At 47.1% G+C, this 57,671-nt stretch carries 54 protein-coding genes and 1 rRNA gene (1 of these 55 running past the window's edge); 11 read left to right on the top strand and 44 right to left on the bottom strand.

Annotation, left to right across the window (positions count from 1 at the left end; genetic code table 11):
- The 19 genes from uvrA to C7R56_RS05015 form a co-directional block, all read right to left on the bottom strand.
- Positions 1–170, bottom strand: partial view of an excinuclease ABC subunit UvrA gene (gene uvrA, locus C7R56_RS05105; RefSeq protein ID WP_107995508.1) — the beginning only. Its footprint begins 2,680 nt before the window's first position; the window shows 170 of its 2,850 coding nt (coding positions 1–170); the start codon lies at positions 168–170; its stop codon lies off the left edge, out of view.
- A gap of 105 nt (positions 171–275) precedes the next feature.
- Positions 276–638 (bottom strand): ArsR/SmtB family transcription factor, encoded by a 363-nt coding sequence (locus tag C7R56_RS05100; RefSeq protein WP_107995507.1) that lies wholly within the window; start codon positions 636–638, stop codon positions 276–278.
- 161 nt (positions 639–799) lie between these two features.
- On the bottom strand, positions 800–1,459 hold the full coding sequence (gene phoU / locus C7R56_RS05095) for a phosphate signaling complex protein PhoU (protein WP_107995506.1): 660 nt from the start codon (positions 1,457–1,459) through the stop codon (positions 800–802).
- A 57-nt stretch (positions 1,460–1,516) separates the two neighbouring features.
- On the bottom strand, positions 1,517–2,269 hold the full coding sequence (pstB, locus tag C7R56_RS05090) for a phosphate ABC transporter ATP-binding protein PstB (protein WP_107995505.1): 753 nt from the start codon (positions 2,267–2,269) through the stop codon (positions 1,517–1,519).
- Positions 2,270–2,271: 2 nt separating this feature from the next.
- Complete coding sequence (gene pstA / locus C7R56_RS05085; protein ID WP_107995504.1) at positions 2,272–3,087, bottom strand: phosphate ABC transporter permease PstA; 816 nt, start codon at positions 3,085–3,087, stop codon at positions 2,272–2,274.
- Entirely contained in the window at positions 3,088–3,948 is an 861-nt protein-coding gene (gene pstC, locus C7R56_RS05080; protein ID WP_107995503.1) for a phosphate ABC transporter permease subunit PstC, read from the bottom strand.
- Positions 3,949–4,098: 150 nt separating this feature from the next.
- The gene (locus tag C7R56_RS05075; protein ID WP_107995502.1) at positions 4,099–4,989 is read right to left on the bottom strand and encodes a substrate-binding domain-containing protein; all 891 of its coding nucleotides are present in this window, start codon (positions 4,987–4,989) and stop codon (positions 4,099–4,101) included.
- A gap of 276 nt (positions 4,990–5,265) precedes the next feature.
- Positions 5,266–7,062, bottom strand: coding sequence for a two-component system histidine kinase PnpS (pnpS, locus tag C7R56_RS05070; RefSeq protein WP_234402585.1), 1,797 nt, complete (start codon positions 7,060–7,062; stop codon positions 5,266–5,268).
- The gene (locus tag C7R56_RS05065) at positions 7,062–7,790 is read right to left on the bottom strand and encodes a response regulator transcription factor (RefSeq protein WP_107995501.1); all 729 of its coding nucleotides are present in this window, start codon (positions 7,788–7,790) and stop codon (positions 7,062–7,064) included. Before C7R56_RS05065 ends, pnpS begins: the two co-directional genes overlap by 1 nt.
- A gap of 358 nt (positions 7,791–8,148) precedes the next feature.
- Positions 8,149–9,036, bottom strand: a complete 888-nt coding sequence (ftsX, locus tag C7R56_RS05060) for a permease-like cell division protein FtsX (RefSeq protein WP_107995500.1) — start codon at positions 9,034–9,036, stop codon at positions 8,149–8,151.
- Complete coding sequence (ftsE, locus tag C7R56_RS05055; RefSeq protein WP_086629500.1) at positions 9,026–9,712, bottom strand: cell division ATP-binding protein FtsE; 687 nt, start codon at positions 9,710–9,712, stop codon at positions 9,026–9,028. The genes ftsX and ftsE overlap by 11 nt, the downstream gene beginning before the upstream one ends.
- A 202-nt stretch (positions 9,713–9,914) precedes the next feature.
- Positions 9,915–11,031, bottom strand: a protein-coding gene (gene prfB, locus C7R56_RS05050) for a peptide chain release factor 2 (protein ID WP_199902984.1) whose coding sequence is annotated in 2 segments (ribosomal slippage) — positions 9,915–10,958 and positions 10,960–11,031 — 1,116 coding nt in all. Because the reading frame shifts where the segments join, the coding sequence is not laid out codon by codon here.
- Between the two features lie 152 nt (positions 11,032–11,183).
- A complete protein-coding gene (gene secA / locus C7R56_RS05045; RefSeq protein WP_107995498.1) occupies positions 11,184–13,733 on the bottom strand; it encodes a preprotein translocase subunit SecA in 2,550 nt (849 codons plus the stop codon).
- Positions 13,734–13,961: 228 nt separating this feature from the next.
- Positions 13,962–14,519 (bottom strand): ribosome hibernation-promoting factor, HPF/YfiA family, encoded by a 558-nt coding sequence (hpf, locus tag C7R56_RS05040; RefSeq protein WP_106449327.1) that lies wholly within the window; start codon positions 14,517–14,519, stop codon positions 13,962–13,964.
- A 126-nt stretch (positions 14,520–14,645) separates the two neighbouring features.
- A complete protein-coding gene (locus C7R56_RS05035) occupies positions 14,646–15,335 on the bottom strand; it encodes a ComF family protein (protein WP_107995497.1) in 690 nt (229 codons plus the stop codon).
- On the bottom strand, positions 15,307–16,677 hold the full coding sequence (locus tag C7R56_RS05030; protein WP_107995496.1) for a DEAD/DEAH box helicase: 1,371 nt from the start codon (positions 16,675–16,677) through the stop codon (positions 15,307–15,309). Before C7R56_RS05030 ends, C7R56_RS05035 begins: the two co-directional genes overlap by 29 nt.
- 89 nt (positions 16,678–16,766) lie before the next feature.
- Positions 16,767–17,354, bottom strand: coding sequence for an RNA 2',3'-cyclic phosphodiesterase (gene thpR, locus C7R56_RS05025; RefSeq protein WP_159072163.1), 588 nt, complete (start codon positions 17,352–17,354; stop codon positions 16,767–16,769).
- Between the two features lie 124 nt (positions 17,355–17,478).
- Entirely contained in the window at positions 17,479–18,345 is an 867-nt protein-coding gene (locus C7R56_RS05020; protein ID WP_107995494.1) for a DegV family protein, read from the bottom strand.
- Between the two features lie 68 nt (positions 18,346–18,413).
- A complete protein-coding gene (locus tag C7R56_RS05015; protein WP_159072162.1) occupies positions 18,414–19,916 on the bottom strand; it encodes a UDP-N-acetylmuramoyl-L-alanyl-D-glutamate--2,6-diaminopimelate ligase in 1,503 nt (500 codons plus the stop codon).
- Between the two features lie 161 nt (positions 19,917–20,077).
- On the opposite strand from C7R56_RS05015, the gene C7R56_RS05010 reads away from it, so the two are divergent.
- The gene (locus C7R56_RS05010; protein ID WP_107995492.1) at positions 20,078–20,749 is read left to right on the top strand and encodes a YigZ family protein; all 672 of its coding nucleotides are present in this window, start codon (positions 20,078–20,080) and stop codon (positions 20,747–20,749) included.
- A gap of 57 nt (positions 20,750–20,806) precedes the next feature.
- Here C7R56_RS05010 and C7R56_RS05005 read toward each other — a convergent pair whose 3' ends face one another.
- From C7R56_RS05005 to groES, 11 genes are all read right to left on the bottom strand, one after another.
- Complete coding sequence (locus tag C7R56_RS05005; RefSeq protein ID WP_234402584.1) at positions 20,807–21,904, bottom strand: glycosyltransferase family 4 protein; 1,098 nt, start codon at positions 21,902–21,904, stop codon at positions 20,807–20,809.
- A gap of 101 nt (positions 21,905–22,005) precedes the next feature.
- Positions 22,006–23,895 carry an LTA synthase family protein gene (locus C7R56_RS05000; RefSeq protein ID WP_107995490.1) on the bottom strand — a complete coding sequence of 630 codons (1,890 nt, stop codon included), beginning with the start codon at positions 23,893–23,895 and terminating at the stop codon, positions 22,006–22,008.
- A 25-nt stretch (positions 23,896–23,920) separates the two neighbouring features.
- Positions 23,921–24,754 carry an ammonia-dependent NAD(+) synthetase gene (gene nadE / locus C7R56_RS04995; RefSeq protein ID WP_107995489.1) on the bottom strand — a complete coding sequence of 278 codons (834 nt, stop codon included), beginning with the start codon at positions 24,752–24,754 and terminating at the stop codon, positions 23,921–23,923.
- A gap of 29 nt (positions 24,755–24,783) precedes the next feature.
- A complete protein-coding gene (locus tag C7R56_RS04990) occupies positions 24,784–26,268 on the bottom strand; it encodes a nicotinate phosphoribosyltransferase (protein WP_107995488.1) in 1,485 nt (494 codons plus the stop codon).
- 244 nt (positions 26,269–26,512) lie between these two features.
- Complete coding sequence (locus C7R56_RS04985) at positions 26,513–27,949, bottom strand: sugar transferase (protein ID WP_107995487.1); 1,437 nt, start codon at positions 27,947–27,949, stop codon at positions 26,513–26,515.
- A 201-nt stretch (positions 27,950–28,150) separates the two neighbouring features.
- Positions 28,151–29,410 (bottom strand): argininosuccinate synthase, encoded by a 1,260-nt coding sequence (locus tag C7R56_RS04980; RefSeq protein ID WP_107995486.1) that lies wholly within the window; start codon positions 29,408–29,410, stop codon positions 28,151–28,153.
- 242 nt (positions 29,411–29,652) lie between these two features.
- Positions 29,653–31,554: a PTS fructose transporter subunit IIABC gene (locus tag C7R56_RS04975; RefSeq protein ID WP_107995485.1), complete on the bottom strand. Its 1,902-nt coding sequence runs from the start codon at positions 31,552–31,554 to the stop codon at positions 29,653–29,655.
- A gap of 18 nt (positions 31,555–31,572) precedes the next feature.
- The gene (pfkB, locus tag C7R56_RS04970; RefSeq protein ID WP_107995484.1) at positions 31,573–32,487 is read right to left on the bottom strand and encodes a 1-phosphofructokinase; all 915 of its coding nucleotides are present in this window, start codon (positions 32,485–32,487) and stop codon (positions 31,573–31,575) included.
- The gene (locus C7R56_RS04965; protein WP_107995483.1) at positions 32,487–33,236 is read right to left on the bottom strand and encodes a DeoR/GlpR family DNA-binding transcription regulator; all 750 of its coding nucleotides are present in this window, start codon (positions 33,234–33,236) and stop codon (positions 32,487–32,489) included. The genes pfkB and C7R56_RS04965 overlap by 1 nt, the downstream gene beginning before the upstream one ends.
- 527 nt (positions 33,237–33,763) lie before the next feature.
- Entirely contained in the window at positions 33,764–35,377 is a 1,614-nt protein-coding gene (groL, locus tag C7R56_RS04960) for a chaperonin GroEL (RefSeq protein WP_107995482.1), read from the bottom strand.
- 28 nt (positions 35,378–35,405) lie between these two features.
- Positions 35,406–35,690 carry a co-chaperone GroES gene (gene groES / locus C7R56_RS04955; RefSeq protein ID WP_086985536.1) on the bottom strand — a complete coding sequence of 95 codons (285 nt, stop codon included), beginning with the start codon at positions 35,688–35,690 and terminating at the stop codon, positions 35,406–35,408.
- 193 nt (positions 35,691–35,883) lie between these two features.
- Here groES and C7R56_RS04950 point away from each other — a divergent pair, with 193 nt between their 5' ends.
- Positions 35,884–36,561 (top strand): CPBP family intramembrane glutamic endopeptidase, encoded by a 678-nt coding sequence (locus C7R56_RS04950; protein WP_107995481.1) that lies wholly within the window; start codon positions 35,884–35,886, stop codon positions 36,559–36,561.
- Positions 36,562–36,602: 41 nt separating this feature from the next.
- A complete protein-coding gene (locus C7R56_RS04945; protein ID WP_107995480.1) occupies positions 36,603–36,809 on the top strand; it encodes a DUF4305 domain-containing protein in 207 nt (68 codons plus the stop codon).
- Between the two features lie 97 nt (positions 36,810–36,906).
- Here C7R56_RS04945 and C7R56_RS04940 read toward each other — a convergent pair whose 3' ends face one another.
- Positions 36,907–37,539, bottom strand: a complete 633-nt coding sequence (locus C7R56_RS04940; protein ID WP_086629504.1) for a redox-sensing transcriptional repressor Rex — start codon at positions 37,537–37,539, stop codon at positions 36,907–36,909.
- A 348-nt stretch (positions 37,540–37,887) separates the two neighbouring features.
- Between C7R56_RS04940 and C7R56_RS04935 the strand changes: the two genes are divergently transcribed.
- Positions 37,888–39,843, top strand: coding sequence for an ABC-F family ATP-binding cassette domain-containing protein (locus tag C7R56_RS04935; protein WP_107995479.1), 1,956 nt, complete (start codon positions 37,888–37,890; stop codon positions 39,841–39,843).
- Positions 39,844–39,957: 114 nt separating this feature from the next.
- Complete coding sequence (locus C7R56_RS04930; protein ID WP_107995478.1) at positions 39,958–40,614, top strand: HAD family hydrolase; 657 nt, start codon at positions 39,958–39,960, stop codon at positions 40,612–40,614.
- A gap of 51 nt (positions 40,615–40,665) precedes the next feature.
- On the opposite strand, the gene tsaD is transcribed toward C7R56_RS04930, so the two are convergent.
- The 4 genes from tsaD to tsaB are packed head-to-tail and all read right to left on the bottom strand — an operon-like array spanning position 40,666 to position 43,498.
- Positions 40,666–41,691 carry a tRNA (adenosine(37)-N6)-threonylcarbamoyltransferase complex transferase subunit TsaD gene (tsaD, locus tag C7R56_RS04925; RefSeq protein WP_107995477.1) on the bottom strand — a complete coding sequence of 342 codons (1,026 nt, stop codon included), beginning with the start codon at positions 41,689–41,691 and terminating at the stop codon, positions 40,666–40,668.
- Entirely contained in the window at positions 41,685–42,188 is a 504-nt protein-coding gene (gene rimI / locus C7R56_RS04920; protein ID WP_159072161.1) for a ribosomal protein S18-alanine N-acetyltransferase, read from the bottom strand. The genes tsaD and rimI (C7R56_RS04920) overlap by 7 nt, the downstream gene beginning before the upstream one ends.
- On the bottom strand, positions 42,172–42,789 hold the full coding sequence (gene rimI / locus C7R56_RS04915) for a ribosomal protein S18-alanine N-acetyltransferase (RefSeq protein ID WP_107995475.1): 618 nt from the start codon (positions 42,787–42,789) through the stop codon (positions 42,172–42,174). Before rimI (C7R56_RS04915) ends, rimI (C7R56_RS04920) begins: the two co-directional genes overlap by 17 nt.
- A complete protein-coding gene (gene tsaB, locus C7R56_RS04910; protein WP_107995474.1) occupies positions 42,764–43,498 on the bottom strand; it encodes a tRNA (adenosine(37)-N6)-threonylcarbamoyltransferase complex dimerization subunit type 1 TsaB in 735 nt (244 codons plus the stop codon). Before tsaB ends, rimI (C7R56_RS04915) begins: the two co-directional genes overlap by 26 nt.
- Positions 43,499–43,709: 211 nt before the next feature.
- Here tsaB and C7R56_RS04905 point away from each other — a divergent pair, with 211 nt between their 5' ends.
- Positions 43,710–43,943 (top strand): CsbD family protein, encoded by a 234-nt coding sequence (locus C7R56_RS04905; RefSeq protein ID WP_107995473.1) that lies wholly within the window; start codon positions 43,710–43,712, stop codon positions 43,941–43,943.
- 106 nt (positions 43,944–44,049) lie between these two features.
- Here C7R56_RS04905 and C7R56_RS04900 read toward each other — a convergent pair whose 3' ends face one another.
- Positions 44,050–45,036, bottom strand: coding sequence for a LacI family DNA-binding transcriptional regulator (locus C7R56_RS04900; protein ID WP_107995472.1), 987 nt, complete (start codon positions 45,034–45,036; stop codon positions 44,050–44,052).
- A gap of 24 nt (positions 45,037–45,060) precedes the next feature.
- On the bottom strand, positions 45,061–46,572 hold the full coding sequence (gene galT / locus C7R56_RS04895; protein ID WP_107995471.1) for a UDP-glucose--hexose-1-phosphate uridylyltransferase: 1,512 nt from the start codon (positions 46,570–46,572) through the stop codon (positions 45,061–45,063).
- 202 nt (positions 46,573–46,774) lie between these two features.
- Here galT and C7R56_RS04890 point away from each other — a divergent pair, with 202 nt between their 5' ends.
- Genes C7R56_RS04890 through C7R56_RS04880 form a run of 3 tightly spaced genes read left to right on the top strand, consistent with a single transcriptional unit; the run spans position 46,775 to position 48,663 of the window.
- Positions 46,775–47,707, top strand: a complete 933-nt coding sequence (locus C7R56_RS04890; protein ID WP_199902983.1) for a ring-cleaving dioxygenase — start codon at positions 46,775–46,777, stop codon at positions 47,705–47,707.
- A gap of 19 nt (positions 47,708–47,726) precedes the next feature.
- A complete protein-coding gene (locus C7R56_RS04885) occupies positions 47,727–48,335 on the top strand; it encodes an alpha/beta hydrolase (RefSeq protein ID WP_107995470.1) in 609 nt (202 codons plus the stop codon).
- Between the two features lie 31 nt (positions 48,336–48,366).
- Positions 48,367–48,663 carry a DUF896 domain-containing protein gene (locus tag C7R56_RS04880; RefSeq protein WP_107995469.1) on the top strand — a complete coding sequence of 99 codons (297 nt, stop codon included), beginning with the start codon at positions 48,367–48,369 and terminating at the stop codon, positions 48,661–48,663.
- Between the two features lie 159 nt (positions 48,664–48,822).
- On the opposite strand, the gene proS is transcribed toward C7R56_RS04880, so the two are convergent.
- From proS to C7R56_RS04855, 5 genes are all read right to left on the bottom strand, one after another.
- Positions 48,823–50,262, bottom strand: coding sequence for a proline--tRNA ligase (gene proS / locus C7R56_RS04875; protein WP_107995468.1), 1,440 nt, complete (start codon positions 50,260–50,262; stop codon positions 48,823–48,825).
- Between the two features lie 339 nt (positions 50,263–50,601).
- Positions 50,602–51,165, bottom strand: a complete 564-nt coding sequence (locus tag C7R56_RS04870; RefSeq protein ID WP_107995467.1) for a GNAT family N-acetyltransferase — start codon at positions 51,163–51,165, stop codon at positions 50,602–50,604.
- A 94-nt stretch (positions 51,166–51,259) separates the two neighbouring features.
- The gene (fumC, locus tag C7R56_RS04865) at positions 51,260–52,621 is read right to left on the bottom strand and encodes a class II fumarate hydratase (RefSeq protein WP_107995466.1); all 1,362 of its coding nucleotides are present in this window, start codon (positions 52,619–52,621) and stop codon (positions 51,260–51,262) included.
- A 50-nt stretch (positions 52,622–52,671) separates the two neighbouring features.
- Positions 52,672–54,303 (bottom strand): NAD-dependent malic enzyme, encoded by a 1,632-nt coding sequence (locus C7R56_RS04860; protein WP_107995465.1) that lies wholly within the window; start codon positions 54,301–54,303, stop codon positions 52,672–52,674.
- A gap of 64 nt (positions 54,304–54,367) precedes the next feature.
- Entirely contained in the window at positions 54,368–54,907 is a 540-nt protein-coding gene (locus C7R56_RS04855) for an acyl-CoA thioesterase (protein ID WP_107995464.1), read from the bottom strand.
- A 181-nt stretch (positions 54,908–55,088) separates the two neighbouring features.
- On the opposite strand from C7R56_RS04855, the gene C7R56_RS04850 reads away from it, so the two are divergent.
- Positions 55,089–55,523 carry a universal stress protein gene (locus tag C7R56_RS04850; RefSeq protein ID WP_068620806.1) on the top strand — a complete coding sequence of 145 codons (435 nt, stop codon included), beginning with the start codon at positions 55,089–55,091 and terminating at the stop codon, positions 55,521–55,523.
- Positions 55,524–55,674: 151 nt separating this feature from the next.
- On the opposite strand, the gene C7R56_RS04845 is transcribed toward C7R56_RS04850, so the two are convergent.
- The gene (locus C7R56_RS04845) at positions 55,675–56,535 is read right to left on the bottom strand and encodes a hypothetical protein (protein ID WP_107995463.1); all 861 of its coding nucleotides are present in this window, start codon (positions 56,533–56,535) and stop codon (positions 55,675–55,677) included.
- A 205-nt stretch (positions 56,536–56,740) separates the two neighbouring features.
- On the opposite strand from C7R56_RS04845, the gene C7R56_RS04840 reads away from it, so the two are divergent.
- Positions 56,741–57,352, top strand: a complete 612-nt coding sequence (locus tag C7R56_RS04840; protein WP_107995462.1) for a CAP domain-containing protein — start codon at positions 56,741–56,743, stop codon at positions 57,350–57,352.
- A gap of 70 nt (positions 57,353–57,422) precedes the next feature.
- Here C7R56_RS04840 and rrf read toward each other — a convergent pair.
- Positions 57,423–57,538 (bottom strand): 5S ribosomal RNA (rrf, locus tag C7R56_RS04835).
- Positions 57,539–57,671: the final 133 nt, after the last annotated feature.

Genomic DNA, 57,671 nt, shown 5'->3' with positions numbered 1-57,671 from the left:
TCCACATAGCGTCTTTGTCCTTCCGCATAAAGCGTATCGAAAGCCAACGAACTCTTTCCCGATCCGGAAAGACCGGTCATGACGACAAGTTTGTCTCTCGGAATGGTAACATCTATATTCTTCAAATTGTGCGAACGGGCTCCCCGTACGATGATTTGGTCTTTTGCCATATTTTCAGATCCTTCTTTGACTTATTCTTTGGTTTTCGTCTGTTTTCTATTCTCTTTCAGTATACCATATCAAGTCCGAAAAAGAACACTAGTTCGCACCGGTGTTCAAAGATGTTTGTTGTCCGCGGAGCGTGCCTCTGCCTCATTCTGCTCCTCTTCCCTGCCGTGTTCGGCATGTTCGACAGCTAAGTGCAGGATTTCGTAGACATGCTGATCGTCTTGACTGTAGAGGATATTTTTCCCGCTTCTTCTGCTCTTTACTAACTTTGCTTCACGTAGCTTTTTCAGCTGATGCGACACTGCCGATTGTTCCAAATCCAGTTCCTCTGCAATGGCATTTACGTTCAGTTCCCGGTTTTCCAATACATGGAGAATCAAAAAACGGGTCGGATCGCCAATCAATTTGAAAATTTTCGTCACAGCTTCTATTATATTCGGCCTTACTTCGCTTGTTTTTCCTGCCCCCATAGCTTCCCCCACTTTTCCGCTTAAGTAATGCCTATTTCTGTTGCTTTATGCTTATTTTACCAAATTATCGTTGATTCGTGAAAGTTTAAGAATCCCTCCAAAATAAAAAGAAGGCCTTCTCCGTAATCACGGGAAGGTCCTTCTCTAATGGAAATGCCTGATTAATTTAGTTCTTCCAATTTTCCGGTCTGAAGATAGAGGATGCGTTCACAGATATTGGTTACATAGTCTCCGATTCTTTCCAGATAACCTGCAACCAGAATGTAGTCGGCTCCACCGAAAACAACTTCCGGATCTTTTGCCATTTCTTTCAGGCAAAAGCGGTTGATGCTGACGAAATAATCATCCACGATGCTGTCTTTTTCAGCGATTTCTTTTGCGTGTTGGACATCTTGTCTTACATACGCATCGATCGATTGCTCTACCATCAATTTGACAACCTCAGCCATTTCACCTATTTTCACTTCAACTTCAGGGATGCGCTTGCTGTGCTCCTCTTTTACGCGGATGACAGAACGGGCGATACTTACTGCGTGGTCACCCATTCTTTCTAGATCCGAGCTAGCTTTCATGACCGTGATGATGGATCGCAAGTCAGCCGAAACTGGTTGCTGCAAAGCAATCAATTGGAAACAGAATCGTTCAAGATCGACTTCCATCGCATTGATGTCTCTGTCGTTGTCTTTTACTTCAGTCGCCAAGGTTCTATCATGATTGATGAATGCTTTTACTGCTTTCAAAATGGATTCATTGACTTTAAAACCCATTTTTGTAAATTGGGCATTCATTTGATTTAATTCATCGTCAAAAATTCTTCTCACAGTACCCCACCTCACTCCAATATTTCAATTAACAATAGTATAACATATTTTGATGATTTAGCCGAATCTTCCTGATACGTAATCTTCCGTTCTCTTGTCTTTTGGATTCGAGAAGATTGCTTTCGTGTCACCCATTTCGATGATTTCTCCAGTAAGGAAGAAGGCCGTTTTATCAGATACACGAGCAGCTTGTTGCATGTTGTGCGTAACCATGACAATCGTGTAATCTTTTTTCAGATCCTGGACCAAGTCCTCTATCTTCGCTGTAGAAATTGGATCCAAGGCTGAAGTCGGCTCGTCCATCAAAAGTACTTCCGGCTCGACTGCCAAAGCGCGTGCGATGCAGATACGTTGTTGTTGACCACCTGAAATGCTTAAGGCGCTCTTATTCAGGTTGTCTTTCACTTCATCCCAAATGGCTGCGCCTTTTAAGCTGCGTTCAACAATTTCGTCCAATGTCTTTTTATCCTTGACTCCATGGGTTCTTGGGCCGTAGGCAATGTTATCATAAATGCTCATTGGGAATGGATTCGGTTGTTGGAATACCATACCTACACGTTTACGCAACACGTTCACATCGTAGTCGCCATCGTAAAAGTTTTCTCCATCCAAAAGCAGGCTGCCTTCGATCCGGCATCCTGGAACCAAATCATTCATACGGTTCAGGCTCTTCAAGAAAGTGGATTTCCCGCAGCCTGATGGTCCGATGAATGCTGTGATTTCATTTTTTTCAATTTCAATATTGATGTTTTTCAAAGCCTGGAAATCTGTATACCACAGATTCATATCCTTTATGCTGATTTTACTCATATTTATTTTGCCCCCTTGGTCAATCGGTTACTGAAGAATGTTGAAATAGCATTGATGATCAGTACAACTATGATCAATACTACCCCTGTAGCATAGGATTCATCCACGTGCATGCCCTCACTTGAAAGTACATACATATGCAAAGCCAATGTACGGCCGGACTGCATAAAACTTTGCGGAAGATTGGTGGATGTACCTAATGTGTACATCAAAGCCGCCGTTTCTCCGACGATCCGTCCTACACCCAAAATCAAACCTGACAAGATACCCGGCATCGCAACAGGAAGAACTACCCTGAAAATGGTTCTGAGTTTTCCGGCTCCTAAGGCAAAACTGCCTTCACGCAACGAGTCCTTGACGGATATCAAAGCTTCTTCAGTGGATCGGATGATGACCGGCAATACCATGATGACTGAAGTCAGAACCCCAGCAATCAAGGAATATTGGAAATTAAGGAAGATTACAAAGAAAAGCATCCCGAACAAACCATAAACAATCGATGGGATCCCGGACAGCGTGTCGGTAGCGATACGGATGACATCCAACAATCGATTGTCTTTATCCGCATATTCGACCAGATAAAACGCCGTGAAGACTCCGATCGGTGCAGCAATCAGCAACGCCGAAATGACCAACATGAAGGTGGTGAGGATGGCCGGCATCATCGATACATTGCTCGTCTTGTATTCCCAGGCAAAAATTTCAAGCGACAGGTTCGGTACCCCGTTCCATAAAATGAAGCCGATTATGAAGAACAAAGAACCGAATGTCAGACAGGAAAAGAAATAGACTAAGAATTTGATGATTTTCGATTCCATTTAGTTTCCCCTCCTTTTAACGACTGAAAAGATACCATTGATGACCAGAATGAAGATGAAGAGTACAACTGCAGTTGCAATCAATGCGTCTCTGTGCTGCCCGGCAGCATAAGCCATTTCCAAAACGATATTGGTGGTCATCGTACGAACCCCTTGCGTGACGCTCTCTGGAATACGCGGCTGGTTTCCGGCAATCAAAATCACAGCCATCGTTTCACCGATTGCACGCCCAATTCCCAAAATGACGGAAGAAAGGATTCCTGATTTAGCTGCTGGCACAACAACACGCATTACCGAACGTTCATGTGTAGCACCCAATGCGATGCTTCCTTCGTAGTAGCTTTTAGGAACAGCCACAATAGAAGCTTCTGACATCCCGATGATTGTCGGCAAAATCATGATTCCCAATAAGATGGAGGCCGTCAAGATATTCATCCCTGTTCCTCCGACAAGTTGTCGCATCAACGGAACAATCAGTTGGAGCGCGAAGAAACCATAGACGATAGAAGGAATGGCGGCCATCATATTGACTGCCGGCTTCAGAAATTGATGCAACTTAGGCGGACAGAATTTAGCCATAAAAATCGAAGTGAATATGCCGGTTGGAACTCCTAAAATAATCGCACCGATCGTGATGACGATCGAACCGAATATCATCGGTAGGATGCCGAAGCTCGGTGTGCTGTTTGAAGGCGCCCATTTTGTTCCGAACAGGAAGTTACCGAGTCCATAATCGAGCATGAAAGGTATTCCACCCTCAAATATGAAATAACAAATCACAATAATCGAAATGACAGAAACAAGTGCTGATGCAAAAAATAGCCATTTCATGAAATTTTCCAAAAAATACTTCTTTTTCATAAGTTCCCCTTCCTTTTTTTAACCAGAATCTGATTGAAGGTCTTTCCTTTACATTATAATACATTTTCTATACTTTTATATCATTAATGAAAAAAAAAGGCCAGATTAATCTGGCCTTTTCATACAGTCTGAGTGAAATCTAATGTTAGTTTATTGAACGTCTGCCCATTCAGTTGTTTCACCAGTGAAGATTGCTTTTACTTGCTCAAGCGTCAAGCCAGCAAGAGTGTTTTCTTTGTTGACGACTACTGCGATACCATCAACTGCGATTGCGTCAGATGTAAGTTCAGCAGCTTCTTCTTCTTTCAGTTCACGGGAAGACATACCGATATCAGCAGTACCTTCCATGGCTGCTGTCATACCAGCAGAAGAACCGTTTGAAGTGATGTCGATTTGAACATCAGGGTTTAAAGCTTTGTATTCTTCAGCAAGTACTTCCATCAATGGGGATACAGAAGTTGAACCTACGATTGAGATTGTTCCGCTCATTGAACCGTCGCCTGCATAAGCAGCTCCGTCCATTTTCGCTTCAACATATCCTTCTTCAACTGCGATTGCTTGTCCTTCAGCAGAGTGGATGTATGCTACAAAGTCAGCAGCCACTTCGCTAAGATCGCCTTTCCAAGCGATGTTGAAGTTACGTGCGATCGGGTAAGTGCCGTCTTGTACAGTTTCGTTTGTTGGTTCTACGCCGTCGATTGCTACGCCTTGAACAGTGTCATTCAAAGATCCTAATGAAACATAACCGATTGCATTTGCATCTCCTGCAACTGTAGAAAGAACGCCTTCCGTACCGTTTTGGATGATTGCTTCGGAGTAAGTGTTATCCACTTCTTCGCCGTTTGCATCTTCACCCAACACGCCAGTGATTTCAGTGAAAGCACCTCTTGTACCTGAACCATCTTCACGTGAAACAACGTTGATTGTACCTGCTACTCCAGTAGCTCCGTCAGATGATGCTTCGTCTCCGCCACCGCATGCTGCCAAAGTTGCACTTACGCCTAATGCTAAAACTAACTTGCTAAGATTATTCCATTTCATTTGAAATTACCATCCTTTTTGTTTGAATTATTTTGTTCTTTGCTGATAAATTCATTCTAACGTCTGAATGTTAATTTTATTACGTATAATTGTAAATTTTACGTTGAGATAAAATATGCTTTTCATCCTGCTTGTGTGAAGAATCCCGAGAAAGCGTTACCTTTTGTTAAAAAGGCTTTATTGATAACGTTCTTTAGCATCATAAATTGTAAATTTTATGTAAATACAAGGCTGTTTATTATAAAATTCTAATCTAATCCAAACTTTAATTTCATTTTACTCTTCATTTAGACGTCTGATATACGGGAAGCGAACGGTAAACGTGCTCCCGATACCCATTTTGCTGTCGACCGAAATAAATCCGTTCATGTTTTTGACAAGGTACCTTACTATGGAAAGACCCAAACCTGTTCCTCCTGTATTGCGGCTTCTGGCTTTATCCACCCGATAGAATCTCTCAAAAATTCGCAATAGATCTTCTTCCGGTATGCCGATGCCGGTATCCTTGACTTGGATGATGATTTCTTCGTCCGTTTGATCCAAATGGACGGTCACATGCCCCTTTTGATCCGTATAGTTCACGGCATTGTATATCAGGTTGGACAGTATCTGTTCGAACCTGCTCTTATCACCTTCAAAATATACTTCCTTTTCAGCTTTCAGCATGAGGGTGATTTCTTTCTCTTCCGCCTCTTTACTGACGATTTGAAAACAAGAGCGGGTAATTTCGTTTATGTTGATCTTTTCGATGCGCATCGGCACTTGTTTTTGTTCGACGCGAGAAAGTTCCAGGATGTCGTTTACCAACATATCCAACCGATTGGATTCTTTATAGATGATTTCCAAAAACTGCTTTAGAATGACAGGGTCGCTCATGGCTCCATCCAACAAAGTTTCAGCGAATCCCTTCAAGGCAGTCACTGGTGTCCGCAGTTCGTGAGAGGCATTCGTCACAAAATCCGTTCTTACTTTTTCCAATCGTCTGATTTCCGTAATATCGTAAAGCAAAACAATCAGCTGATCGCCCCTTTCACCCTTATTGCCTGGAATGAGGACCGTATTCACGTCAAGAATCTTTTCATCAGGATAATACTGATAGATTTCGTCATTCAGATGTTTTTTGAAATGATAGGTCTGATCGATCAATCTGATCACGCCGTAGCTTTTGAACAACTCCAGATAGGAATGACCGATCAAAGAATCTTTTTTCCCTACAATTTTTTGAACTGCGGGGTTCATCATTTGTATTCTCTTTTCCTCATCCAGCAGGACAACACCGATCACTAGTTTATCCATCAGCAAATTTATCCGCTCATTTGATTCTTGGATTGTCTGTGTTTTCTCTTGGAGACTATCGGAGAGATCATTCACTTTATCGCCTAGGGCCGAGATTTCAGGATAATCGGCTCCGTAATAGCGCACTTCATAATTTTCTTCTGCAATCTGTTCCACGATTGTCTTGATGTTTTCCAATGGCACAGACAGGCGCCGCGTCAAACTGTGCGCGATGATGCTCGCCAAAATTACCGCAACTAAACTGAAAAGCAAGGCCGCTTCCAATGTATCGACTTTCAATCCTTCCAACTCGAAAAGATTATGCGACAAACGGAATATGCCTACAAAATCGCCGGACTCATTGTAGAGAGGAAACGCTGCCCGGTATACACTGTCCCCATTTTTGTCCTCTGTCAGTCCACTGCTGCCGTTTGCGGCTCCTTTCAGGACAGCTTTTATTTCTCTGACATCCTGCTGTTTCTCAGCAGAATCAATACTAGGATTGGATGAAAAAACCAAATTCCCTTTTTCATTCAAAAGGGCGATGGCATCCCCCTCTGCGAGCAATTTTTGGATGCCGCCTATTTCCTTGACCGCCGTAATAACGGTATCGGAATCTCCAATATACAGTTCACTCACCATCATGGAAATATCATTTGCGCGATTATCGATTCCGTTTGTTATGATGGTAGCCGTAGCGGTCACCAACATTTGATTGGTATAAAAAACTACTCCTGTCACCAGGAGTAGAAAGAGGCCTACAAAAAGGGCCAAAAATTGATTTGTAAATTTATGCATTATTTCGACACCTCGAATTTATACCCGAAGCCTCGGACCGTTCGGATGTATTGCGGATTTTTGGTGTCTTTTTCGATTTTTTCGCGGAGATGGCTGATATGCACGTCGACAATGCGCGTTTCTCCTGCGTAATCAAAATTCCAGATGGCGTTCAACAACTGTTCCCGGCTCAGGATGCGGTTGGCGCGCTTCGCCATGTAAAGCAACAATTCAAATTCTTTCGGCGTTATGTCGATCAATTCTCCCTCAACATGAACTTCGTACAGCTGCGGAAAAATCGTGATTTCGCCCACTTCAATTTTTTCTGTTTCATCTTCCGTCAATTCCTGTTGGGCAACCGCAACCGGTTCAGCCGGAACCGGTTTGTTTGTCCTTCTTAAGATAGCTTTCATCCTGGCCAACACTTCACGTGGGCTGAACGGCTTCGTCATATAGTCATCCGCACCCAACTCAAGGCCGATGATTTTTTCCAACTCATCATCCTTCGCTGTCAAAATCATGATCGGTGTATCAAATTTTTCCTGTCTCAGACGTTTACAGATGTCCATTCCGTCCATCGACGGTAGCATCAGATCCAAAATGATGAAGTCAAAAGGATTCGAGATGGCCAAGCGGTAGCCTTCCGCTCCGTCGGTGGCAGTTGTCACCTCATAGCCGTCTTTTTCCAAGTTGAAAGCCAACAATGTAACGATGGATGGTTCATCATCCACTATCAAAACTTTTTTCATGTGTCCTCCTCTGACCGATTGGGGTCCGGGATGGCGAATGCCATCCCATGTATATTTTGCAAATGTCGGTATTCTAAGCGCCTCAGCTTCCTGTTCGGCTCGCTTCCTTTTCAGCATACTAAAAATGTTGGAAAACGGCAATTCAGATTTCATTAGCTGATTTTTGTTTCTTAAACCAAAAGTCTCCAAAAAGTGCGCTGTACAGGAGATTCCACAAGCTTTAATAGAAATCCTCGCGTGCGAAAATAATAATTGCGCTCTGCTGTTTTTCAGCTCAACCTCAATCGTTCATGCAACAGAAAAAGGTTCCGGCCATACAATAGTATGACTGAAACCTTTTTTGAACTCGAATTATTTATTAAACTTTCAGGAATCTGCGCATCGAGAATACGGAACCGAATGCCCCGATAAAGATGCCGATGCCCACCATCAAAAGGCTGATGTATAGAAGGAATGGATTCGGAGGCAAGAGGCCGAAGTTCGTGCCTGCCAAGTAATCCCCGCTCACATCAAAAATGAAGCGGTAAAGGAATACGAGAAAGGTCATGGGAATCAATGCCCCTATCAGACCGATAACGGCTCCTTCAATCAGGAATGGCCATCTGATGAAGCTGTTTTTTGCCCCCACCAAACGCATAATTTCAATCTCTGTGCTCCGTGAGAATATGGTGATTCGGATCGTGTTGGAAATCAGGAATACGGCAACCAACAGCAAGCCGATGATGATGACAAGCCCAATCGTACGGATCGTCGCAATCGTCTCGAACAATTTATCCGCTGTGGCACCGCCGTATTCAACCTGCGTGACATACTGCATGGCGGATGCTGCTTCAGCTACTGCTTTCGTCTGCTCCGGAGCCGTCGTGTTAAGGACATAGGCATCATACAACGGATTGGCATCCCCACCGAACAGGTCGAACTCATCGCCGTAGCTGCCGATGATTTTATCCAATTCCTCGTCCTTGCTTGAGAAACTGATGGATTCCACATTGGCGATGTTCTCCAGTTCTGTTTTCAACACTTCCTGCGCGGCCGGATCAGCCGCCAGATCGATGTAGACTTTTACACTCACATCATTTTCGACGTCGGAAGCCAATTTGTTCACGTTCAAGAGAATGCCGGTAAAGGATCCCACAAGCAGCAAGGTCAGCGCCACTGCACTGATCGAGGCTATCGACATCCAGCCATTCCGGAACAGGCTTTTGAATGCGTCTCTTATGTGTCTCATAAATGTTCTAAATTTCATATCCATATTCTCCTTCTTGTTGATCTCGGACAATACGGCCATTCTCTATTGCTAATACACGGTGTTTGATGTCATTAACGATTTGGCTGTTATGGGTTGCCATCAGAATTGTCGTGCCTTGGTTGTTGATTTCTTCCAGAATGCGCATGATTTCCATCGACGTATCCGGATCCAAGTTACCTGTCGGCTCATCCGCAATCAGGACGCCTGGCATATTCGCAATCGCACGTGCAATCGCAATCCGTTGCTGTTCCCCGCCGGAAAGTTCATTCGGGAACATCCGCACTTTATGCTTCAGGCCAACCAAATCAAGCACTTCCAATACGCGCTTCTGGATGACTTTTGGACTTTTTTCGACTACTTCCATCGCGTAGGCGATGTTTTCATAAACGGTCAGTTTCGGCAAAAGTTTGAAATCCTGGAAGACTACACCCACAAAACGACGCAACAACGGGATTTCTTTTTCCTTCATGGTCGTTAAATTATATTTGCCTACTTGAACTGTTCCTGAGGATGGTTTTACTTCGCGGTACATCATTTTGACAAAGGTTGATTTGCCGGCTCCACTTGGGCCTACAATATACACAAACTCCCCTTGCTCGATCTTCACGCTCAGATTATTGACCGCCGTAATGCCGTTGTTGTATTTCTTAGAGACATTCAGCATTTCAATCATTTTATCACCTGTCTTTTCTTTTTTTCCTTGCTGCCGGTCTGAAAGCTTCAGTGGCCGCAAGAATGCTTCCCTATTATAGCACGTTGCGTAAATATGTCTGTTTTAGTTTCTTTACAAGTATGTGTCAATAGTTTCTCAGAAGTCCAGCTGAATCCTCATTATTCCTGCTCACGTTTGGCCATTTTTCATTTCGTTGCGTATGTTACAGTTCTTCCTGATCCATCGTCATTTTCAGATAGGCATCGATAAAGGCGTCCAGATCGCCGTCCATGACGGCCTGTACATTACCCGTTTCATAGCTGCTTCTGTGGTCTTTTACCATGGAATAAGGATGGAATACGTAAGAACGGATCTGTGAACCCCAACCGATTTCTTTTTGTTCTCCACGGATGGCTGCCAGTTCTTTTTCACGCTCTTCCTCTTGCAGTTGATACAGTTTTGCCTTCAGCATCCCCATAGCGGTATCTCTGTTCTGGAATTGGGAACGTTGCGCCTGGCTCGCCACAACAACGCCGGTCGGGATGTGTGTAATCCGGATAGCTGAGGACGTCTTGTTGATGTGTTGCCCGCCTGCTCCGCTGGCGCGATAAGTATCCACACGGATGTCATCCGGATTCACTTCTATCTCCGTATCGTCCGCAGCGATCTCCGGCATCACGTCGATCGAACAAAAAGAGGTGTGCCTTCTTCCGGCAGAGTCGAACGGCGAGATACGGACCAAACGGTGCACGCCCCTTTCCGAACGTAGGTAACCATAGGCGTTCAAACCCTTGATAAGGATCGTTACGCTTTTGATTCCGGCTTCATCCCCGCTTTGATAATCCAACGTCTCCACGTCAAAGCCTTTTTTATCGGCCCAACGCGTGTACATGCGGAAAAGCATGCTGCCCCAATCCTGGGATTCCGTTCCGCCAGCACCCGGATGAATTTCCAAAATGGCATTGGATTTGTCGTGCGGTCCGTTCAACAGCATCGTCAATTCATATTTTTCCAGCGCTTCCGTAAATTCTGTCGTTTTTTCGGTCAATTCTTCCAAGTATTCCGGATCTTCATCCTCTTTTACCATTTCATATAAGACTTCTAGGTCTTCATACTGCGCTTCCAAACTCTTGTAGGTATTGTAGACTACTTTTATTTGGTTCGATTGATTGATGACTTCCTGCGCCGCTTCGGCATTGTTCCAAAACTCAGGATCCAACATGCGATCGTCGAATTCCGCTATATCCGTTTCCAGGCCATCTAAGTCAAAGAGACCTCCTGAAGCTTGAGATTTTTGTTTCTGAACTTTCCAATATTGCTTTGATTTCACTTAATTCCATTTGATTTCCTCCTAGATTCGACAAAAGAAGGATGGGTCGGGATAAAAACAAGCGACTGTTTTTTATCCCGACCCTCCTCGATTGGCGCTGTATCCGATTAGTGTTATTGACTTGATTTTTTTGGCTGAGCTGTGGATTGCGCAGACCGCTAGTTATTCTTCGGTGGGCGACTCTTGTTTTCCTGCTGCTTCAGCCGCTTGTTTGGCTTTTTGGATTTCCATCAGTTTTTGCATTCTCATTGCGGAGATCTGGGCTCTGCGCGCTTGTTCCTGTTGCTCCGTTTTGGAAGCGACTGTCTCACGCGTCGGCATGATGTTCGAGCCTTGACCTACTGATTGTCGTTGCAGATTTTGACGGATTTCTGATTTCATCACGATACGGGTGACGTCGTAGTCGATGGTGGCAATCATTTCTTGGAAACGATCATAGCCCTCGGTTTGGTATTCGGTCAATGGATTGTTCTGTGCGTAGGAACGCAAGCCGATACCTTGGCGAAGCTCATCCATATTGTCGATGTGATCGGTCCATTTGTTGTCCACAACGCGCAGAATGACGACTTTTTCGAATTCCAAAATCTGTTCTGGGCTCAATTGAGTCTCTTTTGTCTTGTAAACTTCCATTGCGCGTTCAACTAAGTATTCCTCAATTTCATGCGCTGTTTTGCCTTCCAGATCGGCCATACTGATGCTGTCGGGGTGCACTAGGGCAGCTCCGGCAAAGTCGCGGATCCCTTGCAGGTTCCAAGTCGTCTTCTCACCGATGGTATGCGTTTCGACCACACGCGCAATCGCACGTTTGATCATGGCTGTTGCGACAAATTTTAGCGATTCAGTTTCGTTGATGACTTCCAGACGCTGTCCATAGATGATTTCACGTTGTTCACGCATGACTTCATCGTATTCCAATACGTTTTTACGGGTATCGTAGTTATTGCCTTCCACTCGTTTCTGAGCTGATTCCACTTGTTTGGAAAGCATTTTGCTTTGGATAACCACGTCTTCTGCTTCGTCATCCAAATTCAATTTGCTCCAGACTTGCTGAATGCGTTCCGATCCGAAGCGTCTCATCAAATCGTCTTCCAGCGACAGGTAAAATTGCGTTTCACCGGGATCTCCTTGACGTCCGGAACGTCCACGCAGTTGGTTATCGATCCGGCGTGATTCATGACGTTCGGTACCGATGACGCAGAGACCGCCCAATTCCTTGACGCCTTTACCCAGCTTGATGTCGGTACCACGGCCGGCCATGTTGGTGGCGATCGTGACGGCTCCGGGTTGACCGGCACCGATGATGATTTCCGCTTCCCGGAAATGGTTTTTGGCATTCAATACTTGGTGCGGAATGTTTTCTTGGCTCAGCATGCGCGAAAGCAATTCAGAAGTTTCGACTGCTACGGTACCGACAAGGATCGGCTGCCCTTTCACATGACGCTCTTTGATATCGCCGACAACAGCCCTGAATTTGCTCTTCAAGGATGGGTACAACAAATCCGAATAATCATTACGGACAATCGGTCTGTTTGTAGGAATCGAGATGACGTTCATGTTGTAGATTTCCCGGAATTCTTCTTCTTCCGTTTTCGCCGTGCCGGTCATACCGGACAGTTTTTTGTACATACGGAAATAGTTCTGGAAAGTGATGGTGGCCATCGTTTTCGATTCATTTTCAATTTCGACGTTCTCTTTCGCTTCGATGGCTTGGTGAAGTCCGTCCGAGTAACGGCGGCCTTCCATGATCCGGCCAGTGAATTGGTCAACGATTTTTACTTTTCCGTCTTCAACTACGTAATCGATATCCACAAGCATGATGAAGTTCGCGCGCAAAGCTTGATCCAAATGATGCACCAAGCGCGTATTATCCACATCGTATAAGTTCGGTAAATGGAATGTTTTTTCGGCTTTCTCGATGCCTTCATCCGTCAATGCGATTGATTTAGATGTCAAATCGATCGTATAGTCTTCATTCTCTTTCAATCCTTTGATGAAGAAATCAGCTCGGTTATAGAGTGCTGTCGATTTTTCGGCTTGTCCGGAAATGATCAATGGTGTACGGGCTTCATCAATCAAGATCGAGTCGACCTCATCGACGACCGCAAAGTTCAATGGACGCTGCACCATTTGATTTTTGTAGACGACCATGTTGTCACGCAAATAATCGAAGCCCAATTCATTGTTGGTGCTGTAAGTGATGTCGCAGTTATAGGCTTCTCTTTTTTCTTCAGAAGACTTTCCGTTTGTGTTCAAACCAACAGTCAACCCCAGAAAACGGTACAATTCGCCCATCTCGACCGCATCACGGCTTGCCAAATATTCATTGACTGTGACAACGTGCACACCTTCGCCCGATAAGGCGTTCAAGTAAACAGGCATCGTCGCTGTCAAGGTTTTACCTTCACCCGTCTTCATTTCAGCGATATTGCCTTTATGTAGGGTAAGCCCCCCCATAATCTGCACTTTATAAGGATACAGTCCCAAGACGCGTTTTGCGCCTTCGCGGACTACCGCAAATGCTTCTGGCAGAAGATCATCCAAAGACTCCCCTTTTTTGTAGCGTTCTTTATAAGATTCGGTCAGTTCGCGCAATTCTTCATCATCCAAAGCGGCCATTCGATCCGCGTAGGAGATGACTTTATCCGCTACGCCTTCCAAGGAACGTAGCTCTTTCTTATCATTCTCGATGAGTTTCTTTAAAAAGTTGGCCATTCTATATCTCCTCTTGCTGTCTGATTTCATTCCAGCAATCATTTTCACTGGGTATGCATTCGTGTATAAGTCGTTCGTTGCTGATGCAAAAATAATTCTTTTATCTCTACTATTCTATCATTACTTTTAATTAATGTGAACTACTCCCCATCAACAAAACCTTACACCTGTTGCCAAAAAAAAAAGCCCCCCGCCGTTTATTAGGGGCGGGGGACGTTATTTTCAGATTTAGTCGGTTTCGATCAGACCGAATTTGCCGTCTTTTCGGCGGTACACGATACTTGTGCCGTTCGTTTCAGCATCTTCGAAGATAAAGAAGTTGTGTCCAAGCATATTCATCTGTAATACAGCTTCTTCACTGTCCATCGGTTTGAGGGAAAGACGTTTAGTGCGGACGATTTCAAGCGGATTCTCATCGTCTTCCATTTTTTCTTCGATCAGATTCGGCTCGTTACCGATATCAAATCCTCTCTCTCTGGATTTGCGGTGAATCTTCGTCTTGTACTTACGGACTTGGCGTTCAAGTTTGTCCACGACCAAATCGATGCTTCCGTATAGATCGTTGGAAGTCTCTTCGGCTCTTAAAACCAGGAAAGGTAGCGGAACCGTAACTTCCACCTTAGCAGATTTTTCGGCTGGGAATGGATATACTTTCAAGTTGACATGCGCAGTTGTTTCAGGCACGTTGCTAAAGTATTTTTCCAGTCTGCCTAATTTTTTCTCGGCGTAGCTGCGAATCGGTTCTGTAACCTCAATATTTTCTCCTCGGACATTATACTTAAACATAGCACTCTCTCCTTTCGTCTGACGCATCGTCAGATAAAGACAACCCTCACCTATGGACCACTCATAGGGGGTTTCTTTAACTTCATTATAATGTAAGCGCCTTAACATTTCAATGTTTATGATTGCTTATCTTGCGATTGTCACGGAACGCACCAATCTGAATCCTTGCTTGTACAGCAGAGTTTTCGCATGGTAGAGCGTTCTTCCGGTAGTATAGACGTCATCAAAAAGAATAATTTCCTGCTGAAGATATTTTTTGTGCTCATCCAACATCAAAAATGGCTGCGTTGTCAGCAGTCGTTCTTGCCTGTTTTTTTCGGACTGTTTTTCGCCGACATGCTGGTTTTCCAAGAATTGCGCGTAGTGGATTCCTGCTTGTTTCAGCATCTCTTCGCATTGACTGAATCCCCTTTCCTCGTAACTCGCGCGCGATATCGGCAACGGGAGGAACAGTCCCTTCGGATGCGCTCTTTGGAGAGCCCTCAGCTCATTCCTGAATGCTCCGGCAAGACGGTAATCGCCTTGAAACTTGTAGCGTTGCAGCCAGTCCTTCACGACACCCGTGTAGGCATAGCAGGCATGATGTCCAATCGTCAATTCCGGATAGCGGCAACTCCACCTCCGGCAGTCCTCGCACAACTCCGTGGCTGTTTGCGGCCGCATGCAGCCTAGGCAGCACGTTTGACCGGCTAAACGCGGCAACTTTTCATCGCAGGATCGGCAGATTGTTCCGCAATCTTTTTTCCCGAAGCTGAAAAGTTCTTGGAGGGTCAAAAGTTCGCGGATCTCATTTTGGCAAAACAGACATTGACCCATTCAGCAACCCCTTTCTTCCCGCATCCCGGTTCATCAAGCGGATTTGCCGGACTGCCCCCTGTATGGCTTTCGTTTCGCCATTGTGCGCAAAACAGACCCACCCCGTCGGAAAGTCTTTGTGTCTGCCTGCCCTGCCGGCAATCTGCACCAACGAGGCTTCCGTGAAGACCCAATCTTCCGCGCCAAGCACGATGACGTCGATGTCCCTGAAAGTCACGCCGCGCTCCAATATGGTCGTCGTCATCAAAAAATCATACTCTTCCGTCCGCATTCTTTTCACTTTCTCCTCGCGATCAGGGTCGCTCGCCGAAACGCAGGTGAACTGCTTGTCCGGAAAAAGTTCCCTCAACCAACCATCCAGCTCTTCCATCAGCTTGATATGCGGTAAAAAAAGCAGAAAGCGCCGATTCGTTTGGAGTTGCCTTCGAATCAGTGTAAGGAATCGAGCCGTTTTCTTTTTGGTGATGGCCTTGCGCCAGTTCCCGACCCACAGACACTCTGGTTCGGGCAACGCAAAGCCGTGATAGCGGGCAGGCAATACCGTCGCTGCCAATCTGCCACGCTTGATGTCATCTTGCATGGCCCGAGATGGGGTTGCCGTCAAATAAATCAGCGCGCTCGCTTTTTTTCTGGATTTTTGCGCCCCGAACTGGAGGCTCGCATCGTTGTGGTATGGGAAGGAATCGATTTCGTCGATTATCAGGAGGTCGAACGCTTCCCGGAAACGCAGCAGTTGATGGGTCGTGGCGATGACCAGTGGCGTGTAGCTGTAGCCCTCCTCATTGCCTCCATACAGCAAGGCCAAAGGGACGTCCGGGAAAGCTCGCTTGATCCGTGGGGCCAGTTCCAGACAAACGTCCACACGCGGGGAGGCTAGGCAGACTCTCCCACCTTTGCGCAGACAGGCTGCGATCCCTTCAAAGATCATCTCGGTCTTCCCAGAACCGGCAACGGCCCAGATCAGGCGTGTCTCTTCAGCATGGACCGTCACCACGATTTCATCCGATGCACGTTTCTGTTCCGAAGACAACTGCCCTTTCCATTGCAGAATCGGCTCGCTGGGCCATACGAACGAGTTGGTTTCCGGCAGATGATAGAGGGCTGTACAGCATTTGATTTTCCCCATGTTCAGGCAACTTAAGCAATAAAAACAAGCAGTTCCGCAAGAGCATGGCGCTGCCTGGAAGTTTTTCCGGTCTTGGTTTCCGCAGCGGGAACATGCCCGCTTCCCGTTCACGCTGACCAAGCCGGGTCGTTTCTCAGCCATATTCAGCAGTGCTTTGTCTGCAGTGCGACACTCGCCCTTCATCAATTCCCTGCCGTAAAGTTCTTTTCCGTCCATGCCATCCTCCCCTTCCCTGGATAGCATACGCAAAAAAAGCCGCCACTCTTCCGCTGACTATACGAAGAGTGACGCCTTTCTGTTTCCGGTTAAGGATTTATTGGTTTGCTGGATGCTGACTGAATGGTCTGACCGTTGAACGGGAAATCAGCAATCGGGCGGTAAACCAGCTTACCGTTCAACCGCACACTTTCGAACAGCGTCAGCCCGGTGACCGGGATTTTCTGGTCAAAGGGCAGCGGCACTTCACTAAGTGTTTCCCACTCCTGCGACAGTACAATCCCCCTACCGAGCGTGAGGTGCGGAATGAAAGCAACCTCGTCGGCAACTGTCGTTGCATGCACCAAAAGTTCCGCGTTAAGCTGATCATAGAGTTTTCGGAGCTGACTGTTTTCTTTGATGCCCATCCAGATGATCCACTTGTTTTTTTTGAAAAAATAACCCAACCTAGCAGTTTCGACCAGAAAGGGCACCTGATTTTTGGTGCAGCGAGCCAACGCCGTTTCGATTGTGATTTTCTGATCCAGATCCACTTCCCCGATAAAACGCATCGTCAAATGAAAGTTGTCCGGATCCGTGAATGATCCTTTGAGGCTGGCACGTTTCACTTCTCCCTGAACGGAAACCAGCTGTTCTTTGATGCCTTCAGGCAATCTTACGCCGATAAATACTCTCACAAAAGCACCCCCACTATCTGTTAAAAAACCAGTCCGAAATTCCCCACAGAAAAAAACAGGAAGGCCAGGACCCCAATGGCCCTTCCTCCCGGATGAATATATGATTGCCATAATGATTTAGTGCTTATATCGGATAGCTCAATTCGGTGTCTTCCGTCCAGGTCAACCCCAGTGCACCCTCGCCTAAATGTGTCCCGATGACAGGACCGAAATAACTCAATTCGAAGCGGATGTCCGGAAACTCTCCTTGGAGATGTTCCAGCCAATCTTGCCCTTTCTCGGGAATATTTCCATGGATGACCGTTGCGATAATCGGATAATCCGCTTTTGAAGCCGTCTTGCCCAACAGTTCTTCGATCCGTCGCAACGCCCTTGCGTTGGTTCTGATTTTTTCAAAAACGACTATCTTTTTGTCCGAAAAATGCAGCACTGGCTTAATCTTCATGATAGAGCCGATGACAGCCGCCCCACCGGATAATCTGCCGCCGCGTTGCAGGTTCATCAGATCGTCCACCATAAAGTAAGCGCGGGAACGTTTCTTCATATGGTTCAATCGCACAATGATCTGCTCCGGTTCAATACCGGCAGCAGCCAATCTTGCCGCCTCCAAGACGAAGCGAGCCTGGACGTAGCAGCTGATTTCAGAATCGAAGGGATGGATGTTGAATTCAGGATATTCTCTGCTTAATGAGGCCACATTCTGGTAAGTACCACTGATGCCGCTTGAGAGGTGGACACTGATGATTGCATCATGATCCTTCGCCAGTTCTTCATAGAGCTCATGCATGGCACCCACTGCTGGTTGAGAGCTCTTCGGGAAATCTTCAGACGATTTCATCAAGGCATAAAAATCCTCAGCAACCAAATCTATTTCTTCTTCATATGATTTTTCTCCGATATTCACGACTAATGGCAGCATATGAATATGATGCCGCTGGCGTATTTCAGCCGTCAGATAAGCGGTACTGTCCGTTACTACTGCAATTTTCATGGAAATCCTCAAACTTTCTGCTCGTTATTTAGCTTAACCACCATATATTATGCGGTAATTCTCTGCATTTAGGCTTTGTCGACAAGCCTCTGGTTACGCAATTCAATGGCTTCAGCCGCCACTTCACTGTCCAACAGTCGAATCATTCTGCCTCTGTCGTTGTAATCAGCCTCATGTCCACGCCCCAGCAGGATGACCGTATCTCCCGGTTCTGCGATGGTGATCGCGTGCACGATGGCTTCCTTGCGGTTTTCGATATATTCATAGTTGTCCTTTTCAATGCCGGTAAGCATCATTGAGATGATCTGTTCCTGCGGTTCTTTCCCGGTATCATCCGTAGTCAGGACCACATAATCGGAGAGTTCCGTACCGATGTGGGCCATGATTGGGCGTTTTTCATGCTCCCGTTCCCCAGCGCCCCCGAAAACGGAAATGACTCTTCCTTGGGTGAACTCGCGCACCACACTCAATACTTTTTCCATCGCATCAGGCGAATGGGCAAAATCGACATAGACACCGATGTCGCTCGCACCAGGGACAATCTCCAATCTGCCGGTAACACCAGACAATGACGCGACCGCTTTTGATGCATCCTCCAAAGGAATGCCCAGAGCATATACAGCCGCCAGCGCAGCCAATGTATTGGAAACATTATAAAGCCCCACCAAGTTCGTCACGACCGGATAACGTTCCCCATTTACGACCAGATTGAAGCGGGTCTGCGTCCGGCTGTATGTGATATCTGCTGCAAAGAAATCAGCCGTTTCATCCTTTACGCTGTAAGAAATGACTTCTGCCGCCGTAGCGATGCGGTAGCTGTGGATCGTTTCATCATCCGCATTCAGAACCGCCGCTTTCGTACGTCCGTTTTTGCGGCCGTTCCCTAGTTGGGAGAAGAGCAGTTTTTTCGCTTCGGCATAGGCTTCCATCGTGTGATGGAATTCCATGTGTTCATGCGTCAAGTTCGTCATGATTGCGACATCCAGATCAAGGCCCCACGCTCTGCCCATTTCCAAAGCAATTGAGGAAAGCTCCAGCGTGAAGTATTCCGTCTTCTTCTCAACCATAAGGTGCAGGGCTTTTTGCATCGTGATGCTGTCGGGCGTCGTATTTTTCGTTTTGTGCACTTCGTCGCCGATATGCATTTCGATGGTGCCCATCAACCCGGTTTTTTTATCCATCGCCTTAAGGATGGCTTCCACCAAATAGGTCACTGTCGTCTTCCCATTGGTCCCTGTGACGCCGATGACTTTCATCGCCTCACTCGGGTAAGCATAAAAGTGATTCGCAAGCAGGCCCATTGCTTTGTCCGTATCGGGAACATATACAACCGGGACAGTCGCTGCCAATCTTTGGATATCCTTATGGGCAACAATCAAGCCCGCACCGTTGGCGACTGCCTTCTCAACGTAATTGTGGCCATCGACTTGCGTACCGTCGATACAGACAAACAGATCCCCCGATTGGATATCGCGGGAATCCTGACTAATTTTTCCAATATTCAAATCGGGATCCAAGCTCCCAACAACTTTTTTCATCTTGAGTACATCGATTAAATCTGTAGCTTTCACGCAGATCACCTTTCCATCGACCCCTATGGCCGTTTGGTCTATTCCATCTAACAATACCACAAATGGAAATGTTCGGAAAGTCCCTTTCCTTGTTCGTGGCCTGTCATCCGAGCCCCTCTGTGGTAAAATGAGATTGAACAACATATTGGAGGCTAAAGACTATGCTGACAACCTATCACACTATCGCAGAAAGCGGCGTTTCAGAGATCATCATCAAGGGCTCCCGCTTCATCTGCAGCCTCAAACGTGTCCATTCCGAAGACGAGGCCAAAGAATTCATCCAAGCCATCAAAAAAGAGCACTGGAAAGCGACGCACAACTGTTCCGCTTACCTGGTCGGCGACCAGAACGACATCCAACGCGCCCACGACGACGGTGAACCATCCGGAACAGCTGGCGTCCCGATGTTGGAAGTGCTCAAGAAAAACGATCTGCGTTACGTCGCAGCCGTCGTCACCCGCTATTTCGGCGGAACAAAGCTCGGTGCCGGCGGATTGATTCGTGCCTACAGCCGCTCCGTATCGTCAGCACTGAAGGACATCGGCATCGTTGTCCGCAGCCTCCAGACAAAAGTCGGCTGCATCGTTTCCTATTCCGCATCCGGAAAATTGGAGAATTACTTAGCGCAATCGGCCTATACTCTGATTGAGGCCCAATACACCGACCAGGTTTGTTTTTTGTGCGGCATCCCTACTGAGGACATCAGCCATTTCCAGGATGCTGTTACGGATGTCATGAATGGCCGTGTCGTCTTTGAAATCGGCGAGGAGGACTACGTGGAGCGTCCGGTCTCCCCAGCTTACGACGAAGCCGATGAAGGCGAAATCGAATAGACTTTGAATAAAAAAATGAACAAGCGCGTGATAGCCCGGTAGGCTTTCATGGCTTGTTCATTTGTTTTTGTCGTCCTTTTCCTTCAAAAGGCGATACAATGTCTTGCGCAACTTGGAGCGGTTGCTGTCCAACAAATTGAAGGAAGCGATGAAGAGCATCACGCCGAAAATCAGACCGACTACCAAAACTACCGTTCCCCAGAAAGAAGAAATCGGGAACAGGATGGCCGTCAAGGAGAAGATGATCGCCAAAGCATAAATGACCAAAACGGTCTGGCGGTGCGTAAAGCCCAGCCGCAGCAAACGGTGGTGCAGGTGGCTTTTATCCTTTGCGCTGATGGAACGCTTGTGCAAAGTCCGGCGAAGGACAGCGGCAATCGTGTCCGTCAACGGAACCCCGAGAATGGCTACCGGTATCAGGAGCGATACGAAGGTGGCATGTTTCAGGCCGTACAAGGACAACACCGCGATCATAAACCCTACGAACAGCGACCCCGTATCCCCAAGGAAAATGGAGGATGGGTAGAAGTTGAAAGGCAAAAAACCCAACAAACTTGCAACCAAAAGGAAAATCATGACGACGGTGGCGACATCCATATAATCGGTGAAGAAATAGCTGACGAAGCCCATCGTCGAGAGGGAAATGATTGAAGTTCCCGTCGCCAAGCCATCCAGCCCGTCCATCAGATTCACCGCATTCGTGATGACCACAATCCAAAGCATCATCACCAAGTAACCCGCTTCATGGAATTCGATTGTTCCGAAATAATCCAGCGTCAGGCTGTCTATTTTGATGCCCGTAAAAAAATACAGCACGTTCGCCGCAGTAAGGATGCCGATCATTTTCTGCCAAGGCCTCAGATCATAGGCGTCATCGATGATTCCCGTTATCAGGATGATCAACGAGCTCAAAAACATGATGCCTGCAAACCCTGAACGATTACTCAGAGGGACCCCAATGAAGAAGGCACCCCAATAAGCCGCGAATATGGCCACGCCTCCCATCGTAGGCGTTTCCTGGACATGCACTTTCGCTTCGGATGGCTTATCCGTCCAGCGGAACCGTCTCGCTGCCGCACGGAAAAGATAGGTGAACAGCACACTCGCCAGTATCGTCGCCCCGAAAAGCAGCATAAAACGTATAAAGAAACTCACCGGACCCCTCCTTTCACCCTGTATTTCCTTAATCATAGGCGATTCCGGACCTACATGCAAATCCAACTCTCACACAAGCCGCAAGCCTGCGGCAATCTGTTTCAATCGTTCATTTGGAAAAAACCGTTTGATTCTGCGTAATGGTTTCCGGTGGTCGTGTCGTACTGGATAAGATCATAATCCGCCAACAGGCTTCTGGCCTGATCGGAAAGTCCTTCTCGGCTCGAGACATACTCACCGGTATCGCCATTCACATACAGCGTCTTTTCGAAAGCCGGCACCTGTTCCTGAAGCGCCATCAACAAGGCTTCAAAAGCCGTGACGCGGCTGCCGCTCAACTCCAGCACTTCCGGGAAGAAATAGATGGGACTGGTGACGCCCAAATCTTTTTGGGCCTCTTCCGTGTTGCTGTAGACGAACATAGGTGTCTCATGCATATTCTGGATCGTGTTCAGCGCATAAAGATCCTCTCCGAAAACGCTCGGCCAATGATCCCCCCAAAACACGACGACGGTCGGCTCGTCCCATTCCTGCAGAGTTGCCAACAGATCCGCCAACGCTTGATCGCTGTACTGCAGATCCTGCAGATAGTTCCGGATTGTCTGGCTGGCAATGCCGGTTTCAGCAGCAGATGGCGTTACCGTGTATTTATTTTGATAAGGCGTATGGTTCTGCATCGTCACCAAATGGATAAAATCTTTTTCCTCGCTGGCTTTCAGGATAGCCGTTATTTCAGCGTACGCGGCTGCATCCGAAATGTACGGATTGGTATCCAGCTTTTCCGTATTCGTCATCGTGTCCTCGTAAAGAAAAGAATCGAATCCCAAAGTCTCATAGTTCTCCAACCGCTTATACATGGTCGTATTGTAGGGATGGATCGCTGTGGTACGGAAGCCGGCTTCTTCCAAACGGGACACGACGGATGGAAAGTCATCTTGCGTGGACAGGAACTGCGTATAGGGCGTCGTGATGTTCGCAGCGAACGGCTCCATCGAGAACCCTGTCAAAGCCTCAAATTCGATATTGGCGGTTCCGCCGCCATATCCTTGGGACAACAGCTCGCCGCTGTAACTTGTATCCATCAAGGCTCGCGTGAACGGAATCGGATCACTTTGCAGATCCAATCCTTCCAACTCAAGCGGGTCCGCAAAACTTTCATTCATGATGTAGATGACATTCGTTTCGGGCAACACAGCTGTTCTTTCTGCGTTGATTTCGTCAGCAAATTGCTGATAGGTTACCTTCAACTCATCGATTTTTTCCTGTGAATAATCCGCCGGCATCTCCATCGGCGCTGCCGATAGATTGTATAAGAAGCCGGCCACAAATCCGGTGTTGTAGTAATTCATTTGTTGGCTGTATGGAATCCAATACGCCGTTCTGTCATAGGCTTTCTTCAGCAGGTTGCCTTCCTGCTGGAACTGGCCTGCATAACCGAGTGCCAAACTTGTTGCAACGAACAGCAGCACGCGTGATTTCCATCCCAATTTCACGATTTGCTTGGATTTGGCCTGACGCAAGGAATAAAGTACGAATGCCAGAAACAGGATGAACACAAGGCTAAGCACCGCCAATGCCCGTCCATTGAGCATTTCCAAAAGGAAGGTGGCCTCCGTCAGCATCTTCAAATCGCTCGGATAAACGGGCTCGTTGCGCTGCAGCATCTTCTCATAGGTCGCCATCCCAAAGATTCCCCCCGACAGCAACAACAATGCATTCGCCCAGCGGATATTCCCTACCAGCGCCCAAAGCCATAGCCCAAGCGTCACTAACACGCCGGTACTGATCAGGAACTTCTCGGTATGCCAAGCAAATACAAAATTCACGACCAGTCCGGCATCCAGATCATTTTGGGTCCATTGAAGAAAGAGATGGACCACGAAAGCGGTCGCCAACAAGCTGAAGCAGTGCAGGAGCAGGAGGTGCCCCCCACTCTTGCACTGCAGATTTTGATTTTCTTGCATCATTTTATTTTGTTTGCTGATTTTCACTGCAAAACCCCACTATCTGAACAGATTAGGCTTCTTTCCAAAAACTGTCATAGACCGTGATCGGCAAGTGGCGTTTATGCTCGGTCTTCGTATACCAGCCTTCGATGATTGTTGCTTCCTTATCCGGTATTTCCTTGCCTTCCAGATAAGCATCAATCATCTCGTACGTCACTCCCAAAGCCACTTCATCAGGCAAAGCAGGCCGGTCTTCCTCCAAGTCCGCTGTCGGTACTTTTTCGTAGAGCTGTGTCGGTGCGCCCAGATCTTTCAACAATTGGCGTCCTTGACGTTTGTTCAAGCGCCAAATCGGCAACAAGTCGGCTGCGCCGTCCCCGAATTTCGTGAAGAAACCGGTCACGGATTCTGCAGCATGGTCAGTACCCAAAACAGCCCCGTTGCTGTCGCCCGCTATCGCGAACTGGACGATCATGCGTTGGCGTGCCTTGATGTTGCCTTTGTTGAAGTCGGTGATGGTGAGGCCGGCTTCTTCAAGCGCATCGAGTGCAGCGTCTGCCATTTCTTTGATGTTGACGACCAATTTTTGGTCAGGGGAAATGAAGGCAAGTGCAGCCTGGGCATCGTGCTCATCGAATTGAATGCCGTACGGAAGACGGACAGCGATGAATTGGTAACTGTCGTCGCCTGTCTCGTCACGCATTTCCTGGATCGCCAGCTGGGCTAACCGCCCCGTCAAAGTGGAGTCCTGCCCTCCGCTGATGCCCAAAACGAATGCCTTCAAAAACGGGTGTGCCGCCAAATAATCTTTCATGAAATCGATGCTGATGCGGATTTCCTCTTTTGGATCGATTTCCGGTTTCACTCTTAATGCAGCAATAATCTCTTTTTGTAGTGGACGCATACCTATTCCCCCTTGATTGATTTGATTGGTTATTTAGTGCTTTCCAATAATGACGCTTCTTCCTTGATTTGCTTCTTGATGGCTTTGATGGTGGACATCTTGTGATCGTACGTCTTCTGTGACAAGTCGACCGGATAGTCTTCCGGATTCAGGATTCGTTTGTATTCATCCCACAAACCGCTCATCTGCGCTTCCGAGAAGGCTTTTACTTCTTGGAGCGATGGCAATTCATAAACCACTTCACCATCCACGATGATGTCCTGGAGCACGGGACGCGCCTCAAAGTCAGTGATGGTCTTATTGATGTAAGTGAAGACGGGATGGAACATATACAGTTCCGCCTCTTGATCGGGCTTTTCTTCCCAAAGCGCAATGTAGTCCCCTTCCGACTTGCCGTCACGCTTGCGGGTGATTCGCCATACTTGCTTCTTGCCGGGTGTGGAAACTTTTTCGGCGTTGCTGGAGATCTTCATCGTGTCCACCATTTTGCCGCTCTCATCCGCTATAGAAACTAATTTATAGACCGCTCCAAGCGCGGGTTGGTCATAAGCGGTGATCAGCTTGGTGCCGACACCCCAGACATCTATTTTTGCACCTTGCATCTTCAAGTTCAAGATGGTCAATTCATCCAAGTCGTTCGATGCGTAGATTTTCGCATCGGTAAAGCCTGCCTCGTCCAATTGCTGACGGACTTTTTTGGAAATGTAGGCCATATCCCCGCTGTCTATGCGTACGCCATTGAAGTTTATCTTATCGCCCATTTCCCGCGCGACTTTGATGGCATTCGGCACGCCCGATTTCAACGTATCATACGTATCCACCAGGAATACGCAATCCTTGTGGGAACGCGCATAAGCCATGAAGGCATCGTAATCATTTCGATAAACTTGCACCATCGAATGGGCATGAGTACCAGAAGCCGGAATGCCGAACAGTTTAGCAGCTCGGACATTGCTCGTGGCATTGAATCCCGCGATGTAGGCTGCGCGTGTGCCCCAAATGGCGGCATCCATTTCCTGTGCTCTTCTGGAACCGAATTCCATCAATGGCTCATCATCGCAGACGTAGCGCAGACGTGCGGCTTTTGTCGCTATCAGCGTTTGGAAATTGACGACATTCAATAAGGCCGTTTCGATCAACTGGCATTCCGCCAACGGACCTTCCACTTGGACGATCGGTTCATTCGCGAAGACGAGGTCCCCCTCCAAAGCGGAACGGATCGTGCCCGAGAAACGGAAATTTTTCAGATACTCCAAAAAACCTTCCTCGTAGCCGACATGCTCCCGCAAATAGGCGATGTCCGTATCCGTGAAGCGTAAATTCTGAATGTAGGAAACGAAGCGCTCAAGCCCCGCATAGACTGCATAGCCGTTATTGAAAGGATACTTCCGGAAGTACAGTTCAAAAATTGCATGTTTTTCGGTAATGCCTTCATCCCAATAAGTCTTCATCATGTTAATTTGGTACAAATCAGTATGCAAAGCTAAACTATCATCGTTATAATCAAAACTCATCCAACTCACTCATTTCATCTTTGATCGTACGCCTCCGCATTCTGTCACGGTACTGCAGAAGGAAGTGCTCTATTTACCTATTGTAACGCAATTCCCCATACATTTCCGCTTTTTTGTCCAAAATCCTTCAGATTGATTATAGTGATTAGCCTATATTCCCGCAAACACAACCGGCATTTCTGTGTAAACAAAAAACCATCCTGGTGGGCGGAAAAACGCCCGGCAGGATGGTTTACTTTTCGTTTTAATAAATGACTCTGATGCCGCGTGCTTCAATCTCTTGCTCGGTCAGAATCGCTCGTTCGCTTTCATCCACACCTCGGGATGATACTTTATCGAACAAGATCTTGACCGTTTGCAGCATGATCTTCAAATCCAGTATCAAGGAATATTTCTTGATGTAGATCAGATCGAAGTTCAGCTTGCTGTTGAAGTCGGAGGCGTACTTCCCGTACACTTGCGCATATCCGGTAATACCGGCACGAACGTTGTGGCGCAGGTAATAATGCGGGTTCAATTCCTTGAATTGATCAACGAAGAAGGGACGTTCCGGCCGGGGGCCGACCAAAGACATATCGCCCAGCAACACATTGAACAATTGCGGCAGCTCATCGATGCGCAGGGAGCGCAGATATTTGCCGACTTTTGTGACGCGCATATCATTGCTTGTTGCCAAAACCGGGCCTGAATCTTTCTCAGCAGTCACACCCATGCTGCGGAACTTCAAAATTTCGAATTCCTTGCCGTCTTTGGTGATGCGTGTCTGCTTGTAGAATACGGGACCTTCGGAACTTTTCTTCACCAAGAAAGCCGTAACTGCCATGATCGGCGAGGTAATAACGATACCGATCAGCGCAACTGCAATATCGATGATCCGTTTCATAAGACCATCTTCTGCCGAGATACGGAACGGGGAAACCTCGATGATGCTTTCATCTTCGATGTTCATCATGTTCGGATTGACCATGATCAGATTTTCAAAGCTGGTATTCAAGAACATCTTCTTCTCTTTGCTCGTCAACAGATCGTATATCTTGAGTTTTTCAGATTCTTCGATCTGGCTCGCTAAGTAGACGATATCAATCTCTTCTAGGTGCCGCAAAACATTTTCGTAATAATCCGACAGGACGACATGCGTCACCATATGGCGGATGCTTTTTGTATTCGTGAAGTTGTCGACTGCCGCAAATACTTCCTTTTCCATCCCGACAATCATGACCCGTTTGCTTCCGCTCATGCTCTGATACATTTTGAAAACCATTACGCGGAACAGGAACAAAAGGATTGTTCCCACAAAAAAGTTGATCAGAATGACCGATCGCGGGAATGCCAACCATCGCCCGGCAAAAGTCAGCGCCATGATGATCAACGAAAGAACGAATTGTCCGATGACCGTGATGAATAAGAAATCACTGATCGATTTGTTATAAAATATGTACGTACCGAACAGGATATTGACGATGATGAAAATCACTGAGACGTAGGCAATGCTGCCCTGAAAGGCATCGAAGTTTATCAATGGTATATTTCTTCCAAATTTTAAATAAAAAGATAACAGCAATGATCCGATGAACAACAGCACATCAATGATGCCGATGATAATTTTACGGGCTTTGTTCCATTCACCTGTTTGATTCACGCTTAATCTCCTCCTCCTTAAACTAGCTAAATATGAATGCATTCATTTTATCATAGTTTATTCTTTTGGGATATCAAAGTTTGGAAATGCAATATCCCTCCATTTTTGGATGACGGCCTGCTTGCGGCGTCATCCTCCAGGGTTTCATCCAATAACTGAAAAAGAACGCCCTCATCAGGAGTTATTGCCTGATGAGGGCGTTCCAGAGCGGACTAGTTGTCAAGAGACACTAATACCGGTTGTTTATTTTAAAAGATCTTTCAATTCTTCATGTGTCGCTTGATCTTCAGCTTGCTCTTTCATGACACGGATGGATGTAGGTAATCCGAACAGACGGATAAAGCCGGCTGCATCAGTATGGTTGTATACATCGTCGCTCTCGAAAGTCGCGAAGCTTTCGCTGTACAATGATTTCGCGCTGACAACGCCAGCATCAGTGATGTTGCCTTTATAAAGCTTCATCTTCACGAAACCTTCGACATTCTGTTGTGTTTCCTCAACAAATGCAGCCAATGCTTTGCGCAATGGTGTATACCACAATCCGTTGTATACAAGCTCCGCATATTTGTTGGCAAGCAATTGTTTGTATTGGAACGTGTCTTTGTCCAGGCAAAGCTGTTCCAATTTATCGTGGGCATGGTACAGCACAGTTCCAGCTGGCGTTTCATAAACGCCTCTTGATTTCATGCCGACTAAGCGGTTCTCCACGATATCGATGATGCCGACGCCGTTCGCGCCTGCAATCACATTCAATTTTTCGATCAGAGCGATGCCGTCCAAAGCTTCACCGTTCAGGCTGACCGGTATGCCTTTTTTGAATTCCAGGGTAACATAGGTCGCTTCGTCCGGAGCTTTCTCAGGCGTCACGCACATCTCCAGAATTTTATCGTAATCAGGCTCGTTGGCTGTCATTTCCAGATCAAGGCCTTCATGCGATAGATGCCATAAGTTTTTATCTTTTGAGTAGTTTGTTTCCAACGTAATCGGAAGCGGCACGTTATGTGCAGCAGCATACGCAAATTCATCTTCTCTGGAAGTCAGTTCCCATTCTCTCCAAGGGGCGATGATCGTGATGTTCGGATCGAATTCTCTGATGCCGACTTCAAAACGGACCTGGTCGTTCCCTTTCCCTGTTGCTCCATGAACGATCGCATCAGCATTTTCCAGATGCGCAATCTCTACCATTCTTTTCGCAATGATCGGACGGGCGAAAGAAGTCCCCAATAAATATTGTCCTTCGTACTTAGCGCCTGCTTGCAATGTCGGCCAAATGAATTCTTCGACGAATTCCTTCTTCAAGTCTGCAACATACAATTTCGATGCGCCACAGTTGATCGCTTTTTCTTCCAATCGGCTGTAGTCATCACCTTGTCCTACGTCTCCTACTACGGCGATTACTTCACAGTTGTTGTAATTTTCTTTTAACCAAGGGATGATGACTGACGTGTCCAATCCACCTGAGTAAGCCAAAACCACTTTTTTGATTGATTCCTTTGCTGCCATGCTTTTACCTCCTTATACAGATTTCAATATCCGTTGCTTTTATGCATGAACTGATATCTACATTTTCATTTATTTAACAATATGCATTATAGCATATCTGCCATGAAAATCATCCCATTTTTTTACATTATTCTCATTTATCTGTCATACCGTTTTCATTTATTAGACTTGTTTTCGGAACAGCAAAAAAGAGAGAACAGTTAGGGGGATGCCCAGTCTGTTCTCTCAATGCATGATTCAATTTATTTTGCGACTTCTTGTGTCTTAGTTTTTTTCCACAGACCCAACGTCAACGCTGAAACGGCTGTTCCGATCAATAAAGCAAGCAAGAACATCAACGGACGGTTAGCCAACGTGATTACGAACAAGCCGCCATGTGGTGCAGGGATCGAAACTGCCCATAGCTGCGTCAAACCACCAGCAATCGCTGAACCAAGGATAGATGAGCCGATAACGCGCATCGGATCTGCTGCAGCGAATGGAATTGCACCTTCAGTGATGAAGGAAAGGCCCAACAAGATGTTGGAAAGTCCAGATTTTTGTTCGATATCTGTAAATTTATTTTTGAAAATCAAGGTTGCAATACCGATTGCCAATGGAGGAATCATACCACCAGCCATTACAGCGGCCATCAAGCTGCCATCGCCAGTATCCGTGAAGATACCGATTGAGAAGGCATAAGCTGCTTTATTGAATGGACCACCCATATCGATTGCCATCATACCGCCAAGAACAGCACCCAACAGCACAGCATTACCAGTACCCAAGTTTTCCAGGAAGGTAATCATAGCTGTATTGATTGTGGAGAAGACAGGACCGACCAAGAAATACATCAACAAACCAGTGATCAATAGACCGAACACAGGGTATAAGAGAATTGTCTTCATGCCATCCAATGCCCGCGGTAATCCTTTAAAGGCTTTCTTCAGATAAACCATGATGTAACCTGCCAAGAAACCAGCAATCAAACCGCCCAAGAATCCGGCATTTGCTTGCACAGCCAAGTAACCGCCCGCCATACCTGGAAGCAACCCTGGACGATCTGCGATACTCATTGCGATGTAACCGGCCAAAATCGGAATCAGGAAGCTGAATGCCGCTCCACCAATTGCCATAAAGGAAATGAACAACGTACTGTCAGCACCGAATGACGTTTCGAACAGGAAGGAAATCGCAATCAGGATACCACCACCGACAACAAACGGCAACATGTGTGAAATACCGTTCATCAGATCTTTGTAGATTCTTCCGATGATTGATGGATTTTCGTCGCTTGAGCTGGATGAGAATGTATCGCCTTCAACATTCAGGATCGGTGCTTCTTGACGCATTGCTTTTGTGATCAATTCTTCAGCTTTGTTGATGCCGTCGCTTACCGGTCTTTGAAGAACGTGTTTACCGTTGAAACGCGCCATTTCAACTTTTTTGTCAGCTGCCACGATGACGCCATCAGCACGGCGGATTTCGTCGGCTGTCAAGGCGTTCTTGACGCCATCCGAGCCGTTCGTTTCAACGCGGATATCGACGCCCATTTTTTCAGCCATCAGTTTCAATGAATCTTCAGCCATATACGTGTGTGCGATCCCTGTAGGACAAGCCGTTACTGCAATGACGAAAGGTCTCTTCGTTTCGGTTGCCGCTACTGGAGCTGCTTTCGCTGCTGCTTCTGCTTGCTCTTTGGCTTCGCGCTTAGCTTCTGCTGCCGCAAACAAACCTTGAACTTCTTCTGGAGTCTGAGCTTTTTTCAATGATGCAGTGAAATCAGGATTGATAAGTAAACGGGATAATGACGCTAAAACTTCCAAATGAACATTATTTGCGCCTTCTGGAGCCGCAATCATGAAGAATAGATGTGCTGGTTGACCGTCCAATGAAGCATAGTCCACACCTGCTGCACTTTTTGCAAAAACAACTGCAGGTTTGATGACCGCTTTGTTTTTGGCATGCGGCATTGCGATGCCGTCGCCCAAACCAGTGGATGTTTGTGACTCGCGCTTCATGATGCCCTCTTTGTAAACCGCAACATCATTGATGATGCCATTAGTGGAAAGACCTGCGATCATTTCATCGATGACGCCCTCTTTAGTTGTTGCTTGCAAATCCATAACCATCAATTCTTTTAGTAAGATATCATTGATTTTCATATTAATAAGTTCTCCTCCCTATAGCTGACTGATAGTGACTTGTTTGACTAGAGTATCAATTTCTTCGCGTTTGGCTAAATCGTCGGCAAAAGCGGTTGCGCTTCCGCAAGCGATACTGACTTTGAATGCTTCCAACGGGTCGTGCGTCTTCATGTATGTTCCGACAAATCCGGCAATCATTGAATCTCCGGACCCTACTGAATTTTTAAGTACCCCTTTTGGTACTGTACCATGGTAAACACCTTCCGGAGTGAAAAGGATCGCTCCTTTAGCTGCCATTGAGATGATTGCGTATTGCGCTCCCCCTTCAAGCAATTTCTTGCCGTATGGCAGGATGTCCTCATCCGTTTCGAAAGTGGTATCGAACAATTCCGCCAATTCGTGGTGGTTCGGTTTCACCAATAACGGATGGTAAGGCAACGCATTTTTCAGTTCTTCCCCGGTCGTATCGATCAGGAACGGTACGCCTTTGTCCGTCAATCTGCGGATGATGGTCTGATAATAATCATCCGGCAAGCTTGCAGGTTTGCTTCCCGCCAAGACTACGATGTCGTTTTCCGGATCAAGCGCATCGAATTGTTTCAGGAATTCTTCTGCGACTGCAGGCTCGATATTCGGGCCTGGACCGTTCATTTCAGTCTCCATTCCTGACTTGATCTTGACGTTGATGCGGGTCGCTTCCTCCACATGCGTGAAATGCGTTTTGCTTTTTTCCGCTTCCAACCAGTCTTCGATGTATTTTCCGGTGAAACCTCCAAGGAACCCTAAAGCGGTATTTTCCACTTCCAGTTCGTTCAGGATGCGGGAAACGTTGATGCCTTTGCCACCCGGCAGTTTGAAATCCTGTTGGATACGGTTCACTTCGCCCAACTCGATAGCGGGCAAATGGACGATGTAATCGATGGATGGATTTAATGTTACTGTATATATCATTATTCAGCCTCCCAAATAGTTGTACTGTCTTTCAGGTTACGTTTGATTTCCGACGGGACATTGTAGCTGACGATGCCACAATCCTCAATGTCGCAGACCTTCACAAAACTGACTTGTTTGAACTTCGAAGCATCCGCAACGACATAGCTTTGTGCTGCATTTTCAATGGCTATCCGCTTGATGGCCGCTTCTTCGGTGTCCGGCGTCGTGAAGCCATATTGCTTGTCGATGCCGTTGATGCCAAGAAAAGCTTTGCTGAAACGGTAATTCCTCATTTGCATTTGGCTGACTGGTCCGATGACTGCTTTTGTCTCCATCTTGATTTTGCCGCCTATAAGGATCGTCTCGATTTGTATATCCGATAATAAACTGGCGTGCGGGACGCCATTGGTGACGACGAGGATGCTCTTGCCTTTCAGGAAGGGAATCATTTCGTAGGTGGTCGATCCGGCATCCAAAAAGATGATGTCTTGATCGCTTACCAATTGAGCTGCTTTTTCAGCGATCCGTTGTTTATCCTGAACGTTTTTGGATGTTTTATCTTCCATCCTGTCCTCAGCGGAAACACTGTAGTTCCTCTTTGCTCCGCCATGTACACGGATCAGGAAGCCGGCCTCTTCTAGAGTGCTCAAATCCCGTCTGATTGTGGATTCAGAACTGCCCGTCTGATCGACTAGGTCCTGCAGTTTTACGATATTGTCTTTTGCTAAAGTGTCTAGAATGATTTTATGCCGTTCTTCTGTAAGCACTTTCTATCACCTCTCGAACAAAAATATACCACCCACACGGGAATAAAGCAATCATTTTCCTTCAAAAACATTAACTTTCATTCAAAACCATCCAAAAACATTGATGGAACAGCTTTTCATAAGGATAATTTTTTTTATTTTCAAACCATATATTGGTGCTTTTCCATAATAGAAGGTAAAAAAATAGAGCTGACCAACAAAATTATGTTGGTCAGCTCTATTTATGGGTTGCAAGGATGTGATTGTTCGCTTTCTTAAACAGTTCATCCTATATAGAACGGTTCTGAATCCTAGAGTTCTCCGTCTAACGCTGTTCATGCCCACTCAGCCAAAACCGGGCTGCTTGGTCCTGAACCTCGTTAGTGCTCAAACTCTGAGCTCAGGATTCATCACACACTGTTATAGTTGAACTCTGAATTGCAGAGGGTTCCGCCTAAGTTGATAACCACACACGGACAAAAAACGTCCGCTTTGTGGTTATCCTCTTAGTGCTCACCCTCTAAACGCAATTCATCGTATCCTAATTTTTACATCATGCCCATGCCTGGGTCCATTGATGGGGGTGTGGCTGGGGCGGGACGGTCGGCTACGATAGCTTCTGTCGATAGGATCAAGGCAGCAACGCTGGCTGCATTTTGTAATGCGGAACGTGTCACTTTTGTAGGATCGACGATTCCTGCATCAATCATGTTTACCCATTCGTCGGTTGCGGCGTTATAACCCATGCCAACTTCAAGGCCTTTGATCTTATCGGCTACAACGGAGCCTTCTTTTCCTGCATTTTCAGCGATTTGTCTCACTGGCTCTTCTAATGAACGTGCTACGATGCGTGCACCTGTCGCTTCGTCGCCGGTCAGTTCCAACGCTTCGACGCATTTTTGAACGTTGATCAAGGCTGTACCACCACCGGATACGATACCTTCTTCAACAGCAGCCCGCGTTGCGTTCAAAGCATCTTCGATACGCAGTTTGCGTTCTCTTAATTCAGTTTCTGTAGCCGCTCCGACTTTGATGACGCCGACGCCACCGGATAATTTCGCAAGGCGTTCTTGCAATTTCTCACGATCAAACTCTGAAGTTGTTTCGGCTGATTGCGCACGGATGACCGCCACACGTTGTTCAATAGCTGCTTTTTCGCCAGCTCCTTCAACGATTGTTGTGGAATCTTTGGTTACGACAACTTTGCCTGCACGACCCAAATGTTCTACGGAAGCATCCTTCAATTCCAAGCCTAAGTCTTCAGCAATGACTGTACCGCCTGTCAAGATTGCGATGTCCTGCAGCATTTCTTTACGACGGTCACCGAAACCAGGTGCTTTGACTGCCGCTACATTGAATGTTCCACGCAATTTGTTCAATACTAATGTTGGAAGTGCTTCTCCGTCAACATCATCAGCAACAATCAATAATGGGCGTCCTTGTTGCAAAATTTGTTCCAATAAAGGCAAGATGTCCTGGATATTGGATAATTTACGATCCGTGATTAGGATGTACGGTGCTTCCAATTCAGCTTCCATCTTATCGTTGTTAGTGACCATGTATTGCGATAGGTATCCGCGATCGAATTGCATGCCTTCAACAACATCCAATTCGGTTTCGATCCCTTTAGATTCTTCGATAGTGATGACCCCGTCGTTGCCGACTTTTTCCATTGCTTCAGCAATCAATTCGCCGATTTCTTTCGATCCGGATGATACGGCAGCAACCTGCGCAATCGATTCTCTCGAATTTACGGTTTGGGAAATTTCCGCCAAACCTTTTACAGCTGCTTGTGTAGCCAACTCAATACCGCGACGGATGCCCACTGGGTTTGCACCTGCTGTAACGTTTTTCAGCCCTTCGCGAACGATGGCTTGTGTCAAAACAGTGGCAGTTGTAGTACCATCACCGGCAATGTCGTTTGTTTTGGAAGCAACTTCGGCAACCAGTTTCGCTCCCATATTTTCGAAGCGATCTTCCAATTCGATTTCTTTGGCGATTGTCACGCCATCATTCGTAATCAACGGAGAGCCGTACGCTTTTTCCAAAACGACATTGCGTCCTTTGGGTCCTAGAGTCACTTTTACGGTATTTGCTAAGATATCTACACCACGAAGCATTGCTGCTCTTGCGTCTTCTGAAAATTTAATGTCTTTTGCCATTTATCGATTCACCTCATGAATTATATTTTTAGTCCAGGATTGCTACGATGTCGCTTTCTTTGATCACTAAGTATTCTGTTCCCGCATATTTAACTTCTGTGCCTGCATATTTTTCGAAAAGGACAGTATCTCCGGCCTTAACGGTCATTTCGATTGTTACCCCGTTATCTGTCACGAGACCTGTGCCAACAGCAATAACGGTACCTGTTTGGGATTTTTCTTTAGCGGATGACGGTAAAACGATGCCGCCTATAGATTTTTCTTCTTCTTTGGCAACTTCTACAATAACACGGTTTCCTAATGGTTTTAACAAGATAACCCCTCCAAAATAATATCATTTTAGCACTCATCAACTCAGAGTGCTAAGTTACATTTCTATATTAATCAATCTCCAATTAATTTGCAAGAGGGAAGCCGATTTTTTCCAATTCTATTTTTGAGCGCTACTGTGCTATACTATTTATCAAGCGCAAAAACGTCAGTTCTCTCAGAAAGGTACTATTAATATGAATAAAAAAATACGTTCAAGGTTAACGTTAGCCATACAGATCATCCTCATCTATCTCGCTTCTCAGTTTCTGCCGGTCTTGATTCTTTTGTTCATTCCGGAGGCAGATCGCATTGCGGCCGCCATGAATCTCTCGCTATTCTTTGCTTTCCTAGGGACTGTCCTTATGGTAGCATGGAATAGCAGAAAAAAATGGACACCACAAAACAGTCTTACGGATCAACCGGCTGCCCCAATCGGAAAAACGCTCACGAACGGACTCTTCGGTTTCATGGGAGCTGTCCTGATTCAGATCGTCGCGATGAATGTGGAGTATCTTTTGTTCAAGATGCCAGTCGTTTCCGAAAATACGGAAGTGTTGCTGGACTTGACAAACCGCTACCCGTTCTTTATTTTCAACATCATCATCTTTGCACCTGTGATGGAGGAATTTGTATTCCGTAAAGCGATTGTCACCCATCTGGTTGACGGGATCGGGATAGTCGGCGCGGCCACTATCAGCGCTTTGCTTTTTGCGATTGCACATAATGATGGGCACTATTTAGTTTACGGCTCTCTGGGTCTTTGGTTTTCTTTCCTTTATTACCGGACAAGAAACATAGCGACTCCGATGATTGCCCATGCGTTGATGAATGCCGTGTCCGCCTTGCCGATTCTGTCCCAACTCATTTCGTAAGACTCGTGGAGCACGCTATTTAGGAAGAAGAAAGGAATAACATGACTTTAAAAAATCTATTAATTCAAATAATCATTCGATTCGTTTTCGCCGTCCTCTTCATCTGGCTGGCAGTCGATGCCGTGAATACTGCAGGCTGGGGATTCATGGCCATCGTCAGCGTGCTGTTCGCAACAAGTGATGTTGTGAAAGGCGTACGCATGTTCAATGCCTACTTGAAAATCAAAGACAGCATGGATAAAAATTAGGAAAAGCTGAACGGGTTCGTTCAGCCCTAAAAAAAAGAAGGATGAGGCAGCCTCATCCTTCTTTTTGCGTTCTCTTCTACTCGGCTATCGACTTTGCTCAGCCGATGTCATTGTCCAAGAAATAGATCAATGTTTGCAATTCATTCGTCAAGTCCACATTCTGAACGCGGACATTGTCCGGAACGGAAAGACGGATTGGGGTAAAGTTCATGATGCCGCGAACGCCCGCTTCAGTCAATCGGTTAGTGGCATCCTGCGCCACTTCCTGGGGAACGGTCAAAATGGCTACATCAATCTGCTGGATGCGCAATTGCTCAACCATATCCGTCATCGGATAAACCGGCACACCGCTAAGGATTTTGCCGACGATGCCTTCATTGACATCAAATGCGGCACTGATGCGCACATTATTGCTTACATGGAAGTTGTAGTTCAACAAGGCATGTCCCAAATTACCCACACCTATCAGAGCCACGTTCGTCAAACGGTCCTGATTCAATGTTTTGCTGAAGAAATCCAACAAATACTCGACATCATAGCCGTATCCTCTTTTGCCTAGTGCGCCAAAATATGAAAAATCCCTACGGATAGTAGCACTGTCCACTTTTACTGCTTCACTCAATTCAGTGGATGAAACACGTTTTTTACCAGCGTTATGCAAAAAGCGCAAGTAGCGATGGTAAATCGGCAACCTCCTTGCCGTAGCTTTTGGAATATCATTCGTCGACATTATTTTCTCCTCTTCTTTCCTCGTTCATTTAGTACCTCATATTGTTTGTCCGAATGCACAAACTTTAAAAAGTATGTTCACATACTTAGGCTTTCATTTCATATTGACTATTATAGCATCTGATTGTGAAAAATCTACTAATTTGTTCGAAACCGGACTTGATTGTGAAGCCTTTTTTGAACAATATGTGAAATACAATACTAATTGTAAACGGGGTCATTAATAAATTTCACATGCACAAATACGTGAATATAGCAATAACTCTGCTTGTCCCTATCGAATCAGTGCTTGCTGTGATAAAATGGAAAGGATAAATGTGAGTATTTATTTAGAAAGAGGACACTACATATGATTTTACTACAAGGACAAAATTTGGCGCGCCTTTTTGGGGCGAGCGTCTTATTCGATAATATTCAAATTACCGTCCAGGACCATTCGCGCATTGCGCTCGTCGGCCGAAACGGAGCAGGAAAATCAACCCTGCTGAAGATTTTGGCAGGCATCGAAGCAACGGATGCCGGTTCTGTTTCCAAGAGCAAGGAAGTTACGATCGGCTATTTGGATCAGCATAGCGCGGTCGATTCCTCCAATACGATTTGGCAAGAAATGTTGACCATTTTTGCCCCCCTTATCCGATTAAGCAAAGAGGCTGAGCAAGCCGCTTTCGCGTTGGGGGATCCGGACCTGCTCGAAGACGAGGAGGCGTATCAAAAAGCTTTGGAACGCTATGACCATCTTCAGCATACCCTGCATGAAAAGAATGCATACGGCTACGAATCTGAAATCCGTTCGGTGTTGCACGGATTCCAGTTCTACGAAGAAGATTATGATCGCCCAATTTCCCAATTGTCAGGCGGCCAGAAAACAAGGCTCGCTTTGGCCAAAATCCTGCTTGAGAAAAACGATTTGCTCATTTTGGATGAGCCCACCAACCATCTGGACATCGACACGCTGGCTTGGCTGGAAAATTATCTGATCGGTTACAACGGCTCGCTTTTGATTGTTTCCCATGACCGCTATTTCCTGGACAAAGTCGCCACTGAAGTCTACGAAATCAGCCGGCACAAAATCCAGCACTACAAAGGGAACTATTCTTACTATCTGACCGAAAAAGCCGCCCGCCTGGAACAGGAATTGAAGGCTTACGAGAAGCAACAAGATGAAATCTCCAAATTGGAGGATTACGTCGCCCGTAACCTGGCGCGCGCCTCCACGACCAAGATGGCGCAAAGCCGCCGCAAACGTCTGGAAAAAATGGACCGGATGGACAAACCGAAAGGCGATGAACGTTCCGCCCGCTTCTCCTTCGAGATCGCAAAAGAGAGCGGAAACGTCGTCTTGACCCTTGAAGACGGCGCAGTCGGCTATGCCGATACGGTCTTGGCTGACCCAATCAACCTTGATATCCGCAAACAGCAAGCGATTGCGATTGTCGGTCCGAACGGGATCGGCAAGTCCACTTTGCTGAAGTCGATCATTTCCGAAATTCCGCTCTTGAAAGGCAGAGTCCAGCTCGGTGCCAATGTGGACCTCGGTTATTATGATCAGGAATTAGGCAACCTTTCCAAAAACAAGAGCGTTCTCGCCGAAATCTGGGATCTTCACCCTACGCTGAACGAAAAAGATGTGCGCAGCATCCTGGGAAGCTTCCTGTTCTCCGGCGCCGATGTCGAAAAAACGATCCCGGCATTGAGCGGTGGCGAGAAGGCTAGGCTTTCGCTCTGTAAGCTGGCCTTGGATCAAAAGAACTTTCTGGTCCTCGATGAACCCACGAACCATTTGGACATCGACAGCAAGGAAGTACTCGAAAATGCCTTGATCGATTATGACGGCACCCTACTTTTCGTTTCCCATGACCGCTATTTCATCAACCGGATTGCGACAAGTATTGTCGAACTCTCCGCTGAAGGCAGCAAATTGTATCTCGGGGACTATGATTACTATATTGAAAAGAAACAACAAGAAGCGGCTCTGGCAGCTCTGCAACAGGCCGAAAACGCCGTGGAACCAAACACTGCCGTTGAGCCCCTTTCGAAAGCCAAAGGGGATTACGTTTCCTCCAAGGAAAAGCTGAAATTGGAAAGAAAACTGGCTCGGCAAGTCGAGGCTTTGGAAGATGAATTGGCGACCGTTGAAGAGGCCATCACTGCGATCGAACTGCAATTGACGGAGCCTGAAGTCTACGGTGATCATGAAAAAGTCCAACAGTTCAACCAACAATTGCTCGCCCTCCAAGCAAAGCAAGATGAGCTGATGCAGGATTGGGAAGATCAGACAACCGCGCTTGAGGAACTGAGCGAATAGTCTAGAGGCTAACCGTTTCGACTCGGGGACTGCCTGTTTTGACTAAGCAATGCCGGAAGTTTTGTTAAGATGCACTGGAACAAGTACGCATATTAGGAATATGGAGGTAAGAATATGTTGGAAGCCGTTTTATTTGATATGGATGGTGTCATCATCGATACGGAACCATTCTTTTTGCGATCAGAGAGTATGTTATTGAAGGAATTCGGAGTAGACACCGAGTTGGAGTACCATTTCCGCTACCAAGGGACAACGCATGAGTACATGTGGGAAACAATGAAAAATGAATTCGACCTGGATGCCCCGGTCGGAGAATTGGTGGAACGGGCGAACGTCATCCGGAACCGCTTGATGGAAGAAGATGGTCTGCAACCGATTCCGGGTGTGATCCCCTTCATTGCACGTCTGCATGAAGCGGGTGTCCCTTTAGCAATCGCCTCCTCCTCTCCGTTGACGGATATCCAAAAAGCTGTAAAATCATTGGACATCGAAAAATATTTCAGCTATTTTGTTTCAGGAGAAAGCGTTGCGCACTCTAAGCCTGCGCCGGATATTTTTCTGGATGCTGCCGAAAACCTGAAGGCCAAACCGGAAAACTGCGTCGTCATAGAGGACTCCAGAAACGGGATTGCCTCTGCACATGCGGCTGGCTGCAAATGCATCGGTTTCCGCAATCTCGAGTTCCCTCCACAGGATCTATCCTTGGCAACCGTCATCGTCACCGATTTTTCAAATCTCGATGCCGATTACTGCAGAGCGCTGATAGATTAAGAAGCCAAAAAAAGAGAACGCTGGTCGCCATCGACCAGCGTTCTCTTTTTTTTATTCTCCGAGCACCAGCCCCGGATGTGCATTCAAATCGTATCCGGCAAAATGTTTTTGTTGGTATTCGGTGTAGGCTGCAGCTCCAATCATCGCCGCATTGTCCCCGCAAAGCGACAACGGCGGAATGACAACCTCGACTTCAGGAAGCTCTAATGCCATTTTTGCGGACAAAGCCTCACGCAACCCTCTGTTGGCGGCGACTCCGCCAGCCAACAACAGTTGCTTGATGTTCTTTTCCTTGGCTGCGCGCAAAGTCTTATGCACCAAAACTTCTATGACACTTGCCTGGAAACTGGCGGCGAGGTCGTAGGGGTTGATGTCATCCCCTTTTTGGCGCGCATTGTGGACAGTATTAATGACGGAACTTTTCAAACCGCTGAAACTGAAATCATAATTGTCTTCTTTGATCATAGCACGCGGAAAATGCATCGTTTTTTTGCCTTCATGAGCCATTTCATCCATTTTTTTTCCGCCTGGATAAGGCAAGCCCAAAATCCGGCCGATCTTGTCGTAAGCTTCGCCCGCAGCATCATCCCTTGTTTCGCCTATGATGTCGAAAGAGCCGTCCTTTTCCATATACACCAATTCCGTGTGTCCCCCGCTGACAACCAAGGACAACAACGGATAGCGCATCGGCGTCACCAACTGGTTCGCATAGATATGGCCGGCCATATGGTTGACCGGAATGAGCGGTTTCTGATGCGCAAAAGCCAACGCTTTCGCCGCACTGACGCCGATCAGCAACGAGCCGACCAAGCCTGGGCCATGTGTCACCGCGACCGCATCGATGGCATCGAAAGTGACCTGGGCCTCATCCAATGCCGCTTCAACGATTTGGGTGATCTGCTCAACATGATGACGGCTAGCCACTTCCGGAACGACCCCGCCAAAGCGCATATGGCTTTTGATCTGGGAAGCAACAACATTCGAAAGGACGGTATTTCCATTTTTCACCACAGCTACACTTGTCTCATCGCAACTGCTCTCTATCGCGAGTATGGTCACATCTGTTTCTGTCAACAGCCTTCCGCCTCCTCTTTATTTTCCGATGTCAGCGCCAATTCCATTATGTAGGCATCCTCTACCGGATTCTGATAATACTCTTTTCTTCGGTATATTTCTGTGAAGCCTGTGTTTTTGTACAGGTTGTAGGCAGCTTCATTAGAGACACGGACTTCAAGCCAAAGCCGCTCCATCCCCTTCGTTTGCAGCAAAGTGATCATCTCCTGCAACAATTTTGTTCCGATTCCTTTTCCCTGCTGGTTAGGCGCTACCGCAAAGTTATTGATCGACGCCTCATCCACAACCGCCATGCAGCAAATGTACCCCATTAGCTTGTTTTCTTCCACGCAGCCTGTATAAAGGGAATGATTATCCTTCAATTCAGACAGGAACGAGGCAGCTTTCCAACTGGAATGCCCCTCGTTGGCCAGCAATGTAAGTTCGTACAAAGCCTGGGCATGTTGCTCCAACTTGCCTGCGTCCGCCTTCAGATCGCAGATTTCAAAAGTGCGTTGCATGAACATCTTCCTTTTCTTCCAATTGTTTTCCCGGTAACGGCCATACCATCTCCAAAGCGTCTTCTCCATCGCCGTGATAATAATGTTGCTTGACCCGCTCCGGGAGAAAACCCATTTTCGCGTACAGGGCCTTCGCTCTGTGGTTTGAAATCCGCACTTCCAAACTTATGCTAGTGGCTCCTTTTTCGTCCGCAAACCCCTTTAAGACTCGCAACAACAAAGTAGCCACACCGATCTGCTGATATTCGGGCACTACCGCCAAATTAGTGATATGGATATCTTTCCCATCCAATCTGACACCCAAAAAAGCAATGGGCGCATGCCCTTCATATAAAACGTAATACAGCGATTTGGGATTCTGCAGCATATCATTTTCCAACGCCGTTCTTCCCCAAGGAGTCGCTCCAGCATAACTCATGCGTTCGATATAGAGAATATCCGGAATATGCTGTTTTCTGCCGACCATCAATCTGACAGGCAGCTGATTACGCAGCAAATAGGTTTCCTCACCGGAGGGAACGAGCTTTGAAAGGAATTTAGCCCGAATATCGGATTGAATTTCCTTGTACACGGATTTAAATAGATGAATCCACTCTTTCAACGTAGTCTTCCCTCCGATTACTGTGATGCTGTTCTTCCCACTTTTCTTCTGCTTCCGGATTTTTCAAGTAAGCCGGCACAAATGTGTGCGGATCCTCCGCCTTTCCGGATTCCGAAAGCGTGGCCAGAACGCTCGCCCGCGGCAAAGCCTGTGCTCCTCCCGCAAACAGTGCGCGTTCCGCGAATAATGCTACGATGCGATTGCGGTATTTGCTGACATCCTCTCCCACGAACAGATAGGTGCCGTCTTCCGCCCACAAGCGCTGGAACCACTCTTCACTGGCTGTATGTGTGTCGGCAATCCGTTCCACCAACAAGTTGTCCTCGAATTGATAAACAGCTGTATAGCAGTTGCCACGGCGCGCATCGATCATAGGCACGATTTTGTGCGCTGCCCCTTCACAATTGCCGGCAATAACCTTCAGGCTGGAGATCGGCACCAGCGGAATCGCCAACGTCCATGCCAAAGTCTTGGCGATGGTGGCTCCGATCCTGACCCCTGTGTACGAGCCAGGACCCTTAGCGACGGCGATGCGTTCCAAATCGGTAGGCTTCCATCCGGCAAGCTGCAGGACATGATCGACTGCTGGCATCAACTGGGTACTGTGCTGAAGATTTCCGTTGGTGGTGACTTCTGCGAGCAAGCGGCCATTTTCGCATACAGCCGCACTCATGGTCTGGTTTGAGGATTCAATGGCTAATATTCTCATCTAAATAGCCTCCTTTCCCTGATTATTCTGCTCATCTAGTATAGCATTTAATCAAAGCGATAAAAAGCATGTGTCCTTCCAGATACTTCAGAAGGATGCTGGATAACGTTTTCATTCCCAAGGGCTATTGCTTGATTCTAAAAATAAATGCGTTAAAATAGATTATAGTAAGAGTAGACAATAAGTGTGACATCAAAAAGGAGGAAACATCATGGATTCAAATTTGGGCGATAAAGCAAAAGGCATGAAGGACAAAGTTGTCGGCAAAGTTAAAGAGGAATATGGCGACTTGGTGAATGACTCAGGAAAAGAATTAGAAGGTAAACTCCAACAAACACGCGGCGAAGCAATACAAAAAAAAGGTGAAATCAAAGAAGATATGCATGATAAAGCCGATGATTTAGCAGATAAGGCAAATAATAAAATCGATGATTGGAAAAAATAAGACTCATTTTTGATAGGATACGAAAAGAAGCCACCCCAACAACCTGTATCGGTTTGTTGGGGCGGCTTCTTCTTTTCCAAAGCGGTTCAGCTCCGATTTGAAAGCATCATTTTGTCGATGCACGTTTGATCCATTCAGTGGACAAACTGATTTTTTTGGATACTTTCCGCGGATAGGAGATGCGGTCCAGCAGCAAAGATACGCCCGTATTACCCATCTCGCGCGTATCGACACGGATAGTCGACAAAGTCGGATAGACGTATTTGGCGACCTTACTGTCGTTGAATCCGACTACCGAAATTTGATCAGGAACCGCAATATCCGCTTCCTGAAGTGCCCGTAAGGCTCCTATGGCGATTGCATCATTTTCGGCAAACAGGAAAGTCGGCAGCTGTTCCCGGTTTTCGCTAAGCAGCTGATTCATCATCTCGTATCCCGAAAAAGTACTGAAGCTACCGCTGCGGTGATACTTATCCCGGTACCAGCCCCGCTTGCGCAGTTCAGCAAGAAACAGCTCCGACCGCAGATCGCGGACCAGCATTTCTTTGTCGTTCGTCAGTTCCTTGCCTTCCAAAAAGCCGATTTTGGTATGTTCGCCTCTGTCCATTTCAGCAATGACTTGTTCCATCGCGGATGCAAAATCGACAATGACGCAATCCTGTTTCCATTTGAATTGATCCGAGTCGATGAAGCACAGTGGCTTCCCGAAATCCATCAGCCGCTGCACCTGTCGTTCTCCGAACTTTCCGATTGCGACGATGCCGATGACGTCCTTTTCGATGTCGAAAGTCACATCATGGAAAACGCGTACGACATCATATCCTTCAGCTTCGGCGCGTTCTTCGGCCCCTAAACGGATGCCTTGATAATAGAGGTCATCCAACTCTTCCTCTTGGGTGTACCATTGCAGCAGCAGGATTTTTTCCCTGCTTTTCTTTTTTTTCGTTTTGGTATAATTCAGCTCTTTTGCGGCTGCGAAAATCCGATCTTTCGTTTCCTTGCCGACAGAAAGCGTCTCATCGTGGTTCAGCACGCGCGAAACCGTTGCAGTCGAGACTCCTGCCTTTTCGGCGATGTCCTTCATGGTCGCCATACTTACTCCACCTCCGTCGTTCTTCTATGTATTCTCATTGTTATTTTCAAGTATGCTCAAAAAGCGATCAAAGCCGGCTTGCCCTTCCGGTGTTTGCTTGTACACACCCGCATCCTCGATCACGCGCACGAATTTTTCGCCGACCGCCTCATGGATGATTTCCAAGATAGACTCTGCTTCGAAAGGCCCTTGCTGCTTCAGTTCTTCGGCCCACTCCCGATGGCAGGGGGCGACGTCATCGGTTTTCCCCAGCAGATAATCGGACACTTCACTGAGTTCCGTTTCCAAACGCGGCGGCAGGATGGCAAGTCCTAGCACTTCGATCAAGCCGATATTTTCTTTTTTGATGTGCTGAACATCCGGATGCGGATGGAAGATGCCGTCAGGGAACGCTTCGGTTGTCCGGTTATTCCGCAAAACGACATCCAGCTCGTAGGCTTCATCGACACGCCGCGCAATGAGCGTCACCGCATTATGGCGCATGCCTGACGATTCCGCCAGAATATCGGCTTGCGGATCGCTGTAGCTTTGCCATGCTTCCATAATGGCGCACGCAGCTGCAGCGACCCCATCCCGCTCTTCAGAACGGAGACGAATGACCGAAAGCGGCCAAAAGAGTATTTCCGCTTCGACTTCCGGGAAATCATCCAACGCCAGGTTCCGGAGCACTTGGGCAGCTTCCATCGGAAAGTGGTGGCGTCCGCCTTGATAATGTTCGTGGCTTAGGATGGAACCCCCGACAATCGGCAAACCCGCGTTGGAACCGATGAAGTAGTGCGGGAAGACCGTCACGATCTCCAACAGGTTCGCGATCGTCTCTTCCGTGACATGCATGGGCACGTGCTCTTCGGAAAGGATGATGCAGTGCTCGTTATAGTAGGAATAAGGCGAATACTGAAAGCCCCAATTTTCCCCGAACAAAGGAAGACGCACAATCCGATGGTTGCTTCTCGCTGCCGCATCGGCTCTCCCTCTGTATCCTTCGTTTTCCATGCAGAGCGCACAAACAGGATAGTTGCCGCCTTCTGTTTGACGCGCGAATTCCATCTGTTGGCGCGTTTTCTCCGGTTTGGAAAGGTTTATCGTGATTTCCAGCTTACCGTACTTTGAATCGGCTGAAAAATGTTTGTTTTTTGCGATTTTCCTGGTCTTGATGTAATCATTGTCCTGGCTCAATCGATAGAACTCATCGGTTGCCCGCATTGGTGCTTCTTCATAATGCATCCAGAAACGCTTGTTCACCTCGGAAGGCAAAGGTGTGATCAGTTCCATGATTTGAGCTTCCATGATTTCGATTTCATCAGGAGCATCCGAAATCAGTTGGCTTTCAACTGCATAGCCGATCATCCGATCCAGTGAGTCCAGTAAATTGGGCAAAGGAATGGAAGGTATTTTTTGAACATCATAAGCGTCTATCCCGAGTAAACCCAATAGGTGATTGATGGCGTATCGCTCATCCAGGCTGTGGATGCGGTGGGCTGCAATGCCTTTACTGACAAAATCGCGTATGACTTGGTCGATGCTGTTATCCTGCAAATTTACCCCTCATTCCTCTGTTGTTGTAGGTTTAATTATAGCATATGCGCTCCGGTAAATTTTACTGCTATCTTAACTTTTTATTTACTGACTGCTCTACGCTTACTATTTGACAGCTCGATTTTCGCGTGTTATTATTATTTCGAATTCGAGACAATAAATGTAAAGAACCCAAAATCGGTCAGAAGGAGTGTCTTTGATAATGAAGAAAACAGCAGGGATCCATCATATTACAGCCATCGTGGGTCATCCACAGGAGAACGTCGATTTTTATGCTGGTTTGCTCGGGATGCGCATGATTAAACAGACCGTCAACTTCGACGATCCGGAAACCTATCACCTTTACTTCGGCAACGCGGACGGTGATCCCGGGACCGTCATCACGTTCTTCCCATGGGCCAAAGCCCGCCAAGGCAGCATTGGTGATGGCCAGGTCGGCATCACTGCTTATGCGATTCCCGCCGGTTCTTTGTCATTCTGGGAAAAACGCCTGACCGAATACAACGTTCCGTTCGACAAGACGACCCGCTTCGGGGAAGATTATCTGGACTTTGATGATCCCCATGGTCTGCACCTGGAATTGGTGGAGCGTGAAGATGGAAAAAATAACCCTTATTCCTTCAACGGCGTCCCCACAGAACATGCCATCAAAGGCTTTGCGGGAGCCGTCCTGTTGACGAGCGCACCTGAAGACACTGCAGCCGTAGTCGAAAAAGTGATGGGATTGGAACGCATCGGGCAGGAAGATGACCTGATCCGTTTCCGTTCGGAAGCTGCTCTCGGCAATACCGTCGATATCAAGATGACATCGGTCGGCGCCGGCGTCATGGGTGTCGGAACCGTCCATCATATCGCATGGCGGGCAAAAGATGAAGCAGATCATCTGGATTGGCTGAAACATGTCACCGCCCTTGGGCAACACGCCACACCTGTCCGGGACCGCAATTATTTTAAAGCCCTTTACTTCAGGGAAAAAGGCGGCATCCTTTTCGAAATCGCTTCGGATTCGCCGGGATTCGCTATTGATGAGCCCCGCGAAACGATGGGTCAGAAATTGATGTTTCCGCCGCAGTACGAAAGCAGACGTGAGGCATTGACGGCAGGACTCATTCCGTTCGAAGTCCGCAACGTATAAATAGAGAGGATTGATTTAGATGAATCATCAACATATTTTTAAACAAGGGAATTCGGAAAGGCCTTTGCTGCTGTTATTGCATGGCACAGGCGGAACTGAGCACGACCTGTTTTTCCTCGGAGAGGCGATCGATCCGGAAGCTTCTCTGCTGGGTGTGCGCGGAAACGTGACCGAATCCGGCATGAACCGTTATTTCCGCCGTTTAGCAGAAGGCGTTTTCGACGAGAATGACTTGAATTACCGCACGAAGGAATTGATTGCGTTCCTTGATGACGCTTCAGCAGAGTACGGTTTTGACCGGAATAACATCGTAGTGATCGGATACTCAAATGGTGCAAATATCGCTGGGAGTATGATATACTCTTTCAAAGATGTTGTTAAAGGGGCCATCCTTCATCATCCGATGGTGCCGTTCCGCAATCGTCAATTGCCTGATCTGCATTCCCTTCCTGTCTTTATCGGTGCGGGCACAAATGATCCGCTTTGCGCACCGGAAGAAAGCACGGAATTGAAGGCCACACTAGAAGGAGCCGGCAGTGAGGTATCCATTTATTGGGGAAACGCTGGACACTCACTGACGAACGAAGAGGTTGTTGCAGCGAAAGCTTGGTACGACAAACACTTCTGATATCTCCTTCCATATGAGAGGAGAAACATATATGGAAAAACTGTTGAACAGAATCAATGAATTGGCCCGCAAAGCCAAAACGGCGGATGGTCTGACCGAAACCGAAAAAATCGAGCAACAGCAACTGCGTCAAACCTACATTAAATCATTCCGCAGTTCTTTTGATGAAATCCTTTTGAATTCAAAAGTTTACGATCCTGAGGGTAATGACATTACGCCGAAGAAATTGGTTGAGGCACAAAAAGACAAACGCCGGACTGATGTGAAAAACATTTTGGGCGGAAAAAAAATCGTGCACTTGCACCCAGAGGACGCCGATAAAAAGTAAGCGCCAAAAGAAAAGCAGGACCCACTCCGTATTGATGGAGTGGGTCCTGCTTTTTTTTATTGGGATTAAGAGTATCCTCTTGTAAACGCGTTCTGATTCCCAGAAATCATCACGCTCTTAGTCGAACTCTGAATTGTAGAACGGAATTCATCGTATCCTTTAGTATGCTCTAGCTAACCAGACTGTGTGTTTGGCTGGTTTTCCTGATACGATGCAGTTTGTTTTTTCGACTGGTGGGTTGAAAGGCATGTTGCGTGTCGTGAAGCCAGTCTCTTCTTTGATTTTCGCTTCGGTTTCAAGTTCGCCGTCCCATCCTGCCAATACGAATCCAGGCACTTCGCCGGCCGCTTTCTTCGCTTCGATATGTGCTTTCAGTTCGTCCAACGTATCGATGTTGGTGTATTCATTGGCTTTGCGGTTTTCACGGGCCGTTTCCAACAGACGGACTTGCATTTCGTCCAATGCCTTCGGCACGAAGTCCATGATCTCATCCAAGGATACAGCCACTTTGTCGGAAAGGTCACGCATTTTCACCATCACTTGGTTGTTTTCCATATCGCGCGGTCCGAATTCGATGCGCATCGGTACGCCCTTCAGTTCCCACTCGTTGAATTTGAATCCAGGCGAGTTGTCGCTGTCGTCCAAGAATACGCGGATACCAGCCGACTTCAATTCTGTTTGCAATACTTCCAGACGTTCCACGATTTCAGGTTTCTTCTTCCATGGGCCAACCGGCATCAAAACGACTTGTTTCGCTGCGACTTTAGGAGGCAACACCAATCCTTGTTCATCGCCGTGGACCATGATCATTGCACCGATCAAACGTGTGGAGACGCCCCAAGAAGTTGTATGCGCATAAACGTGTTCGTTATCGCGGTTCAAATATTTGATGTCGAATGCTTCTGCGAATTTTGTGCCCATATAGTGGGAAGTGCCAGCCTGAACTGCTTTTCCGTCTTTCATCATCGCTTCTACGGAGTAGGTATCAACCGCACCTGCGAAACGTTCTGAAGGCGTTTTTTGCCCTTCGTAGACAGGTACTGCCAACAAACCTTCGATGACTTCTTTGTAGACTTGTAGCATACGCATGGTACGACGGCGCGCATCTTCTTCATCAGAATGGGCAGTATGTCCTTCTTGCCAAAGGAATTCGGAAGTACGCAAGAACGGCAAGGTTTTCTTTTCCCAACGGAACACGTTCGCCCATTGGTTGATTTCCATCGGCAGATCGCGGTAAGAATTGATCCAGTCACCGAAAGCCGTCCCGATCATCGTTTCCGATGTTGGACGCAATGCCAAACGTTCTTCCAATTTTTCGCCAGCTGCTTCCGTAACCCATGGTAATTCAGGGCTGAAGCCTTCGATGTGGTCTTTTTCTTTTGTGAAGAATGATTCCGGGATCAGCATCGGGAAGTAGGCGTTGCGGATGCCTTCCTCTTTGAAGCGTGCGTTGAATTCTTCCTGGATATGTTCCCAGATTTCATAGCTGTCCGGTTTAAAAATGATACAGCCGCGTACCGGTGAATAATCCATCAGATCAGCTTGTTTGATGGTTTGGATATACCATGCTGAAAAATCTTCTTTTTGTAAGGTACTCATGTTTTTCCTCCTGATTTTAAAATATTTTTTCTATTTGATTGCAAAAAAATAAGCATAATCCATCCTTAACAAGGACGAAATATACTTTCCTGATGTATTTCCGCGGTACCACCTTCATTGGCCTTCATTATTGGCGAAAGCCCAACTCAACATCTGGTAACGGTAGAAAACCGGCCATATTTCTATGGCATACTGTCAGGTAGGTTCAACGGATCATTGGGGGTCCCTCTTCCAGCCTAGGAAAGACTCTCTTTGCCCATCATCCATCTACTGTTCCTTACGTTCAATCACTAATCATTGTATGAGAAACGCTCCGAAATAGCAATGCTTTTTTTCGGTTCAGACTTCCTTTGCTTTTCGGAAATACTCTTCCTTCAAAATTCCGTAATAAGTCATATCGCAGCTGCGGCCTTTGAAAATTTTATGTCTGCGCAATATTCCTTCCGGTTGCATCCCGATGCGTTTCATCACCTCGCCTGAAGCTGGGTTCAGGATGTCATGCATCGCAAAGACTTTTTCCAGTTCCAAAACTTCAAAAGCCAGAGCCGTGATGAGCTTGCCGGCTTCCGTCATATAACCGTTTCCGCGGTAAGCTTTGTTCAAGGTGTAGCCTATTTCCGCAATGCGGTCGGTCGGGTTCGGACGGATATCGATCGTCCCAATCATTTTTTCAGTGTCCTTCACTACGATTGCATACTTTCCCGCTGGTGCCGCCATGAAGTAATTCGCGATGGCTTCCTCCGTCATCGCCTGATCTCGATGCGTTTCGAAGACAAAACGGGTCGTTTCCTCATGTGAAGCATACGCGAACATATCCGGAGCATCCGCCAAACCGACGGGACGCAGCAAAATCCTTTTGCCTTCCAAAACGCTGTGCTTCATCAATTCCAAGGTAAAATCCATGCCTTGACCTCCTTTTTCGATCTGTTTCAAAACAATAGACAACAAAAACGGATCGACTGGATTTGCCTGCCGATCCGCACTTCGTCAGAAAAAATTAAACCATCTTCATCGGATCCACGTACTTATCGAACTCTTCAGCAGTGACATGCCCCATCGCTACAGCCGCCTCTTTCAAGGAAGTGCCGTCCACGAAAGCCTTCTGGGCGATTTTGGCTGCTTTCTCATAGCCGATGTACGGGTTCAACGCAGTCACCAGCATCAAGGAATTAGTCAGGTTATGGTTGATTTTTTCTTGTTCCGCCTTGATCCCGCTCGCACAGTTTTCATCAAAACTAATCAGTGCATCCGCAAGTAGGCGGACAGACTGCATGAAGCTGTTCACGATGAGCGGCATATAGGTGTTCAGCTGGAAAGACCCTTGCGAAGCTGCAAACCCGATGGCGCTGTCGTTGCCCATCACTTGGATGCAGGCCATCGTTACGGCTTCGGATTGCGTCGGGTTGACTTTCCCGGGCATGATCGAACTTCCTGGCTCATTCATCGGGATGCTGATTTCGCCGATTCCGCTTCTCGGACCGCTTGCCAGCCAACGGACATCATTTGCAATCTTGTAGAAATTGGCCGCCAACGCTTTGACTGCCCCGTGTGTATGCACGAAAGCATCCTTGCTTGTCAGCGCATGGAATTTATTCTCTGCTCCGACAAAGGGCTCGCCTGTGCGTTCCGCAACCTTTTCGATCGTTTTTTGGATGAAGATTGGATCGGCGTTCAATCCTGTTCCGACCGCTGTCCCGCCTAATGCTACTTGTCGCATGTATTTCAAGGAGTCCTCGATCATGGACTTGGTTTCCTCAAGCATGACGCGCCATGCGCTGATTTCCTGGCCTAATGTCAATGGCGTCGCATCCTGCAGATGGGTACGGCCCAATTTGACGATCGCCGCATTTTCCTGCTCCAAGCGGGTCAGTGTGCCGATCAATTGTTCAATCGCCGGATGCAGTTTATTTTTTATGTACAGGACACCGGCAATGTGCATGGCAGCCGGGAATGTGTCATTGGAGCTTTGTCCTTTGTTTACGTGGTCGTTGGGATGGATGCCGCTGTCAACAAGCTGGTTGCCTCGGTTCGCCAGCACTTCGTTCACATTCATGTTGGATTGCGTGCCGCTTCCGGTCTGCCATACGGATAACGGAAATTGATCGTCCCACTTTCCTTCAAGCACTTCGTCAGCCGCCAAAAGGATGCCCTTTGCAACGGTCTCGTCCAACAAACCGACTTCATGGTTTGAGGCTGCGGCAGCCCGCTTGATTTCGACTAATGCATAGATGACTTCCATCGGAATCTTTTCGATTCCGATTTTGAAGTTTTCCAGACTGCGCTGTGTCTGTGCACCCCATAATTTATCCGCTGCTACTTTTACTTCCCCTAATGAGTCATGTTCAATCCGATATTCCATTCATCCCGTTCCTTCCTGTCGTTTCTTCCGTTTTCAATGTGCTTTTTGTCTTAATATTCCGCTTTCCAGATGGCAGCTTCAACAGCTTCCATCGGGTCCGTTATTTCAACGCCATTTACGCCATCTTCGATGGCTGCCTGTATGACGGCAGCCGCAACCAATTTCGATGCTTCGCGCAACTGGGAAACCGGCGGCAAAATCGCTGCTCCCGCTTCCTCCAAGTTCTGTAGGGAAGTGATGCCGTGCGCTGCAGCGGACAGCATTCTGTCCGTTACTGTCTTCGCTTTTGCGATGACGATCCCAAAGCCTAAGCCCGGATACAATAAGGCGTTATTCGCCTGGCCGATTTTATAGTTCACGCCATTGTATGCGATCGGATCGGATGGGCTACCGGTGACGACCAACGCTCTTCCCTCGGACCAAGCGATGACATCCGCAGCCTTTGCTTCGCATAATCTGGTCGGATTGGAAATCGGCATGATGGCCGGACGTTCATTGTATGCTGCCATCTTCTGGACGACTGCTTCCGTAAAGGCACCAGCTTGGCCTGAAGTGCCAATCAATACGGTCGGTTGGACGGCATCGATGATTTCAGCCAAATCGGTCAGCTGTGTAGGGAATTCATCCGCGACGCGCGCATATTTTTGCTGGCCCGGCGTCAGGTCCGTCATACCCTCAGTGACCAGACCATAGCGATCGACCATGTAAAACTGTTTGCGGGCTTCTTCGCTGTCGGCACCTTGCAGCAGCATCTCCATGAGGATTTGGTCGGAAACGCCGACGCCGGCAGTTCCGCCTCCGAAAACGAGGATTTTGTGTTCCGTGATCGGCTTGTCAGTAACCCTGACCACCGAATCCATCGCAGCCGACATCATCACGCCGGTCCCTTGGATGTCATCATTGAACGTGCAGATCTTATCGCGGTACTGTTCCAGTATATTGGCGGCGTTGTCGCGGCCGAAATCTTCCCAGTGGAACAACACATCCGGGAACAGCGCGGAAGCCTCTTCAACGAACGTTTCGATGAATGGGTAATAAGCCTCTCCGGTCACACGTTTGTGCTTGTTGCCTAGGTAGAACGGATCTTCCAGCAGCTCTTGGTTATTTGTGCCCGCATCGATCACGATCGGCAACACCTGTTGCGGATTCAATCCCGAAGCGACGGTGTAGACGGCCAGTTTCCCGACCGAAATCGCGATGCCCTGGATGCCCCAATCGCCGATGCCCAGCACCCCTTCGCCATCCGTGATGACCATCATTTTGATTTCATCATCCATGCCTTTGCTGCCGTTCAGCAATGCGCTGCGGATAGCTTCCGGACGATTCACATCCAAATAGACCGCATCCTGGGGAATCTGGTAATCCCGCGAATAATTCATGACCGTATCGGCGATGGTCGGCGTATAGATGACCGGCAACAACTCCGTCACGTGTTTGCCGATGACATGGTAAAAAAGCACGCGGTTCTGGGAGTAGATATTCATCAGATGCTTCTGTTTGGAATAGGCATCGGTCAGTTGGCCCAATTGCGCATAGACAACCTCTCCCTGCTCTTCCAATGTACGGACAGCGGTCGGTAATAACCCTTCCAATCCCAATGTTGCCCGTTCTTCCAAAGTGAATGCGGTCCCTTTATTCAAAAATGGCTGACCCAATAAATCTTTTCCGTTAGTTTTCGACACGTTGACACACTCCTGCTCCATCATTTGTATGTATTTCTTTCCATGCTGTTTCTGCCTGCAAATGTTAGTCTGCCCAAGGTATTTCTATCGTGAGATGTTCATGCAGCTCTTTTTGGTAGTCCAGATCGGCTCTCCGCTTTTGCCGTCTTTCCTCATATCCGCTGTTGATGAATTTTTCCTCGACCGTTTCTGGTACGATTTTCGGCAGACAGACTTTATCCCCATTTTCATCTGGGAGCGCCACGAAGGTCAGAAAGCAGGTTGCCGCCAAGTAACGTTCCCCCGTCCGAAGATTCTCCCCGGTCACTTTGGTGAAGATTTCCATGGAAGTCTTGCCTGCTCCTGACACAAACGTATCGATGCAGACCGAATGCCCTGTCGGAAGCGGCTTGAGGAAGTTCAACGTATCCACAGATGCAGTCACATTGGTCGTACGACCGAAACGCTCCCCAGAAATTGCCGCACAATCATCGATCATGCTCATCAGCTTACCACCGAACAAAGTACCGTGGTAATTTGAATCGAACGGAAAGACATGGTGCGTCTGAATCACCTTCGTCTGCCTGCAATATCTGATATCCCGCTCTTGGTTCGTTTCCGCCATATCCGTCTTCAATCCTCTCTTGTTTCGTAAACTTATTTTAGCATGCTTCATTTCTTTTTAATAGTTCTGCCAAATAATTCTCATTTTTGTCACCGGTTCCCGGCTTCCTTTTCAAACCTTGTTGTTGTAGAATGAATGTAGGAAGCGTTTTCTGAACAAATTCAAAAAGGAGCGGGTAGAAATGTTAGCAGAATACAAAAATATTTTGGTCCCCGTTGACGGTTCAGGTCAGTCAGAAGATTCGTTCAAAAAAGCTGTTGCCATTGCCAAACGCAATAACGCCGCGTTACACCTTATCTACGTCAAGGACACACGCAATGTTCCGCTTAGCCCTGAATATGAATCCAGATTGACGGAAGCATACAAGGACATGGAATACGAATTCCTCGATGAAATGATGACATTCGCTACAAATGAAGGGATTGAAATCAAAAAGTCTGTAACCAACGGCAACCCAATGACATTGATCGCTGAAGCATTTCCAAAAGAATACAATATCGATCTTATTGTCATCGGAGCAACCGGCAAAGGTGCGATCACCAGGGCTTTTGTTGGATCGGTCTCTAACTATGTGGTCCGTCATGCACCGTGTGATGTTTTGGTCGTCCGTACTTAAAAGTAGCGCACTATTTTTGCAGCCGTACCTCAGAAAACGTAAGAACAGCCCTGTCCAGCTTTCGCTGCACAAGGCTGTTTCCTTTTATCCATTAATTATCACAATCCCAAAACCAGACAATTTCTTTAGTTTTTCGATAGCCTTCGTTCAGCTAGAGGTCATTGACAGTACCGCCAGCTTCCTCGCTGTCGATCCAAGCACCATCAAAAAACTGGATGGCGTACGGCCCTTCGCTGGTGAGGTCAAAATAAGCCTTTTCTGTGAAGGACTCCCCCGGTGCGACAGTATGCAGCCAAAAATGGGTATAGCGCAATGGCAGGCTTTTCCCTTCACCATCAAGTGCCAAAAAGTAGTTGGGCGCGATATAGGTATCAACGTTGCCGTTGTTGACGTATTGTATTTCCACTTCCAACAGTTTTGCTCCAAGCGGATTGAGTTCTTCCAGCCCATCTATTTCTCGGATCTCCGTCACCGTAACCAATTCATTTATCCCAGAATCGTCGCTCAAAAAGTTTTGCGCTTCGCCTTCATTGACCGTAAAAGCAGGTGGGGTTATCGTTGGGTTCTCATTGGGCATAAAAGTTATGGTGACATAGCTTTCAGGAGCAAGATCATCCAGATCGATGCCGGTATCGCCATAGCTGACGGATGTATCCGTCGTGAAAGTAATTTCCGTTTCGATCCCGGGGCCTTGATACGGATAATCGAACTCCCACACGTTGTTCGTCTCGCGGTAATCGATAGCCGTTCCTTCTATGAGGGTCGTCACTTGATCAAACCCTTCAGCGGTACCTTCTAAGGCAAAATAGTTATACTTATCTCCTCTGGTGATTCCATCCTTTACGCCGCTTGAAAAGATGATTGTTTTAGCAACACTTTCCTCGGACTCAGTAGCAACAGAAGATGATTCTTCGCTCAAAACAGAATTTACGGTTGAACTTTCGGTCTCATTTTGGCATGCAGCAAAGACACTAGCGCAAAAAATAAGCAGCAATCCCAACTTTTTGTTCATAGCAATTCCCCTTCCAACAATCAGCCCACAACAAGTTGCTTACTTCCGATTATTACCCTCATCTTAACAAACTATCCGACAAAAAACGAATTCTAGCCTTTCTTCAGGACATTTCACGGAAGATTGACTATAATGGAAACATACTTAAATCTGCCGGATATTCCCCATTAATAAACCATTCAAAAATAAGAAAGGAGCGGTGCGGATGCGACTCATTAGAGGCCTGCTGTTCACTGGCATAGCCGCGTTGTTCGTTGGATACGGAATAAACCGTAATGCGTTGAACGAAAAATTTCCGTTTCTCGAGCAAACAGTCCAAACGGATGTGGCCGAGAAAATCCAAGTGCTGACAAGCTCTGAAGGCGTCGACCTGCTCATTGCGCCCTTCACCCGACCTAATCAAATCGACTATGCCCTAGTGGAAGACAAAATCATGGTCTTGCTTAATGAGCTTCGCCTGGAGCAAGGATTGCTTCCCCTGACGAAAAATGAAACCCTAAAAGCGGCGGCCGATCATCGGGCCATCGAAACCCAGACATCGTTTTCGCACACCCGGCCGGATGGAACTGATTTTTACACGGTCATCCAGACCGATGCTTTCTGGTACCCTTATCAAACGGTCGGAGAAAATCTGGCAATGGCGACCTTTTTCAAGGACGAAGAAGGTATGGCCGAATTTTTGTTCGATGGATGGGTGGAAAGCGAAGGGCATTACGCCAATATGATTCATCCCGATTTCCTAGAGGTAGGCATCGGCGTCCATTATGACGGTGAATTTCTGTATGCCGTACAGCTGTTCGGGAAACAAAGTCAATAACTGGGATTAATCCGAAATAACGCAAAAAAAAGCAAGCACCAGGAATATCCTGCATGCTTGCTTTTCGTTTGCGCGGCAACGTCCTACTCTCACAAAGGGAAACCCTTCACTACAATCGGCGCTAAGAAGCTTAACTTCTGTGTTCGAGATGGGAACAGGTGTGACCTTCTTGCCATCGTCACCGCACATTTTTCAAGAGAACGTTGTTCTCTCAAAACTGAATCTACAAATTTAAAGGGAACCCGAAAACACCGCTTGAGTTTTCATCTTTTAAAAATTGGTTAAGTCCTCGACCGATTAGTATTGGTCCGCTCCATAC

This window comes from Trichococcus paludicola, assembly GCF_003052295.1.
Taxonomy (GTDB): Bacteria; Bacillota; Bacilli; order Lactobacillales; family Aerococcaceae; genus Trichococcus; species Trichococcus paludicola.
The sequence above is the reverse complement of the archived record's forward strand: the minus strand, read 5'-3'. Positions and strand labels throughout refer to the sequence as shown.

Excerpts from the sequence above, each read along its gene's own strand:
- C7R56_RS05100 (WP_107995507.1), bottom strand. The coding sequence starts at position 638 with ATGGGGGCAGGAAAAACAAGCGAAGTAAGGCCGAATATAATAGAAGCT.
- pstB (WP_107995505.1), bottom strand. The coding sequence starts at position 2,269 with ATGAGTAAAATCAGCATAAAGGATATGAATCTGTGGTATACAGATTTC.
- pstA (WP_107995504.1), bottom strand. The coding sequence starts at position 3,087 with ATGGAATCGAAAATCATCAAATTCTTAGTCTATTTCTTTTCCTGTCTG.
- pstC (WP_107995503.1), bottom strand. The coding sequence starts at position 3,948 with ATGAAAAAGAAGTATTTTTTGGAAAATTTCATGAAATGGCTATTTTTT.
- C7R56_RS05075 (WP_107995502.1), bottom strand. The coding sequence starts at position 4,989 with ATGAAATGGAATAATCTTAGCAAGTTAGTTTTAGCATTAGGCGTAAGT.
- pnpS (WP_234402585.1), bottom strand. The coding sequence starts at position 7,062 with ATGCATAAATTTACAAATCAATTTTTGGCCCTTTTTGTAGGCCTCTTT.
- C7R56_RS05065 (WP_107995501.1), bottom strand. The coding sequence starts at position 7,790 with ATGAAAAAAGTTTTGATAGTGGATGATGAACCATCCATCGTTACATTG.
- ftsX (WP_107995500.1), bottom strand. The coding sequence starts at position 9,036 with ATGAAATTTAGAACATTTATGAGACACATAAGAGACGCATTCAAAAGC.
- ftsE (WP_086629500.1), bottom strand. The coding sequence starts at position 9,712 with ATGATTGAAATGCTGAATGTCTCTAAGAAATACAACAACGGCATTACG.
- secA (WP_107995498.1), bottom strand. The coding sequence starts at position 13,733 with ATGGCCAACTTTTTAAAGAAACTCATCGAGAATGATAAGAAAGAGCTA.
- hpf (WP_106449327.1), bottom strand. The coding sequence starts at position 14,519 with ATGTTTAAGTATAATGTCCGAGGAGAAAATATTGAGGTTACAGAACCG.
- C7R56_RS05035 (WP_107995497.1), bottom strand. The coding sequence starts at position 15,335 with ATGGGTCAATGTCTGTTTTGCCAAAATGAGATCCGCGAACTTTTGACC.
- C7R56_RS05030 (WP_107995496.1), bottom strand. The coding sequence starts at position 16,677 with ATGGACGGAAAAGAACTTTACGGCAGGGAATTGATGAAGGGCGAGTGT.
- C7R56_RS05020 (WP_107995494.1), bottom strand. The coding sequence starts at position 18,345 with ATGAAAATTGCAGTAGTAACGGACAGTACCGCTTATCTGACGGCTGAA.
- C7R56_RS05010 (WP_107995492.1), top strand. The coding sequence starts at position 20,078 with ATGCTGACAACCTATCACACTATCGCAGAAAGCGGCGTTTCAGAGATC.
- nadE (WP_107995489.1), bottom strand. The coding sequence starts at position 24,754 with ATGCGTCCACTACAAAAAGAGATTATTGCTGCATTAAGAGTGAAACCG.
- C7R56_RS04990 (WP_107995488.1), bottom strand. The coding sequence starts at position 26,268 with ATGAGTTTTGATTATAACGATGATAGTTTAGCTTTGCATACTGATTTG.
- C7R56_RS04985 (WP_107995487.1), bottom strand. The coding sequence starts at position 27,949 with ATGCATTCATATTTAGCTAGTTTAAGGAGGAGGAGATTAAGCGTGAAT.
- C7R56_RS04980 (WP_107995486.1), bottom strand. The coding sequence starts at position 29,410 with ATGGCAGCAAAGGAATCAATCAAAAAAGTGGTTTTGGCTTACTCAGGT.
- C7R56_RS04975 (WP_107995485.1), bottom strand. The coding sequence starts at position 31,554 with ATGAAAATCAATGATATCTTACTAAAAGAATTGATGGTTATGGATTTG.
- pfkB (WP_107995484.1), bottom strand. The coding sequence starts at position 32,487 with ATGATATATACAGTAACATTAAATCCATCCATCGATTACATCGTCCAT.
- groL (WP_107995482.1), bottom strand. The coding sequence starts at position 35,377 with ATGGCAAAAGACATTAAATTTTCAGAAGACGCAAGAGCAGCAATGCTT.
- C7R56_RS04950 (WP_107995481.1), top strand. The coding sequence starts at position 35,884 with ATGAATAAAAAAATACGTTCAAGGTTAACGTTAGCCATACAGATCATC.
- C7R56_RS04945 (WP_107995480.1), top strand. The coding sequence starts at position 36,603 with ATGACTTTAAAAAATCTATTAATTCAAATAATCATTCGATTCGTTTTC.
- C7R56_RS04940 (WP_086629504.1), bottom strand. The coding sequence starts at position 37,539 with ATGTCGACGAATGATATTCCAAAAGCTACGGCAAGGAGGTTGCCGATT.
- C7R56_RS04935 (WP_107995479.1), top strand. The coding sequence starts at position 37,888 with ATGATTTTACTACAAGGACAAAATTTGGCGCGCCTTTTTGGGGCGAGC.
- C7R56_RS04930 (WP_107995478.1), top strand. The coding sequence starts at position 39,958 with ATGTTGGAAGCCGTTTTATTTGATATGGATGGTGTCATCATCGATACG.
- rimI (WP_159072161.1), bottom strand. The coding sequence starts at position 42,188 with ATGCAACGCACTTTTGAAATCTGCGATCTGAAGGCGGACGCAGGCAAG.
- tsaB (WP_107995474.1), bottom strand. The coding sequence starts at position 43,498 with ATGAGAATATTAGCCATTGAATCCTCAAACCAGACCATGAGTGCGGCT.
- C7R56_RS04905 (WP_107995473.1), top strand. The coding sequence starts at position 43,710 with ATGGATTCAAATTTGGGCGATAAAGCAAAAGGCATGAAGGACAAAGTT.
- C7R56_RS04900 (WP_107995472.1), bottom strand. The coding sequence starts at position 45,036 with ATGGCGACCATGAAGGACATCGCCGAAAAGGCAGGAGTCTCGACTGCA.
- C7R56_RS04890 (WP_199902983.1), top strand. The coding sequence starts at position 46,775 with ATGAAGAAAACAGCAGGGATCCATCATATTACAGCCATCGTGGGTCAT.
- C7R56_RS04885 (WP_107995470.1), top strand. The coding sequence starts at position 47,727 with ATGAATCATCAACATATTTTTAAACAAGGGAATTCGGAAAGGCCTTTG.
- C7R56_RS04880 (WP_107995469.1), top strand. The coding sequence starts at position 48,367 with ATGGAAAAACTGTTGAACAGAATCAATGAATTGGCCCGCAAAGCCAAA.
- proS (WP_107995468.1), bottom strand. The coding sequence starts at position 50,262 with ATGAGTACCTTACAAAAAGAAGATTTTTCAGCATGGTATATCCAAACC.
- C7R56_RS04870 (WP_107995467.1), bottom strand. The coding sequence starts at position 51,165 with ATGGATTTTACCTTGGAATTGATGAAGCACAGCGTTTTGGAAGGCAAA.
- fumC (WP_107995466.1), bottom strand. The coding sequence starts at position 52,621 with ATGGAATATCGGATTGAACATGACTCATTAGGGGAAGTAAAAGTAGCA.
- C7R56_RS04855 (WP_107995464.1), bottom strand. The coding sequence starts at position 54,907 with ATGGCGGAAACGAACCAAGAGCGGGATATCAGATATTGCAGGCAGACG.
- C7R56_RS04850 (WP_068620806.1), top strand. The coding sequence starts at position 55,089 with ATGTTAGCAGAATACAAAAATATTTTGGTCCCCGTTGACGGTTCAGGT.
- C7R56_RS04845 (WP_107995463.1), bottom strand. The coding sequence starts at position 56,535 with ATGAACAAAAAGTTGGGATTGCTGCTTATTTTTTGCGCTAGTGTCTTT.
- C7R56_RS04840 (WP_107995462.1), top strand. The coding sequence starts at position 56,741 with ATGCGACTCATTAGAGGCCTGCTGTTCACTGGCATAGCCGCGTTGTTC.